The organism is Bacillus sp. KICET-1, assembly GCF_027721405.1.
Classification (GTDB): domain Bacteria; phylum Bacillota; class Bacilli; order Bacillales; family Bacillaceae; genus Bacillus; species Bacillus velezensis.
The window spans coordinates 1,100,687-1,158,357 of the sequence record NZ_CP113515.1 but is presented as its reverse complement, the minus strand read 5'-3'; the positions used below and the strand labels follow the sequence as shown (position 1 = coordinate 1,158,357).

Below are 57,671 nucleotides of genomic sequence, written 5' to 3'. Positions count from 1 at the left end.
GCAAATCCGGATTTTCCATAATAGCTTGTCCAATAGCTAGACGTTGCTTCATTCCTAGTGAGAACTTCTTATACTTTCTTGAATCATTTTTATCCAAACCAACTATGTCTAATGCTTTATTAATATCTGCGTCCGTCGCTTTCTTTTTTATTGATGCAAGCACTTTTAAATTCTGTTTGCCCGTTAAGTGAGGAATAAATTCCGGATTTTCAATAACTATCCCCATGCTCTCTGGAAACGATATATCCTTATGTAAAATGCTTTGGTTCACAGTTATAACACCCTTTTCAGGAACGAGTAGCCCAGAAATCACTCTGAAAAGCATCGATTTCCCCGAACCGTTCACACCTTTAAATCCGTAAACCTTTCCTGAAAATAACTGTAGCGAAACATCATTTACTACCTTATTGGAATTAAGTGTTTTAGTGACATGGTCTAACTTTATTGTTAAAGACATATTGTTCTCCCTTTAAAAAAAGTTTTTGTGTCTAATTTGCTTAATTGCAAGCATAATTAAACAAATTGTTATTATAGTAAAGAAAAACAAATAACCACTATGATTAACTTCATGCGGAGTTATAAGAGTATTGCTAATAAAAGAGTAGTAACCAGGTAAAAAAGGTACGTCAATCCATACAGGAAGTATCAATAGACCATACACTACAAAAAAAGCTTGTATAGGTTTTACTTTCAAAATATAAATGGTTTGAAACAAACCACAAATTAACAAAGTTAAAAAAACTGTAAAAAAAGTATAAGCTGTATAATGGTCATATCTAAAATTTCCATGTTTTAAAAAAACAGCTATATGTACTAATAAAATTAACAACAGACAATAACTAGTACACATTACTATAGTAAAAAAGAGTTTGCCAAATAACCATTGTTTCCTCGAGGATACTCTAGTAAGGACAATAGAAATTGTTTTACTCCGTTGTTGATATAAATAATTACCATTAATCAACAAGTAAAATCCACAGATAAAGAAATAAGGGAACGGCATGAAAAATAATTCATTTCCCATCAACGACTCCCAAACAGAATTAATATTAATTATATTGAGACTATGGACTATCATAAATAGCAAAAAAGCAATAACAAAAATCCAAATTATCCATTGCCATTTATTCTGTCTCCAGATATTTTTCACATCATATAAATACATTTTTTATTTATCTCCTCAGTATTTGAAAAGACTTTGATAGTTTCAAGCAAATCAAGGATGTAAAAACAATTATAAATAATAGATATAATTTATCGTAAAACGTGGATGATATGGCCTGAACAAATATGATTGAAAAATAATCATACATATCATTAAATAGGATTAGTAGTACAATAACCGAACCAATTAACATTCCGTATCTTGGAAACTTCAATTCGAATATCAATATAACTAACTGAATAATTAATAAAACCATTACCCACCCTAATAACAAACATACTAGTTGCAATCCAATAGTCCCATTTGTATAAATTATAGTTTTAAGAAATGTACCAGGTGATAAAAGTAACGCTGTAAGTAAAGTGCTTAATACTGCTAATACTAAAAACAAAATAGTCCTTAATAGGATAAGCTTAATAATAAAACTAAAAAAAATAGTTCTCTTATTAAACCGTGGTATAACATAATTTGAAAAATGCAAACTATTCAAAGACAATAAAAATACACATACTGTTATAAAGCTTGTAGGTCCACCTAATATGTTCAAGAAAATTTTCATAAAACTAATATCTATTGCTGAATTAATTGTATTATTATAAAATACGGCCGAATTTAACAACAGCAAAATTATAAATGTTAATAAAATTCTTTTGTAACTTATTTTCAGTAAATAATACAGAAAGTTATTGTTGAACATATCTTTTCAACCCAATATAAGTTCCTACTAATGAAATTGCTAAAACAAAAGATGGTATCGCAAACAGATATATAATCGAAATACCTGTAATAGTTTGAATGGGACTCATTAACAATATAGGCGATAACTGTGGGTAAAATATTTCGAAAACAGGTTCTAAAACCAAAATAATCAAAAACGGTGACACATATGCAAGATATTTATTCTTTAGGAAAGTAGACAAAAACACTCCTAAAATTGCAAAAGACCCTGCATAGTAAAACAAAATTAAAATATATATTGCCATGTAAATACTAGGATGATACTCTGCAATCTGATGAAACATTCCATAATTATCAACAAATTCAGTATACGGCAACTTGTTTCCGAACATTATTAACATCAATATGAATGATAACACAAAAGGGAGAACAAATAAGAAACCGCCGCTAATAAAGGCTGTTATCACTTTGGAACTAAAATATTTTAATAATGAACAACGTGATATAACAAATTGAAAATAACCATTTTGCTTTTCTTCTAATACATTTGTACTGTACGGTAAGCAAGAAATTAAAACAAATAAGAATATTAAGATACCGCTAATAACAGAGTCGTTCGTGCCTAACCAAAAATACAACGAAAAACTCAAATGATCTTTATCAAAATAAGGAAGAGAAAACTTTTGATAGATTGATATGAAAATATCAATAACGAAAAGGAGAATCATAATTAATAAAGAAAATTTATATTTTTTCGAGCTTAAAACTTCTATGAAATTATTTTTCAATAATTGATAAAACAAAAAAAACCCTCCCAATTCAAATAACTAGAAAGAAAAAATTCTTTCTAGTTATTATCAAATTCTATCTTCTACTATCTGGACTCCAAACTCCTTTTGCTGCAATAACTACTGCATTTGGAGGGCCTTGTACCTCTCCAGCAATTCTTACACCGAGTGCTTTACCATGATTCTTCTCAATTGCAACATTTGGTATATTCTTATGTTGACCACTACTAACAACTACGTAACGACCGCCTGATACATCCTTTTTATCTTTATTAACTATCCACAAATTTATTTTTCTGTCTCTACCTATCCATGAGTTTTTTTGATATACTGAGGAATCATTGTATTTAGTTCTAGACCCTGTATAGTTATTGGCACCAAATCCTTTTGGCATCTCGAGATAATAACCTGTATCTTTTGTGTCTCCTTTTGCCAAAGCATTAGTTGTAACTAAACCTGACAAAAGAACAATCGTTCCGAAAGAATATGTAAGTACTTTTTTGAATTTCACTATTGATCCTCCTTTTTTTGATATATAAGGATTGTATACAAAAAAAATGTATTTAATCAAGTTTTTTTCTATTTTTATCAGACTTATTTCTTTTTTCTATATAAAGAGGTGTTTACTCTAGGATCATCGGACCGGGTCATCCGCTATTTCCGCATTGATAACGAAATTGCCCGGGGCGTGCTGCTCGGAACTAGCGCGCACGGAGCGGGAACATCTAAAGCATTTGAGCTCAGCTCCGTATCAGGAACGATCTCAAGCGTGTCCATGATTCTCGCCGCAATTATGACGCTGTGCGCGGCCCCGATTTTGCTTTCGTTTATGTCATAAAAGACTGCTCCTTACAGAGCGGTCTTTTTTTATTTGCCACTCAGATGGATTTGTCTGTCCTTCATAAAAAGACGAAAACACGATATGATAAGATATGAAGTGAAAAGACTGAAGAACGGATGTGTCATATGAACGGCCAGCAGCGAAGCAGCATCAGAAAAGGACTTGAAGTCGATATCGTCCTGAAAGCCGATCAGCGTTCAGGAAAGCTGACAAGAGGAATCGTGAAAGATATTTTGACGAACTCAAGCTTCCACCCGCGCGGCATTAAGGTCCGCCTTGAAGACGGACGAATCGGCCGGGTGCAGCACATTATTGAATAGAAAAAAGCCGGAGCTTCACGCCCGGCTTTTTTTCTTTAATTTCAGCAATGAAATCCTCATATGTTCTCCCTTTATATACAAAAAATCTTTATCCAACTATTGACTCTTACGCTGCGTAATACTTTAGAGTAGCCATTAAGGAGGCGGCAAACGTGATGGGTATGAAAGTAAAAGAAGTAGCTGAACTGATTGGAGTAAGCATACAGACTCTCCATCATTACGATCAAATCGGATTATTGACTCCTCAGGAAACGACCGATTCCGGTTATCGGCTTTATTCTGAAGAGAATCTTGAACAGCTGCAACAGATATTATTTTTCAAGGAGCTCGATTTTTCCTTAAAAGAGATTAAAGAAATCATTAATAGTCCTTCATTTAACCGAAGGGAGGCATTACTATTACAAAAGAAAATGTTGATTGAGAAACGAAATAGAGTAGACAAGATGATTGAAACCATAGATAGATAAATCAATCAAACATATCAAGGGAGAAATCTCCATGACAAACAAAGAGAGGTTTGAAGGTATTCACTTTAAGCATAATCTTTATGAACAAGAAGCTCGCAAACGGTGGGGCGATCAACCCGTCGATGAGGTAAATATAAGATTGAAAAACATGACTGATGGTGAGCAAAAAGATTTATCTGATAAGTGGACTGCAATGTTCAATAAATTTGCACTCCTTATTAACCAATCTCCCAAGTCCCCAGACGTACAAACAGCTATCAAAGAGTGGTTTGATTTTCTCAATGAAAATTTTGGTGAATATTCTTTTGATGCCTTTTACGGATTAGGTCAACTCTATATTGAAGATAAACGCTTCACTAAGAACATCGATCAGTATGGTGAAGGGTTGGCGAAGCTCATGAGTGATGCCATTACAATTTATATAGATCATCAAAAAAAGGGTGGTACCCATTAAAATCATTATCGAGGATACAATTGGGCAATACGAAACGTTATTTTCAATGATTGAAAATAGAGAAGATTATTATCGGTATTCAATGATGAAACCTTTTGAAGATATGTGGAAAAAGATGAATGTTCCCTTAAAGGCAAAGCAACCTAACGGATATGATGTAATCATGGCTACAAATATGCTGGGCTATCTGAGCATATTTGATACGGAAACCGGAAGAAAAGCATTAGAGAATCTAAAAGAAATTCAAGCTCTTCAAATTGCATATGGCACTTTAACTCATTGTGTAGAATTTATCCAACAAAACCGCTTAAAAATAAATGCTGATGAAATAAGGTTTGGGATGTATCTGGCCAATCCAAAAAAGCTTGAGTTACATAGAGGGTATTGTGGATTCGGAGGAATTCCGGGATTTATTCAAGTTTCAATATTCCCCAATTCTTATAACATACCGAGACTGCCTGCTGTAATCGCACATGAATTTCATCATAATATTCGTTTTTCGTATTTCAATTGGGATTATGGGAACGTAACGGTTGGTGATTACTTAATGATAGAGGGGTTGGCAGAATCGTTTGCCAAAGAACTTTACGGAGAAGCTCTGTTAGGTCCCTGGGTTACTTCTTTTGAAAAAGAAGACTTAGAATACTCAAAAGAAATTATCAAAGACTCATTAAATGTGAAAGGGTTTGCTGAGGTCAGCAGTTACATGTTTGGTGACACCTTTGCAGCCGAACAAGGTTATCAGCCTGTCGGCTTATCACCGTTTGCAGGTTATGCGGTTGGCTACCAAGCGGTGCAATCCTTCATGAAAACCAACAATGTGGGCATTAGTGAGGCCACTTTACTTGGCACAGATGAGATACTAAGTAATAGCGGGTTGTTTCTTTAAACAGTAAGATATGAAGATTATTTTATCCCGTATTAAAGCGATGGAAGAGGGTTTTCTTTTCCCCTCTTTCCACGCTATAAATGATCATCCTATTTTTTCCGCAAGAAAACAACCTTCAAATAATTCCCTTCTTTAAACGCGGGAATCGTTTTGAAATCTTCCGGAAGCGTATATTCTTCCAAAATGTCGTAACGCTCATTTGTTTCTTTAAAGGCGGTCTCTATAAAGCCTTTAAATTTCTTCATATTGAAGGCGCTGCTGTTTGTCGAAGCGATGATGATGCCGTTTTTTGCAGTGATGGCGATCGTTTCCTTCAGCAGGTTTTTATAATCTTTCGCCGCGCTGAACGTCCGTTTTTTTGTGCGGGCGAAAGAAGGCGGATCAAGGATGATGAGGTCAAACTCCAGCCCTTTTTTCGCCGCATAGCCGAAGTATTTGAAAACATCCATGACCTTAATGTCATGCGCCTCATAATCAATTCCGTTGGCGCTGAACTGTTCAATCGTTTTTGCGAGACTGCGGTTGGCGACATCGACGCTGGTCGTTTTCTCAGCTCCGCCAAGCGCCGCCGCGATGGAAAATGCCCCCGTATAAGAGAACGTATTCAGCACCCGTCTGCCGTTTGCATACTTATCCCGAATCGCTTTGCGCACATGACGCTGGTCTAAGAAAATGCCCGTCATCGCCCCATCGTTTAAATCCACCGCGTACTGTATGCCGTTTTCTTGAACAATGACCGGAAAATCTCCTCTTTCGCCTTTGACAAAATCGTCGTCTTCCACGTATTGCCCGGCCGTATCGAATCGTTTCTTTTCATAGATCGCTTTATAAGAAAGCTCCAGTCCGTCAATCGCCTCAATCATGCTGTCCTTATAAGCGTAAATGCCTTTACTGTACCATTGAATCAGCAGATAACCGTCATAAAAGTCAATCGTGACGCCGCCGATGCCGTCGCCCTCACCGTTGAAAAGCCGGAACGCCGTCGTATCGGGCGCCTTAAACAGATGGGCTCTTGCTTCAGCCGCTTTTTTCAGCTTGTCCAGAAAGAAACGTCCGTCGATCCGTTCATCTCTCGCGCGGGACAGCACCCAGCCGACTCCTTTATTCTGCAAACCGTAATAGCCTTTTCCGATAAACTCACCCTTCTCGGATGTCACATCAAAAAGATCGCCCTCTGTTAAATGAGCCGAGCTTCCGGACAGAGCGTCTTTTTCAATCAGGGGGAATCCTTTTTTCAGCTTTCCGGCAAATGTATCTTTCACTGTAAGTAGCTTCATTGTGCATTCCTCTTTCGTTTTGCTTTCTCTTATCGTACCATAAAACATGATCAACACCGCATTGTCCCGAAAAATTCAAAACAGGGGGAAAATCATGACAGCCAAAAGAATCGACCATACAGGCATTATGGTCAAAGATATTGAAACATCCATCGCCTTTTACCAAGACGTTCTCGGTATGACGTTAAAGGATCGTATCACTCATACGAACGGCATTATTGAACTTGCCTTTCTCGGCTTTCAAGAAGGGCCGGAGACGGAAATTGAGCTGATCCAGGGCTACAGCAGCGAGCTTCCCGCAGAAGGAAAAGTTCACCATGTCGCTTTATTGACTGAAGATATCGCGGTGGAGTTCACGCATGCGAAGCGTCAGGGCGCCGTATTTATCGATGAGGAAATCACGACGCTTCCGAACGGATATCGCTACTTTTACATTGAAGGACCTGACGGCGAATGGATCGAATTTTTCCAGCGTTAAAAAAAACGGGCGAAGGCGCCCGTTTTTTTTTATGTTTCTTCAGTGACGTTTTGTTCCGCCGCCCGTTCCTCTCTCCATTTTTGAAGATCCCAAATTCGGAAAAACGGATAATAGATGATAAATGTAATCAGGAGATTGATCAGCTGCATGACCGAACCGGAGATTTTCCCGCCCGTCGCCAAATAACCGGAAATCAGCGGCGGCATCGTCCACGGCACGGCGATTCCCGCCGGTTTTGCCACCATCCCCGTGCTCATCCCGATGTACGTCGCCGTAATGGTCAAGAGCGGCGCAATGATAAAGGGCACGATTAACAGCGGATTCATGACGAGCGGCATCCCGAAAATAATCGGTTCGTTAATGTTAAAAATCGCGGGCCCGATGCCGAGACGGCCGAGCTGTTTCATCTGTTTGCTTCTGGAGCGCACAAGCATGGTCAGCACAAGGGCAAGCGTCGCTCCGCTTCCGCCGACATTAATCCATATTTGAAAGAACTGTGTCGTAAAAATGCTCGGCAGCGCTTCTCCCGCCTGAAAAGCCAAACGGTTGGCATCCATCGCCCCGTACCAGATCGGCGACATGACGCCGCCGATAATGGACGCGCCGTGTATGCCGCACGACCAAAGCAGCATTTGCACGAATTCGGCGATAAGACTTCCGCCGAGACTCCCGCCCAAAATAGACAGCGGGGTGCCCAGCAGATCGCCTACGACATTGTGGAGGCTTTTAAAAGGAGTTATTTCAATAAACAGACGGGCCAGCCATACAAGCGTAATAATAATGAAACCGGGGATGAGCGCAACGAACGATTTGCTGACCGCAGGCGGCACTCCGTCAGGCATCTTAATAACGATATTTCTTTGTATGATAAACCGGTACACTTCCGTTGACAGCATTGCAATGATCATCGCGACAAACAGACCTTTGCTTCCGAGCAGCGAAATCGGAATGCCGCCTCCCACCATAATCTCTGTTGCCGAGCCGTCAGGAATAAACGGAATCTGATACGGCGTCGCCAATAAAAAGGCGGCAAGGGCAATGGCTCCCGACGACAGGGCATCCACCTCATAGCTTTCCGCAAGCCGGTAAGCAATCCCAAAGGCGGCGACAAGCGCCATAATGTCAAAGGACGCATTCACGGGATACCCGAGCTTTTCAACCCAATTTTCACCGAAAAGACCAGCCATAAAATCGGCATAACCGGGAATCGGAAGACTCGTCAGAATCAGAAAAACCGATCCGATGATGATAAGCGGCATAGTCAAAATAATGCCGTCCCGCAAAGCTCTTAAGTGCCTTTGGCCGGCGACTTTTCCGGCGACAGGCATGATTTTTTCTTCCATGACCCGATTGAACGTACTCATTTATCAAAAACCCCCTTTTTGAGTTCATTGCGCAGATGTCTTAAAGCATTTTCTCCATCATATTTTGGAAACGCTTACATTTGCATACAGAAATTTTCCTTATCCCTCAGGAAAAAAAGAATTCCGCACTGCCGATATATAAAGAAAAAGGGGGAATTGCAATGTATCACATCCTGAAACCGATAATGGCCGCGGCCTTGTGCGTCAGCCTGTTCTCCGCCGCGGCGCCCGCGCACGCCGAGACGCACGACCGGGACGTTATCGTGGTGTACAAAAATCAAAACGGCAAGGAATCCGCCATAGACAGCGGAGCGGATGTGGAACAGACCTATCAGCATCTCCCGGCAGTCGCCGTGTCAGCCGATTCACAAACGGTGAAAGACCTGAAACAGGACCCTGACATCTTATATGTAGAAGACAATGTATCCTTTCAGGCAGCAGGCGGTTCTGATATCCGCCCGTTATCAGCGGCCCAAAGCAGCAGTTACGCGCTGCCGCAATGGGATATAGAACCGACTCAGGTCAAGCAGGCGTGGAAAGAAGGCTTGACGGGAAAAAAGGTGAAAGTGGCTGTCATTGACAGCGGCATTTACCCTCATGATGACCTTTCCATTGCCGGAGGCTATTCCGCAGTCAGCTATACTTCTCATACAAAGATGACAACGGACACGGGACGCATGTCGCCGGAATCATTGCGGCCAAACATGACGGATACGGCATTGACGGCATCGCGCCGGATGTCCGGTTATATGCGGTTAAGGCATTAGACAGAAAGGGTGCAGGCGATCTTAAAAGCCTTCTTAAAGCGATCGACTGGTCGATCGCCAACAAAATGGACATCATCAATATGAGCCTCGGAACTAACGCAGACAGCAAAATTCTTCACGACGCCGTAGACAAAGCATACAAAAAAGGAATCGTGATCGTAGCAGCCGCAGGAAACGACGGCAACAAAAAACCCGTCAATTATCCGGGTGCCTACAGCAGCGTAACGGCAGTCTCAGCGTCAACTGAAAAAAACGGGCTCGCGGCTTTTTCCACGACCGGAAAACAAATTGAATTTGCCGCACCCGGCACCAATATTACGAGCACGTATCTAAATCAAATGTACGCCACGGCTGACGGCACATCTCAAGCCGCGCCCCACGTCACCGGCATGTTCGCGCTGCTCAGGCAGAAATATCCCGAGGAAACAAATACACAGCTCCGGCAGCAGATGCAGCAAAACATCAAAGATCTGGGCGCTCCCGGACGTGACAGCCGATTCGGGTACGGCCTAGTACAATATCCCGTAAAGCAAAAGAGTTTCGCCGAACGGGCCGTAATAAAAGCGGAAAAGACGAAAAAACAGGCAGATATCAATCAAGCAAAAACGGCAGTCAGCAAGCTGTCCAAGTCAAAGGGAAAAACCGCTCTCGAGGCGCGGATCAATAAAGTCCAGACGGCAAGAAATGTGACGGACGCAAGAGACAAGGTCCGGACTGCCGAAAAACAAAAGAAAAAAACCGCCGTCAATGCCGCACAAAGCGCCATTCGCAAATTACCGGCCGGTTCAGAGAAAAAAGGGCTGCAAAAACGGCTGAACGCTGTCAACTCAAGCCTTTTGAAAACAGCTGAGGCCAGCGTCAAGCAGGCGGAAAAAAAGACCTCTGAGGCCAGCACCGCAAAAGCCCAAAAAGCCGTCAGCGAAATCCAGCTGGGAAAAGAAAAAACCGCTCTGGAAAAACGGCTTGACCGGATAAAAGATAAACTCAACCGGCAGCAGGCTAGAGACAAAGTAAAAGCGGCTGAAAAAACCAAGACGAAAAAAGCAAAATCAGCGGCGCAAACGGCAGTCAGCCGGTTGAAGCCGTCTGCCGAAAAGACCAGTCTGCAAAAACGCGTGCGTGCGATTCGGGTGAAATAATAAAAAAAACGCTTGAGAGCCGGATAGCGGCTTCACAAGCGTTTTCATCACACCTGCCTATTGGTTCATGGCCGGGCGGTCAATCGTGTTCCATTTCGTAAAGGACATATATCGGAAATAATGATCACGATACGGGTGCGAGGTGCCTGTATTCCAAGGCTTGTCGCTGCCGCAGAAATGGACGATGGCCGGTTCGGCACGTGTTTCTCTGTAACGTATACGGTCGATCAGTTCAGGAGGCGTTTTCTCATTCATGATAATATGCGTCTGCGCGTTCCACCGCGGATGCAGTTCATGCCATTGATCATATAAGATCGCGTTAAGCGCGTCCTGATCATGGAACACGAGAAAATCCTCCGAGCTGTTTTCGTTGATAAAATCAATCACCTTTTTGGAAATATTTTGTTTTCTCCAAGGTTCGAAATCTATAATCATAATGCCGGAATTAAAATACTTGGCAGTGTCGCTGATATTCATTTTTTTCAGTCTTTCATGCTGTCCGGCGTCTTCTACCGCCGCAACTATTGCCGGGGAAATATCCAAGTCCCATAAAACCGAAATATCTTCCATCACAATTGCATCGCAATCAATGTAAATCATCCGCTTTACGGACTCATCCTTAATTAAATCAGGGATGGAAATGCGGTAATAAGCCGCTTTTGTAATGTGGCTGCTTTCGACTGCATGCTTGTATTGATCAGCGTCTACTTCTAAAAATTCAAGCGGCGTCCCGAATGACATCGCGGTCTGTTCAAGCTTGTCCTTGTTTTCGGAAGTAATTCCGCCGTCGATCACATATAATTTCGCATCCCTTGTTTTATCCATATTCATCAATAAAGAAGCGAACATCCCACCCAAATGACGAGCATAATGATCATCGGCACATGATACGATATGCATTGTTTCATTCTTTCCCACTGATATTCATCTCCCTTTTTGTTGTACAAATGTCTTTCCCTTTTTTTAAAAAGTAAACCTCGATCTTACACATTTTTTCTGAGGGAATGTGCTGTTTGCGATTTGATATCTATTGCATTCTCTATTCAAATTCAATCAGGATTTCAGCCTGAATCATCGTCAGAATACATCGCGCGGGAAAGCGAAAACACCTAAACATAAAAACAACCAGCCGGACTGCACATAAAAGCGGTCCGGCTGTTTGTGATGCGTCAATCGTTTAATCGACTTCTTTCTTAATCCCAAGCATCTTTTCGTCTAAATAATGGGCGATGTCCGCTGCTTCCTTCAGCTCGTCGGTCAGATGCTTTGGGACTTCGTTATTTAATTTGTAATAAATTTTATGTTCAAGACTCGCCCAAAAATCCATGGCGATGGTGCGGATTTGAATTTCCGCCTTCACATATTCCACACGATTCGTCAAATAAACGGGAATTTCAATAATCAAATGCAGGCTGCGGTAGCCGTTCGGCTTCGGATGTTTGATATAATCCTTCACCTTTACGATCTTCAGATCCTTATGCTGCTTCAAAACCTCAGCGACATTATAAATATCGGAAATAAAGGAACAGATAATCCTGACACCCGCGATATCATGAATATGCTCTTTCATTTCCTGCGTCGTCACATCGCAGCCTTTTCGCATCAGTTTATTGACGATGCTTTCAAAACTTTTCACGCGTGATTTTGTATGCTCGATCGGGTTATGCCCGTGAATCAGATTATATTCCTGGCTGATGATAGAAAACTTCGTATCCAGCTCATCTAAAGCGAATTTATAAACTAATAATTCATTTTTCCAATCTTCCATGACCGTTTTTAAATCATCCATATGGGCTGTTGACAAGTCCATTTTTTTCATCTCCTTGCTTTGCTGTCCATATATGAGACGGGTCAGTCCGCGGTCAGGTTCTTTACAATATCGTGAAGATTATGTCATAAAAAAAAAGCAAATGCCGGTTATGGCATTTGCCCTTTCATTTGATCAGCGGAAATAACTGATCAGGAGTCCGATTGAAAGCAGGAATCCGAAGAATGTATTGGTTTGCGCCGTTGATTTCATCGCAATAATCATGTTCATCGGCATTTCGTTTTTCACAAAGCCCTTCACGGCCTGAACGGGTTTCGGCACGCTCAAAAAGACCAGGAACAGCCACGGGCTTGTGTAACCCATAATGACAAGACCGACGATCCAGATGTAAGCGATGGCAAAAGATGCGGCCAGTATCATAACGGCCCCTCTATGCCCCATCAAAATGGCCAGCGTTTTACGTCCGCCTTTTTTATCTTCCTCAATATCACGGATATTGTTGGACAGGTTAATCGCTCCGACCAGGATGGCTATCGGGATGGAAATCAAAATGCTCTGTTCATTAATTCTGCCTGTCTGAATGAAGAAAGAAATAAGGACAAATACAGAACCCATGCAAATGCCGGAGAACAGTTCCCCGAACGGTGTATACGCAATCGGCAGCGGGCCGCCCGTATACAGATAGCCGATCAGCATGCCGGCAAGGCCGATAGCCGCAAGCCACCAGCTGCTGCTCATGCAGATATAAACACCGAGCACGAGGGCAATCGCATAAGAGCCGAGCGCCAGCTGCAGAATTGTTTTCGGCTTCATGCCGTGGCGGACGATCGCTCCGCCGATACCGACGGAATCCTCCGTATCTAAACCGCGTTTAAAATCGTAATATTCATTGAATAAGTTCGTGGCGATCTGGATCCAAAGGCAGGAAAACAGCATGGCCAAAAACAGCAGGAAATCAACCTTTACGTAAAACATCGCCAATACGGTGCCGAGAAGTACGGGCACAAACGATGCCGTCAATGTATGAGGGCGGGTTAGCTGCCACAAAATGCGGCCCATGCTTTCTTTCTCGGGCGTCTTTTGGCTGCCCCCCATATTGTTTTGATTCATTTTCCTCTTCCTTTCTATTAAAAGGCTTTCACAGTCAGCCGATAACAGTAGTGTTGAATTGGGGTTTTCACGTTTTCTGCTACCTTATCTATCATAATAATTTCTTCCTCATTTCACAAGATGCGGCGCTTTATCAGCTATCCTGCCGGAAACGGCTTTTCGCCCTTCTCCATTGGGGTTCGGCACAAGCCTGCTTAAGAAAAAGCCGCCAAAATTTTTTTACCTCGTTTATATTTACGATAAGTTAAAAATCCCGCCTGAACAGCGCTTTTTTAGTATGATCATTTGCCAATTTATACATGCGTGTTTTCCATCCTTTTGTTTCTCATTCATTTTTAAGGAAATTTTAAGCTTAGGATATTAGACATATTTTGAAACTTTTTGTTAATCTAATCGTCATATACTGGTGTAATTATTGAATACGCGGGGAAGGAATTTTGAATATGATGCAAAAATTAAAACGTGCTTATGAAAATACATTGATCAAATGGACGTTTCATACGGGCTTTTATTTTCTGATATTAGTATTGCTCTTTTGGATGTATGGATTTCATACAGCGAATACCGGCACTTATATTTACAACGATTTCTAATCGGGGAGGATAACTATGAAACTACTTGATGCTATAAAAACATACGCAGACGCCAAGCCGCAGGCCGAAGCGTTTCGTTCCTTAGATCATTCCCTCACTTACGGGGAATTATGGGATTTGTCGGAGCGGGTTGCGTCCGGCATTCAAAAACATACAGCTGACGGTTCGAAAGCGCCTGTCCTGGTTTACGGACATATGGAGCCGAATATGATCGTTTCTTTCTTAGGAAGCGTCAAAGCGGGCCGCCCTTACATCCCTGTCGATGTTTCCATTCCGGCGGAGCGGATCGTCAAAATCATTGAAAGCTCAGGCGCAGAGCTGCTTATCAGCGTATCGGGCGATGCAGTCGATACGGGAAGCAATCTGATTAAAACCGTTACGCCCGAAGAGCTTGCAGCTGACGGAGATGCAGACCTCAGCCGTGAGAACTGGGTAAAAGAGCTGGACACATTTTACATTATTTACACGTCCGGCAGCACGGGAAACCCGAAGGGCGTGCAGATATCGGCTGATAACCTGCAAAGCTTCACTGACTGGATCTGCAGGGATTTTCCTGTGGGCGATGGTAAGACATTCTTAAACCAAGCGCCGTTTTCTTTTGATTTATCTGTCATGGACATTTTCCCTTCGCTTCAAACGGGAGGTACGCTGCATTGCGTAACGAAAGACAAAATCAATAAACCGAAAGTACTATTTGAAGAGCTGGAGAAATCCAAACTGAACGTCTGGACATCGACGCCGTCTTTCGTCCAAATGTGTCTGATGGACCCCGGCTTTACGCAGGAGCTCCTGCCTGAGACAGAAGTATTTATGTTTTGCGGAGAAGCGCTTCCGGCTGCCGTGGCACAGGAGCTGTTAAACCGTTTTCCGAAGGCCCGCGTATTCAATACATACGGCCCGACTGAAACAACGGTTGCCGTCACCTCCGTTGAAATTACGCAGCAGATCATCGATGAACATGAATCTCTGCCCGTCGGTTTTGCAAAACCCGATATGAATATCTTCATCATGGATGAAAACGGGAATAAGCTTCCGGACGGAGAAAAAGGGGAAATCATCATCGCCGGCCCGAGCGTGAGCAAAGGCTATCTCGGTGAACCGTCTCTGACTGAAAAAGCGTTTTTCTCAATTGACGGCCAGTGGGCATATCATACGGGTGATGCCGGTTATGTTCAGGATGGTCAGATTTTCTGCCAAGGACGCCTTGATTTCCAGATTAAGCTTCACGGCTACCGCATGGAGCTGGAGGAAATCGAAGTACATGTAAGGCAGTCTCAATATGTGCGCACGGCGGTTGTCATCCCGTATCAGCCTAACGGACCAGTCGAATATTTAATTGCCGCCATCGTGCCTGAAAAACATGATTTTGAAAAAGAATTCCAGCTGACAAGCGCCATTAAGAAAGAACTGGCCGCTTCGCTTCCGGCCTACATGATTCCGAGAAAATTCATTTATCAGGATCACATTCAAATGACTGCGAACGGAAAAATCGACCGTAAACGCATTGGCGAAGAGGTTCTTGTATGACGCCTTACAGCTCGTTTTTCTTCTTTATCTTACTTGGAATCCTTCTTTTGCCGACGATTTTTTTAGGGCTGAACGGCAAGAGATTCCAAGGATACAACATGTTTATATCCATCATCGTATTGGCTTTGATTTTCGCGCATGATCTGCACGGCGTGATCGCACTATGTATCTTTACGTTGTGGCAGGTGCTTTTAATCAGGGGTTATCTCGCTTACAGACTGAAAGCCAACAGCGGCTTTGTCTTCAGTATGGCCGTGATCGCGTCTATTTTACCCCTGTTTTTATCTAAATTATGGCCGTTTTTCTTCCCGCCGGTGCCTCATCACCCGGTTCATAACCTGATCAGTTTCTTAGGAATTTCTTATTTGACATTTAAAGGCGTCCAGCTGATCATGGAAACGAGAGACGGACTGATTAAAGAAAAAATGCCGCTTCACCGCCTTTTGTACTTTATTATGTTTTTCCCGACCATTTCTTCCGGCCCGATCGACAGATACCGCAGATTTGCCAAGGACGAACAGAAAGTATGGACAAAGGGAGAATACGCTGATTTACTGTATACCGGCATTCATAAAATTTTTATCGGTTTCTTGTACAAATTCATTATCGGATATGCGATTAACACGTATTTCATTATGAATCTGTCTCATATCACCCACAGCAAACTGTGGGGTAATGTGCTGTACATGTACGGATACAGCTTGTACCTGTTTTTTGATTTTGCGGGTTACACGATGTTTGCCGTCGGTGTAAGCTATATCATGGGTATCAAATCTCCGGAAAACTTTAATAAGCCGTTTATCAGCAAAAACATTAAAGACTTCTGGAACCGCTGGCACATGTCCTTATCCTTCTGGTTCAGAGACTACGTATTTATGCGCTTTGTTTTCTGGATGACAAAGAAAAAATGGATAAAGAACCGGATGGCCGTCTCGAACATCGGGTATTTCCTGCTGTTCATGCTGATGGGCGTCTGGCACGGACTCGCCCTGCAATATATTGTATACGGCCTGTACCACGCCGTATTAATGACCGGGTATAACTTTTTTGAGAAATGGAATAAGAAATACAAGTGGCTGCCCGCCAATCGTTTTACGGCCTTTTTAGCCATCGTCATCACATTCCATTTCGTATGTTTCGGATTTTATATTTTCTCAGGAAAACCATTTCATCACTAAAGGAGATTGAAAACACATGGAATTTAAACAGGAAGTATTAGACGTATTAGCTGAAGTTTGTCAGGAGGACGCTGTGAAAGAAAATCCTGATATTGAAATCTTTGAAGAAGGACTGCTTGATTCTTTCGGAACTGTAGAGCTGCTTGTCGCCATCGAAAACCGCTTCGGCATTACAGTGCCGATCACTGAATTTGACCGTGACGAGTGGAATACGCCAAACAACATTGTAAACAAACTGACTGAGTTGAAGTAAATGAAAAAGCGTTTCTTTGGACCAATTATTTTAGCGTTCGTCCTGTTTGTCGGAGCTATCGCAGTTCCGGCTTCATGGCTTACGCGCTTCATTCCTGAAAAACGTGTCGAAGAGTCGGCGGCAGCCTTAAATCCGAATATGTTCCAGGGACTCTATCTTCAAAACAAAATGTTCGAAGACTCGAAGTATCTGCCGATTTTCGGTTCTTCCGAGCTTTCAAGACTGGATGAGTTTCACCCGTCCAACTATTTCCAAGTGAACAACCAAGGCTTTACGCCTTATCTTGTCGGAAAAGGCGGGGACCAATCCTTGATACACGCCGTGAACTTTGCGGCGCATTATCAGCAGCTGAAGGGCAAAAAACTGGTATTCATTGTTTCTCCGCAATGGTTTATCAAAAAAGGTTCTGATGAACAGCACTTTGCGCCGAATTTTTCATCACTTCAGGCATTGGATTTAGCATTTAATAACCAGATTGATCCCGCGGTCAAAAAGAACATGATGAAGCGCATGCTCCGTTTTAAAGTCGTTCAGCATGATGCCGTCCTTTCTGAATTGTACAAGGGAATGGTCAACGGACAATCATGGAAAGTGAAAGCGGTCATGCCGGCTGCAAAAGCTTATTATTCTCTGCTTGAGAAAAAAGATCTTTATTATTCAATGGGAGAAAACAAGGGCCCTGAACGGACGATCTCTGAAAACCTGAAAGGGAAATCGTGGTCAGAGTTAAAAACAGCCGCCGCTCAATTAGGAGAACGGAGCTCCAAGTCCAATCCTTTCTATATCGATGACGCTTCTTATAAAAAGATTAAGAAGAAAGTAAAGAGAGTGAAAGGAATCAACAAAGGAAGAACATACGCCAAATCAGTCGAATATCACGACTTTGAGGATATGCTGGACATTCTGAAAGATGCAGGCGCTGAACCGATGTTCGTGGTTATTCCGGTCAACGGAAAATGGTATGACTACACCGGCTTCCCGAAAAAAGGCCGGACTGATTACTACAAAAAAGTCACTAAGCAAATTAAAGCGAAGGGCTTTCAGGTTGCCGACTTATCCGGGCACGAATATGATCCGTACTTTATGAAAGACACCATCCATATCGCCTGGAAGGGCTGGGTGTACGTCGATAAAGCAATGGAGCAGTTTTACAAAACCGGCAAGGTGACGGTTCACTGAGCACGGTGATGACAGAATACGTAAAAACGAACACGCAGGGGGCATTCTCTCCCCTGCTTTTTATGTGATTTTGATTTTTTCACAAATTTGAGGAAAACTATTGCGAATATTTGTTGAAGGTATACAATAGAATATAAATTATTTTCAAATAAGTTTGACAATAACACCAATAGGGAGACAGAACATTATGAAACAAGACATTCGTGTTGAATTGACTTCAGCCAAAAAACCGAAACCGGACCCCCATGACCTTGCGTTCGGCAGAATTTTCACCGACCATATGTTTGTTATGGATTACGACGCCGGTCAAGGATGGTATGATCCGAGAATTATCCCTTATCAGTCCATCTCAATGGATCCTGCGGCCATGGTTTATCATTACGGCCAAACCGTTTTTGAAGGGCTTAAAGCGTATGTAACGAAGGATCAGGAAGTGCTTCTGTTCAGACCGGAGAAAAATATGGAGCGCCTGAACCAGTCAAATGACCGCCTTTGCATCCCGCTCATTGATGAAGAGCTTGTTCTTGAAGGCCTGAAACAGCTCGTAGCCATCGACCAAGACTGGATTCCGAAAGCGGAAGGCACTTCCCTTTATATCCGTCCGTTTATTATTGCGACTGAGCCTTTCCTCGGTGTAGCGGCATCCCATACGTACAAGCTGTTTATCATTCTTTCCCCGGTCGGCTCTTATTACAAAGAAGGCATTAAACCGGTAAAAATCGCCGTGGAAAACGAATTCGTGCGCGCCGTCAAAGGCGGCACCGGAAACGCGAAAACCGCCGGCAACTACGCATCAAGCCTGAAAGCGCAGCAGGTTGCGGAAGAGAAGGGATTTTCCCAGGTTTTATGGCTTGACGGCATTGAGAAAAAATACATCGAAGAAGTCGGCAGCATGAACATCTTCTTCAAAATCAGCGGCGAGATCGTGACACCGGAGCTGAACGGAAGCATTCTTGAAGGAATTACGAGAAATTCCGTCATCACCCTTCTCAAACATTGGGGACTGACTGTGTCTGAGCGGAAGATTTCGATCGATGAAATCATCCAGGCGCATCGTGACGGCCGATTGGAAGAAACATTCGGAACTGGTACGGCGGCGGTCATTTCTCCGGTCGGCGAACTGATCTGGAATGATGAAAGTCTTGTCATCGGCAGCGGTGAAACCGGAGAGATCTCGAAGAAATTGTACGATACCATTACAGGCATTCAAAAAGGCGCGGAAGCCGACGTGTTCGGCTGGACGACGAAAGTCGCCTCACTAAGCGAATCAAAATAAGCAAAAAACCCGGAAGCGAATCCGGGTTTTTTTACTGCTCTTATGCTTCAATCGACTTAAAGAAATGGGGCAGATGTTCTTTGTGGGCCTCAAGCATTTCATCCAGAATGGCCTTTGCCACGGAGTCTGACGGGACAAGAGGGTTGATCGTCATCGCAAGAAGCGCCGTTTGATAATCTCCCGTGACGGCTGCTTCAGCGGCGACGCGCTCAAATGATTTGATTTGCTGGACGAGTCCGCGGACAGACACCGGCAGATCACCGACGGCGATCGGTTTCGGACCGTCTTTCGTCATGACGCAGTTCACTTCGACCGCTGAGTCATTCGGAATGCTGGCGATCGCGCCGTTGTTTATTGTATTGACGGGCTGGATATCATGTTTGTCGTTATAGATGGAGCTGATCAGGTTGCAGGCCGCGTCACTGTAGTACGCTCCGCCCCGTTTTTCCAGCTGCGGCGGTTTGATGGCGAGATTCGGATCTTTGTACAGTTCGAACAGTTCTTTCTCAACCTTCTGCACGACCTCGGCGCGTGTGCCCTCCGTCTGTGACGCTTCTATTTCATGCTCGAGCATTTCTTTCGTTTTGAAATAATAGCGGTGGTAGCCGCAAGGAATCAGATCGAGCGCCTTCAGGAATTCAGGCTCCCATTCCGCTCCGGAAATATTTTTCATCGTCATGGCGTTTTCCGGGTCTCCCATGGCTTCAATGACTTGATCCTTCACGCTGACGCCGTCTAAGAAAACATCTAATCCGAAGACCATGTGATTCAGCCCGGCAAATTGCACTTCGATCCGGCTGACATCCACATCCAATGCTTTTGCGACGCCCATTTTAATGCCGATCGGCACATTGCAGAGGCCGACGACTTTTGTCAGATTCGAGTAGCGGAGCAAGGCCTCGGTAACCATGCCGGCAGGGTTTGTGAAATTCACAAGCCATGCATTCGGACAAAGCTCTTCGATGTCTTTCGCGATTTCCAGAATAACCGGGATGGTGCGCAGCCCTTTGAATAAACCGCCCGGACCGTTTGTCTCCTGGCCGATTACGCCGTATTTTAACGGAATCCGTTCGTCTTTGGCGCGGGCCTCAAGAAGGCCGACGCGGAATTGAGTCGTTACGAAATCAGCATCCTTCAAAGCTTCTCTCCGGTCAAGCGTCAGGTGAATCTCTATCGGAACGCCCGCTTTTTCGACCATGCGTTTTGCAAGCGTGCCGACGATATTGAGTTTTTTCTCGCCTTCGGGAATGTCGACAAGCCATAATTCTCTGACAGGCAGTTCCTCATAGCGCTTAATGATGCCTTCCACAAGCTCCGGTGTATAGCTTGAACCTCCGCCGATCGTTACAATTTTAATTCCTTTTGTCATATTTTTGCTCCTCCTTGCAGACTCACTTTTTCGTAAATCTCGACTAACTCAGCGGCCAAGTCTTTCACGGTCATGGCATTCATTAAATGATCTTGCGCATGCACCATTAAAAGCGTCATGTCTGTTTTTTCTCCGCCGGCTTCATTTTGGATCAATTCTGTCTGGTAATGATGGGCTTCTGTCAGTTCCCTTGCGGCTTCCTGAAGCTTTTCCTCGGCCATGGCTCTGTCCCCCCGCTTTGCGGCGGCAATGGCTTCCATTGATGCGCTTCTGCCGTTGCCGCCATGCAGGATGATCTGAAAAATGGTCTGTTCCATTTTTTCATTCATGTGTTTCACTCCCTTTCTCTACAGCACGGCTTTTTCGTCTCCCTGTACGGCTGGCGCCTGCGATTGTTCAAGTTCGTTTTCTTCTTTCAGCTTTTGCGAATCCCACATTCTGAAGAACGGATAGTACACGATAAAGGCTGTGATGATATTAATCGCCTGCATGACAGCCCCTGATATTTTTCCGCCCGTGGCAAGATAGCCGGAGAAAATCGGCGGCATCGTCCATGGGACGGCAATGCCGGCAGGTTTGGCGACGAGGCCGGTGCTCATGCCGATATAGGTAAGGACCAGTGTGACAAGCGGTGTGATAATGAACGGAATGAGAAGCATCGGGTTCATGACGATCGGCATTCCGAAAATAATCGGCTCATTAATATTAAAGACGGCCGGCCCGATGGCGAGTTTCCCAAGCTGCTTCATCTGCTTGCTTCGCGAACGGAGAAACATGGTGACCACGAGCGCCAGTGTCGCGCCGCTTCCGCCGATGTTGATCCAGATTTCAAAAAACTGCTGGGTGAAAATATTCGGAAGCGCATCGCCCGCCTGAAACGCAATCCGGTTGGCATCCATCGCTCCGAACCAGATCGGCGCCATGACGCCGCCGACTATGTTCGCCCCGTGTAATCCGCACGCCCACAAGAGCATTTGAACCGCTTCGGCTATCAGGCTTCCGCCGAGACTTCCCCCAAGATTCGAGAGCGGCGTCCCCAGTACAACGCTTACAATGTTATGAAGGTTTTCAAACGGCGTCGCTTCGACAATTAAACGCGCACCCCAGATCAGAAAGATGACGGCAAAGCCGGGAATTAAGGCGACAAACGATTTGCTGACCGCCGGAGGCACACCGTCCGGCATTTTGAAGACGAAATTCCGCTGGATGATCAAGCGGTAAATTTCTGTCGACAGCATGGCGATGATCATCGCGACAAACAGCCCTTTGCTTCCCATGAGAGAAAGCGGAATGCCGCCGCCCACCATGATTTCCTCTTTGGCGCCGGAAGGCAGAAACGGAACTTTGTACGGCGTTGCCAAGAGAAACGCCGCCAAAGATATCGCACCGGCCGATAATGCGTCCACCCCGTATTTTTCGGCCAGGCGGTAGGCGATTCCGAAAGCGGCGACAAGACCCATGATTTCAAAGGTCGCATCAACCGGATATTGCAGTTTTTGAGACCAGGCGCTTCCGAACGTCTTTGCCATGAAATCCGCATATCCCGGAATCGGCAGGTTGCCGATGATCAGAAAAAACGAACCGATGATGATAAGCGGCATGGTGAGGATGATCCCGTCACGCAATGCTTGCAGATGCCGCTGGGAGGCAATTTTTCCGGCAATGGGCATGACTTTCTCTTCTAAAAACTGGTTCACCTTATTCACACGGCCCGCCCCTTTCTACGATGCGTTTCCGAGCTGTTCCGCTGATTTCAGAACCTCCGCTCCGTTGCAAGTGCCGTAATGGACGGTATTGATGACTTCAACCGGCACTCCTTTTGATTCACCCAATTTTTTCAGCTGCGGAAGCAAATAACGGACTTGAGGCCCAAGCAGCAATACGTCCGCTTTATCAATATGCTGGTTGACTGAATCGCCTGACACCGCCCAGATTTTATATTCTTTTCCTTGTTCCTGCGCGCTTTTTTCCATCTTGGTGACGAGTAAGCTTGTTGACATCCCTGCTGCACAAACGAGTAATATATTCATGTAAAAGACCTCCTGAAAGTTTGATATTTTGTATGTCTCGATGTTAGTACCATCATATTATGAAATCGCTTTCATAACTACTCAGGCTTTTTCCGCTGCTAACGGAAAAAAGGTGTATCCCGGTCTTTCTCTGATCGTTTGTCTCTGAATACTCGTAAAACCTCCTGATAGGTTGTGCATTTTAAGAGACGGCTTACCGCGGCCGGATCATCTAACATGCCGCCGAGCCATTTGTACATATGCTGGAGGTCGGCTTTGCTTTCTTTCTCGACGCAGAGCAGGCAGACAAATTGGACACGCTTATCCGCCCAGTCAATCGGTTTCTTCAGCGTGCATACCGCCCAAAACGTCGTGTCTGTCTGCGGAACGAGCGGGTGCGGAATCGCCGTAAGATTGCCGAAACTCGTAGGAGAAATCGCTTCCCTTTCAAAAATAGAATCGGTCAGAGAATCAGAAGCGAGGCCGGCTTCTGCAACCTGCTGTCCGAGAAAACGGATGACGTCCTCCTTCGTCTCCAGATCCTGCTGCAAAAATACCAGCTCCGGTTTCAGAAAGTTCAATTGTTCCCGCTTTTCTTCCAGCATGGCGTCGATTTTTGTAAAATCCCCGCCGCCCAACAGCGTATGAACCTTCAATACGGGAACGGGCAGGTCTTTTTTGATCGGCACTGTGCTGACCACAAAATCAATCGACTCAAAGGAAAGCTGGTCAAGGCTGCAGTAATCAGCCGTTCCGACGATTTCAAGACGCTTTGCGAACCGGGAACGGAGCTTTTCTCTTAAAAGCTGCGCGCTGCCGGCGCCGGACGCACAAACAATCAGACAGCGTTTAGGCGGCCGTTCCGTCTTTCTCCTTTCAATGGCGGCTCCGAAATGAAGCGCCAAATATCCGATCTCATTTTCATGAATATCAATGCCGGTTTGCTCCTTGATCACGATTCCCGCAATCACTCCCGCTTCAAATGCGAGCGGATAATTTTCCTTTATGGCGGAGAGCATCGGGTTTCTCAGGTTCATTCCGTACCGGTTTCGGTTAATCGCCGGCTTGATGTGGAGCGCAAGACCCGCTTTCAGCTCATTGTCGTCCGTGATTCCGAGCTTCAGCTCCCGCTCAATGGCTTCGATCATGGCCTCCGTCAAACGGCTGGTTTCCCCGTCTATCAGCCTTGTAAGCTCTTTTCCTTCCAATTGTGACTGGGTCATGCGCTTTGTCCCGAGCAGGTGAATGGCGATATAGGCGGTTTCCTGTTCGGGAAAGGTGACCGAAAGCGCAGATTCAAGCTCTTTTACGATGGCTTCCGCTGACTGATATTCTGTTTCAAGCTTAATATCATGAAGATCTTCCGGGATGAGAGATACATAGTTTTCTGTCCGGATTCGTTTGCAGGCAATGGCGATATGGATGATGAGATTGTTCAGGCCGAAGAAAGAAAGCGGGATCTTATGGTTTCGAACCTGCTTCATAATGGCTGTGCGGATCACATGAATGTCGTCTTTCGGCAGAATACCGGCCTTTTCACTCAGGAGATCAGGCTCGGGCTCGCGGTCGTCCACTAAGTATTCCGCCATACAATAACGGAGGCGGAGCTCTTCGCCGCGCAGCTTAAAGCCGTAGTTCGGCCTTGTTTCCAAAATGATGTCATAGGGGCGGAGCCGTTTTTTGACTTCTTTTAAATCAGATTGAAGTGTGGATTTACTAATGAACAGTTCTTCCGCCAAGTCATCCAGCTTGAGGTAGCCGTCGGCCAGAAGCATTCTTTTCATCAGGTAATCTATCCGTTCATCGGGAAAAATCGGCACGGTGCTGTTCTGCTGGAAATTGTCCTGAAGCCAGTTTTTAAACGGCTGCTCATTCCGGATCAGCAGCTTATAGCCGCTCCCTCTGACAGATTGAATGGATGCGCCGTGTTTTTCTACAATGGTTTGCAGTTCCTTTATGTCATTGCGGACCGTCCGCGTCGTTACCTTTACATTTGCAGCGATGACTGAGCTTGTAACCGGTGTTTCAGCAGCTAAAAGCAAGCGCAGAAGTTCACGAAGCCGCCCATGAAGCATGAGAAAAACCTCCTATCAGATCAGATGCAGACGTGAAAAATGGGCAAAAAGAATGAGGAAGGGGTAAATGTATGTAAATTCTATACTGGGGAGGATTTCAAGTCAATGCGGCAATCCGATGCCAAGACCGTAAAAAAACAGCCGGATCAGCCGGCTGTTCGGGATGCGGACATGCGGTTCCGCTTAGATGCCTTCCGTTCTTTTATGATTTTTCTGATGATCGGATAGATGACGGGCGCCCATTTGATAATCGTTTTGAAAAATTTTTTCAATGTCTGAATCCCCTTTCTTTTACCTTGTCTTTCCCCTGTTATCAGCGTTTATAAACATGGTCAGCGTGAGACATACCGGTTCCCCGTCACCCAATAGCGCCACGGATAATCCCGGGCTTCTCCGCTGTTGTCAATCCCGATTCTCGGGCCTGTTGATATATGCTCAGGCGTAAAGCCCTCCGTAATATACAGCGGCGGTTCCGTGATCATGCCGCCGTAGTCGTTCATTGAAATGCCCATCGCCTTCGTCAGTTTTCCCGGGCCGTTTGTCCGCTCTCTCGGGGGTCTGCCCGGTCTCCTGCTCTCCATCAGGAACTGTCCTTCATGAGGCTCCGCCGCCCTGATTAACACGGCCTGCGGAATGCCGATGTCCGCGGCGACGACGTTCATTAATGTATGAGTGTGCATGACGTATGTATAAATGCGGCCCGCCTCATGGAACATAATTTCCGTCCGTTTCGTGCGCCGGTTGCCGAAGCTGTGCGCCGCCCGGTCATCCGCTCCCATATAAGCTTCCGTTTCCACGATAAAACCTGAAGCCGTTCCCTCGTCCGTCTCCTTCACCAAGAGACAGCCGAGCAATAAAGGGGCAAGCTCCACTGACGGTCTCTGGTAAAATTCAATCGGCAAAGGCTTTCGTTCTCCCGCCATTTGCCTCCCTCCTTTCTGAATATAGCGATTTCCTCTTTCACGTTTTTCACTTCTTTTTTACAATATAAACATGAGAGAAAAAAAGGACATCATTGTTGAACGCTCTATTGCGTTTTGAAAATCAGCCCGGTATAATATGATGGTTCAAATGAAAATGATTCTCATATTCAATAAATACCGGACAATGATCATAAAAGTAGGTGAATTGATTTTTGAGCGATTCTGTCACGTCCGCAAACCGTCTGATCAGCATCTTAAAAAACGGGGTTTTCTTCCTGATCGCGGTGATCGGGCTGCTTGTATCTATTTTTTTCGCCGTCTCATTCGGCGCGAAAGACATTACTTTACATACGGTTTGGTCGGCTGTTGCTGATTATAATCCGAACATAACGGGCCAGCAGATCATTCATGAATTGCGTCTTCCGAGGGTGCTCGGGGCGGCCGTTACAGGAGCCGCTTTTGCCGCAGCCGGCGCCCTCATGCAGGGTGTCACGAGAAACCCGCTTGCCGATTCGGGTGTCTTAGGCGTAAACGCGGGCGCCATGTTTGTTGTTGCGCTCAGCTTTGCTTTTTTCCCTCATTTGTTATACGCCCTGCTGATGGTGATGTCATTTTTGGGAGCACTGGCAAGCACCGGCTTGATTTTCTTTATCAGTGCGGCGGGAAAAGGCAGCATGACGCCTTTAAAGGTGACGCTTGCCGGGGCGGTCGTGGCCGCGCTTTTACATTCACTCAGTACCGGTGTGGCGATTTATTACGATTTAAGCCAGGATTTGGCCTTCTGGTACGCCGGCGGGGTGTCGGGGATCAAGTGGGCTCATTTACAAGTCCTTGTTCCCGTGATTGCGGTCTTCATCATTCTCGCGACATTCATGGGCCGGTCCGTCACCCTTCTCTCAATGGGAAATGACGTGGCGGCGAATTTAGGGGTGAACACGGCGCTGACGCGTGCCGCCGGATTAATGATCGCCGTCGTTCTTGCCGGTGTGTCTGTTTCCGCTGCCGGCGCGATCGGCTTCGTCGGGCTGGTCATCCCCCATATCGCCCGCAAGATCGTCGGCGTTACGTACAGGCTGATTATTCCGATGTCCGCGTTGCTCGGCGCGATTCTATTGATTTTGGCCGACCTGGCCTCGCGCACGGTCAGTCCCCCGAGAGAATTGGCGATAGGCATTATGGTCGCACTTGTCGGTGTCCCTTTCTTTCTTTATATTGCCCGCAAGGAAGGGAGAGACTTATAAATGAAAGTGCAGAAAGAAACAAAAAAAGCGGCGGCGGCAGGACTCATTCTGCTGGTCATCGCCGTTTGCATGATTCTGATCGGGCTGCATACGGGCTCATTCCGGCTTTCTCCTCTCACCGTGGGAAAAACGCTGTTCGGATACGGCACGTTTCAAAGCACAACCGTTTTATTCGATTACCGGCTTCCCCGGATTCTGGTGACGATGCTGGCCGGCATCGGTTTAGGAGTGTCGGGCGCTATTTTGCAGGGTGTATCCCGAAATCCGCTTGCCGATCCGGGCATTCTCGGACTGCATGCCGGCGCTTCCTTCGGTTTGATGATGTATATCACATTCTTTCATTCCTTGGAGGCGCAAGCGTCGATGTTCATCCCGCTGTTTACGTTTGCGGGCGGAACACTCGCCGCCCTGCTGATCGTAGTGCTTACGTACGACAGGCTGAACGGTTTTTTAACGATCCGCATGCTGTTAGTCGGGATCGCCGTTTCCGCGGGCTTCAGCGCCGTTACATTGTTTATGTCGCTGCGCCTGAATGAAGAAACTTATACATTCGCTTCCCGCTGGCTGGTGGGAAACGTCTGGGGCAGGGATTGGATTCACGTGTGGTCGCTATTGCCCTGGATCGGCATTCTCGCACCGCTTGCATGGCTGAACGCCCGCTCTTTGAATATTTTAATGCTCGGTGACCAGGCATCCGCGGGGCTTGGCGCACACGTGCAGAGAAAAAGGATCATGCTGATCGCCATAGCGGTCGGCTTGTCCTGCGCGAGTGTGGCGATGGCCGGCGGAATCGGCTTTATCGGCTTTGCCGCCCCTCACTTGGCAAGACGGCTCGTCGGCACCATGCATCAGCATATTATTCCGATTGCGGGATTAATCGGACTTGTCATTCTTGTCGCGGCAGACACCATCGGCCGGTCTTTGTTTCAGCCGAACGCCATTCCGGCCGGCGTGGTTGCGGCAGCCATCGGCGCGCCGTATTTTCTCTATCTCGTCATGAAAATCAAATCATAAAACAAGGAGTATTCCCATGAAAAAAATAATTGCGCTCGTCAGTTTCATGTGTATTTTCTTACTGGCTGCCTGCCAATCCGATTCAACACAGCCGGAGTCAAAAAAGAAATCCGGCGATCATAAAATCGCTTCGATGTCCATTCACCTGACAAATGATCTGCTGGCTCTCGGCGTTACACCTGCCGGTTCCGTCGTGGGCGGAGAATTAAAAGATTTTCTCCCTCATGTGAAAAATCAGCTGAAAGACACGAAAAAACTCGGCCCTGCCTCAGATCCGGATATGGAAGCTTTACTTGAGCTGAACCCTGACAACATTTATCTTGATAAAGAATTTGCGGGAAAAGATGTGTCAAAATACAAGAAAATCGGAAACACACACGTTTTCGACCTTGATAAAGGCACTTGGCGCGATCATTTAAAAGACATCGGAAAAATCGTCAACCGTGAAAAAGAAGCGAAAACATTTATTCAGGATTACGAAGATGAAACAAAACAAGTCAGATCCATGATGAATAAGGAATTAGGGAAAAACGCCAAAGTCATGGCGATCCGCGTGAACGCAAAAGAGCTTCGCGTCTTCAGCACACGCCGCCCGATGGGACCGATTCTGTTTGACGATCTGAAGCTGAAACCGGCTGACGGCATTAAAGAAATGAACACCTCCCGCCCTTATGAAGTCATTTCTCAAGAAGTGCTGCCTGATTACAACGCAGATGCGATTTTCGTCGTCGTTAACAGAGACGACAAGTCACAGCAAGCCTATAAAGAATTGCAAAAAAGCGCTGTATGGAAAGGGCTGAAGGCCGTGAAAGCAAACCACGTCTATAAAATTGCCGATCAGCCTTGGCTTGATTATTCAGCACTGGGAAATAAATTAGCAATGGATGAAGCGAAAAAACTGTTCCAAAAATAAACATGAGCCGGTTTTGCAAAAATTGCAAGGCCGGCTTTTTTATATTGTCGTTTACTTATATAAACAACCGCTTATATAATAGTGTGAAAAAGGAGTGAGCGCATGGAACGGCGGCATCATGCTTTAAGTTCCGGAGGGATCAGCCAGTGCCTCAAGCTTCTAAGCGACCCGACGAGGCTTTTGATGCTGAAGCTTCTGGAGGATAAGGAATATTGTGTCTGCGAGCTGACGGCTATTTTTGATATAAGTCAGCCCGGCATCAGCCAGCACTTGCGGAAATTAAAGAACGCCGGCCTTGTGCGGGAAAGACGCGAGGGCCAGTGGCGGTACTATGCCATTCATCCGTCCGGTCCGGAATACGCGCTGGTTTGCTCGATTCTGCAGCAGATAGATGAAAAGGACGAAGTTTTACAGACATTGCGGCAAAAAGAAGTCACTGTTACATGCCGGTAAGGAGGATATATTCTTGGGAGTTGCGGTTTTATCAGCGCTGATTTTTGTGCTGACACTTGTGTTTGTCATATGGCAGCCGAAACATGTATCAATCGGCTGGTCTGCCTGCGGCGGAGCGGTTCTCGCTTTGATCGCCGGAGCAGTCAGCCTGCACGATATCGCGGAAGTGACGGGAATCGTCTGGAATGCGACACTTGCCTTTATCGCCATTATTATCATTTCATTAATTCTTGACAGCATCGGTTTTTTTGAGTGGGCCGCGCTGCATATGGCCATGGCGGCCAAAGGCAGCGGGCTGCGGATGTTTCTCTATGTGTCGGTCTTAGGGGCTGTTGTCTCCGCCCTGTTTGCCAATGACGGAGCGGCGCTCATTTTGACGCCGATCGTACTGGCGATGGTGCGGGCTTTGAATTTACCTGAAAAGCTGGTTTTTCCGTTTATTATCGCCGGAGGATTCATCGCCGACACCACCTCGCTTCCGCTCGTTGTAAGCAATTTGGTCAATATTGTATCCGCCGATTACTTTCATATCGGGTACATTGAATATGCATCACGCATGCTGGTGCCCAACCTTTTTTCTCTGGCGGCAAGCATTTTGGTGCTGTATCTCTATTTCAGAAAAAACATTCCGAAACGGTATGACACCGGTCTTGTGAAACATCCGGCATCCGCCATTAAGGATGAGCGCCTTTTCCGGTTATCATGGGCTGTGCTGGCCGTTTTATTGATCGGATATTTCGTCAGCGAACTGCTGTCGATACCCGTTTCCTTCGTTGCCGGCTCCATCGCGGTCATTTTTCTCATTCTGGCGCAGCGAAGCCCCGCCGTCCCTGCGAAACAAGTCATCAAGGACGCCCCGTGGGCCATCGTGTTTTTTTCTGTCGGCATGTATGTTGTCGTGTACGGCTTGCGGAATGCCGGACTGACGGATCTTCTTTCTCAGCTTATTCAGAAAGCGGCGGATCACGGATTGTTTGCGGGCACACTCGGAATGGGTTTTATCGCTGCGATCCTCTCCTCCGTTATGAATAACCTGCCGACGGTGATGATTGACGCCATAGCCATCAGCGGAACGGACACTCACGGGCTGCTGAGAGAAGCATTGATTTACGCGAATGTTATCGGTTCTGACCTCGGGCCGAAAATCACGCCGATCGGGTCGCTGGCGACATTGTTATGGCTCCACGTGCTGAGCCGGAAAAACGTGAAAATTTCCTGGGGAATGTATTTCAAAACAGGTCTGCTATTAACCATTCCGACGTTATTCATCACCCTGATCGGACTTTATTTATGGCTGTTATGGCTCGCTTGAGAAAAAAACCTTTTAAGTTGAATCTTAAAAGGTTTTTTTGTGTCAAAAATCCGAAAAGTTAAACTTTTATATTTTAAAAGTATAGACATTTAATTTCAAAAGATTATAATATTCATGAAAACGTTTTAACTTTATGAAAGAAGGGATTCCTCATGAAAAGAATTTTATTAGCCTGCAGCTCAGGCATGTCCACCAGCCTTCTTGTCACGAAAATGCAGAATTACGCCAGCTCCATCGGTGAGGAGGCCGAGATTTGGGCAGTCGGACAGGATAAAGCAAAAGAAGCGATGAAAGATGCAGACGTCGTACTGATCGGCCCGCAGATGAGTTTTTTAAAAGGCGAGCTTCAGAAAGAGGCGGACCCGCTTCACATCACCGTTGATGTGATTGACATGATGGCTTACGGCATGGGAGACGGCAAAAAAGCATACGAACAGGCCGTTGCCTTGATTGAGAACAAATAAAGGAGGCGATAAGCATGGAAACGTACACGGATGAACAGATCAGTTTTCAGCTGATTCTTCACAGCGGTAATGCCCGCAGCTGTATTATTCAATCGATACGCGCTTATAAAGACGGCCGGCCAGATGAGTCAGACACCTTTCTGACAAAGGCTGAAGAAGAACTGGGGAAAGCGCACGACATCCATTTTCAGATGATTCAAAAAGAAGCCGGCGGCGCCAAGACGGATGTCTCCCTGCTTTTTATGCATGCTGAAGACCACTTAATGTCAGCGCTCTCAATGAAAGAGCTGGTTAAAGAAATGCTCGACTTATTTCAATCAAAAAATTTATAAAAAGCCGGGGGTGAAGACGTGTTTGAGAAAATCAGCCAATTCCTTGTTCCGATCGCGGGCAAATTAAACAATAACCGCTATTTGCAAGTTTTACGGGATGCTTTTATGCTGGCGTTTCCGCTGACCATTTTCGGTTCGGTGTTCGTCGTGCTGACGAACCTGCCGTTTTTAAACAAAATCATGAGCAGCTCCGCCCTGTCTGTCTTTCAATCCGGATTTGGCGGCGCTTCGACGGCGACGATGGGGATTATGTCTATTTTTGTCGTCTTCGGGATCGGCTATTACCTTTCCAAAAGCTACGAAGTGGAGGCCGTATTCGGCGGAGCGATCGCATTGGTTTCTTTTCTGCTGCTCACCCCTTTCGTCTTAGAGCCGGAAACGGGCAAAGCGGTCGCAGGCGTCATTCCGGTTGACCGGCTTGGAGCAAAAGGAATGTTTCTCGGCATGATAACCGCGTTTTTGTCAGGTGAAATCTACAGAAGAATCGTCCAGAGAAACTTAACGATTAAGATGCCTGCCGGTGTTCCTCCGGCTGTTGCTAAATCGTTCGCCGCATTGATTCCGGCTTTTATCACGCTTACCGTCTTCCTCTTGATCAACGCGGCTGTCACCCAGATCTTTCACACCAATCTGCATGATGTCATTTATCATACGGTTCAAGCCCCGCTTGTCGGACTTGGAAGCGGCATCATTCCTACATTAATCGCTGTTTTCTTTATTCAGATTTTATGGTTTTTCGGACTTCACGGACAGATCATTATCAATTCCGTGATGGACCCGATTTGGAATACATTACAGGTCGAAAATTTGGCTGCGTATACAGCGGGAAAAGAGATTCCCCATATTATTTCTAAGCCGTTTATGGAGATTTACACCGTCGGAATGGGCGGAACCGGAATGACATTGGCCATAGTGATCGCCATCTTGCTTTTTATGAAAAGCAAACAGATGAAACAGATATCCAAACTCGGTCTCGCGCCGGGCATTTTCAACGTCAATGAGCCGGTTATTTTCGGTCTGCCGATCGTGATGAACCCGATCATTATCATTCCGTGGGTCATCGCGCCGATGGTTGTCACCCTTGTCACCTACCTGGCCATGTCGGCGGGGATCGTGCCCCCTCCTACCGGCGTGACCGTGCCTTGGACCGTCCCCCTATTCATTAACGGGATTATGGCGACCAATTCCGCCATGGGCGGCATTATGCAGCTGGTCAACCTCTGTATTGTGTTTGTCATCTGGTTCCCGTTTCTTAAAGCGCTGGACAAATTAAACATGGCAAAGGAAAAAGAAGCTGAGACCGAGCAGCATGCCCGGGATGACAGCATGAGTATGTAATCAAAATCGCAGTAAGGGAGAGAAATCAATTGACTGATTCAAATATTCAATATCGTTTTCCGAAAGGATTCTGGTGGGGGTCTTCCGCCTCCGCCACCCAAACAGAAGGCGCCGCCGACAGAGACGGAAAAAGCCAAAACATATGGGATTACTGGTATGAAAAAGAGCCGAGCCGTTTTTTTAACGGCGTCGGCCCCGGCGACACGTCACGTTTTTACGATCAATACAAGGAGGATATCCGGCTGATGAAAGAAATCGGCCACAACTCCTTCCGGCTGTCTATTTCCTGGTCAAGATTGATTCCGGACGGAACTGGCGAGGTCAATCAGAAAGCGGTCGCGTTTTATCAGGACGTCATCGATGAAATGCTTGCCCATCACATTGAGCCGTTTGTCAATTTGTTTCACTTTGACATGCCGCTCGCCCTTCAGCGTAAGGGGGGCTGGGTCAGCCGGAACACCGTTGACGCGTTTGAACATTACGCCAAAACATGCTTTTCGCTATTCGGTGACAAGGTGAAAAAATGGTTCACTCACAACGAGCCGATTGTGCCGATTGAAGGCGGCTACTTATACGACTTTCACTACCCGAATCACGTTAATTTTCAAGAAGCGGTGCAGGCCGGCTTCCATACCCTGCTGTCGAATGCAAGGGCTGTCAAAGCCTACAGAGAATTGAAACAGGACGGACAAATCGGAATCATTCTGAATCTGACGCCTTCTTATCCGAGAAGCTCACATCCTGAAGATCTGAAAGCGTCCCGGATTGCCGACGCCTTTTTCAACCGCTCATTTTTAGATCCCGCCGTAAGGGGCGAATTTCCTGAGGAGCTTGTCGAGATTCTCAAGGCGGAAGGCTTTCTGCCGCATTATGAGAAAGAAGATCTCCGCCTCATTCAGGAGCATACGGTTGACCTCTTAGGCGTGAACTACTACCAGCCGAGGCGCGTCAAGGCAAAAGAACATGTTCCGAATCCGCATGCCCCTTTCCTGCCCGAGCGTTTCTTCGATCCGTACGTCATGCCCGGCCGGAAAATGAACCCTCACCGCGGGTGGGAAATTTACGAAAAAGGAATCTACGACATTCTCACCAATCTCAGAGAACATTACGGAAATATCGAGTGTTTTATTTCTGAGAACGGCATGGGAGTAGAAGGCGAGGAACGCTTCCGCGATGAAAACGGCATCATTCAGGATGATTACAGGATTGAATTTATCCAGGAACATCTGAAATGGGTGCATCGGGCCATCGGAGAAGGTTCAAATGTAAAAGGCTATCACCTGTGGACTTTCATGGACAACTGGTCTTGGACAAACGCTTATAAAAACCGCTACGGCTTTGTATCTGTCAATCTGGAAAACGGGGGCGAACGGACCGTCAAAAAAAGCGGCCGCTGGTTCAAATCCGTTTCCGATCAAAACGGATTTTAGCAGATGAGGAGGGACGGCCATGCTTGGAGGTATTGAAGCCGGCGGCACGAAATTTGTCTGTGCCGCCGGACAAAGAGACGGCACCATTCTGGACAGAGCGGAGTTTCCGACGGGAGAACCGGATGACACACTCAGACAGGTCATCCGTTACTTTAAAGATTTCCCGATAGACGCCATCGGCATCGGGTCGTTCGGGCCGATTGATATCCGTCCTGACAGTCAAACATACGGGCGCATCACCGCGACTCCGAAGACAGCCTGGCGGAACTGCCCTATTCTTCAAACGATCAAAAGCGCTCTGGATATTCCCGCAGGCTTCACCACCGACGTTAATGCGGCGGCGCTCGGAGAAGCTTCTTTCGGCGCGGCCAAAAACGCGGACAGCTGCCTCTATTTGACGGTCGGCACTGGCATCGGAGCGGGCGCCATCATGAACGGCAGATTTGTTCAAGGGCTGTCTCATCCTGAAATGGGCCACATTTATGTCAGAAGACACCCGGACGACGGCTACAAAGGCAATTGTCCTTACCATACAGATTGCCTGGAAGGCCTCGCGGCAGGCCCCGCCATTGAGAAACGCTGGGGGAAAAAAGCATATCTGCTGGCGGATCAGCAGGAAGTGTGGGAGCTTGAGGGCTTTTATATTGCTGAAGCGCTTGTGCAGTATATTCTCATACTTTCGCCTGAAAAGATCATTCTCGGCGGGGGCGTCATGAAGCAGCATCAGCTGTTCTCTTCTATCCGTCAGCACGTGAAAAAGCGGCTGAATCAATATATTGATCTGCCCGACATTGAACACTTCATCGTTCCCCCTCAATTAGGGATTCACTCCGGCGCTGCCGGTTCGCTCGTATTGGCGGAGCGCGCATTAGAGACGGCAAACCGGGAGGCGGGAAAATGACGAAACTCTTATTTTTGGAACCGGTTTTTAAAGAAAGATTATGGGGCGGGACGAAGCTGCGCGATACATTCGGGTATGAGATTCCTTCTGAGCGGACGGGAGAGTGCTGGGCGATTTCAGCTCATCCGCACGGTACATCCATCGTGCGGAACGGGCCTTTTTCCGGAACATCATTACATCGTCTCTGGAATGAACACCCTGACCTGTTCGGACATCCGAAAGGAGACGCCTTTCCCCTGCTCACAAAAATTCTTGACGCAAATATGGACTTATCCGTACAGGTTCATCCGGATGACGCATATGCACATCGGCATGAAAACGGAGAACTCGGAAAAACGGAATGCTGGTACATATTGGACTGCAAAAAAGAGGCGGAGCTCATTTTAGGGCACCGCGCCCAAACGAGAGAAGACTTCGTTCGGCACATTGAACGAAACGAGTGGGATCACCTGCTCCGCCGCATCCCCATTAAGCCCGGCGACTTTTTCTATGTCCCGAGCGGCACACTGCACGCTTTATGTGAAGGTACGCTCGTTCTTGAAATCCAGCAAAGCTCTGATGCCACCTACCGGCTTTACGACTATGACCGGACGGATGGGAACGGGAATAAACGCGAGCTTCATCTTCAGAAAGCAATTGACGTAACAAGTATTCCGCATACCGATGAAAATGTAAAAAGCACAAAGCATCGGATCGGAAATGCTCTTATTACAACACTTGCCGAAACACCTTTCTTTTCAGTTTATCAATGGGATGTGAGCGGGAAAGCATCATTCCCCGCACCCGGCCGGTATTTACTCGCAAGCGTCATTAAAGGACGCGGAGAACTGGATGGATGCCCCATTCACAAAGGCGATCACTTTATCGTGCCGGCGGATTCCGGAAATTTTGTTATAGAAGGAGATTGTGAGGTTATCGTTTCACATCCTTCATCATCCTAAAAATCAGGAGGTCTTTTATATGCTCAAAAAGTTAGCAGTCTGCCTGTCTATCGTTTTATTACTCTTAGGAGCCGCCAGTCCGATATCGGCTCACACCGTTTATCCCGTAAACCCAAATGCCCAGCAGACGACAAAAGATATCATGAACTGGCTGGCGCACCTGCCCAACCGTTCAGAAAACAGGGTCATGTCCGGTACGTTCGGCGGGTACAGCGATGTCACTTTTTCAATGACAGAGGAAAACCGCTTGAAAAACGCGACGGGACAGTCTCCCGCCATCTACGGCTGTGACTATGGGAGAGGATGGCTGGAAACAGCGGATATCACCGATACTATCGATTACAGCTGCAACAGCAGCTTGATCTCATACTGGAAAAGCGGCGGCCTCCCTCAGGTCAGCCTGCATCTCGCAAATCCGGCTTTTCCATCCGGAAACTATAAAACGGCCATCTCAAACAGCCAGTACAAAAACATCCTGGACCCTTCAACTGTTGAAGGAAAACGGCTTGAGGCGCTGCTCAGCAAAATCGCCGACGGCCTTACTCAGCTGAAAAATCAAGGCGTCACCGTTCTGTTCAGGCCGCTTCACGAAATGAACGGCGAGTGGTTCTGGTGGGGGCTGACAGGCTACAACCAAAAAGACACGGAAAGAATCTCGCTGTACAAAGAGCTTTACAAGAAGATATACCGCTATATGACAGAGACAAGAGGATTGGATAACCTTTTGTGGGTGTATTCGCCGGATGCCAACAGAGACTTTAAAACAGACTTCTACCCAGGCTCATCTTATGTGGATATTACCGGTCTGGACGCTTACTTCACTGATCCGTATGCGATATCAGGCTATGATGAAATGCTGTCTCTGAAAAAACCGTTTGCCTTTGCCGAAACCGGTCCGTCCGGCAATATCGGAAGCTTTGATTATGCTGCTTTTATCAATGCGATCAGGCAAAAGTATCCCGAGACCACGTACTTTTTGACATGGGATGAACAATTAAGTCCGGCGGCTAATCAAGGCGCGCAAAGCCTTTATCAAAACAGCTGGACGCTGAACAAGGGCGAAATATGGAACGGCGGATCTTTGACGCCGATCGCGGAATAACCGCTTCTTTTGAAAATCGGTTTTAAAAAACGGCTCTGCTGGGCATATTGTTACCGTTCAAAAAGGAGGGTTCAACAATGGAAAATAACAAAAACAGCGAAGAAACGCTTTCCAGTAAGACGACCGGTAAAGGCGAGTCAGAAGACACGCTGACAAACCGGCAGGGCCATCCGGTCACTGACAACCAGAATGTCAGGACAGTCGGCAATAGAGGACCGACGACATTGGAGAATTATGATTTTTTGGAGAAAATCAGCCACTTTGACCGCGAACGGATTCCCGAGCGCGTCGTTCACGCGCGCGGCGCCGGCGCACACGGATACTTTGAGGCGTACGGAAGTTTTGGAGACGAGGAGATTTCTAAATACACAAGAGCGAAAGTGTTTCAAAAGAAAGGAACGAAAACTCCGGCGTTTGTGCGGTTTTCTACCGTCAACCACGGAAAGCATTCCCCGGAAACATTGCGTGATCCCCGGGGTTTTGCCGTTAAGCTTTATACCGAAGACGGCAACTGGGATCTGGTCGGCAACAACCTGAAAATCTTTTTTATCCGTGATCCGCTGAAGTTCCCGGATCTTGTGCACGCATTTCAGCCTGATCCCGTTACGAACATTCAGGACGGCGAGCGTATTTTCGACTTCATTTCCCAATCACCCGAAGCGACTCATATGATCACTTTCTTGTTTTCGCCTTGGGGCATCCCGGCCAACTACCGGCAGATGCAGGGCTCAGGCGTCCATGCCTACAAATGGGTCAATGAAGAAGGTAAAGCCGTGCTCGTCAAATATCACTTTGAACCGAAACAGGGCATCCGCAACCTGACACAGAAGGAAGCGGAAGAGATTCAGGGGAAAAACTTTAACCATGCGACACAGGATTTGTATGAAGCGATTGAAAAAGGCGATTACCCTGAATGGGAAGTGTATGCGCAAATCATGACTGATGATGAACACCCCGAGCTGGATTTTGATCCGCTTGATCCGACCAAGCTGTGGTATAAAGACGATTTCCCTTGGAAGCCGATCGGTAAATTGGTTCTGAACAAAAACCCGGAAAACTACCATGCTGAGGTGGAACAGGCCTCATTCGGAACGGGCGTGCTTGTGGACGGCCTTGATTTTTCAGATGACAAATTACTTCAGGGGCGGACATTCGCCTATTCAGATACCCAGCGGTACCGGGTCGGCGCAAATTACCTGCAGCTTCCGATCAACTCGCCGAAAAAGCATGTCGCCACCAACCAGGAAGGCGGGCAAATGCAGTATCGGGTCGATCGGGCAGAAGGACAAAACCCGCACGTCAACTATGAGCCGTCCATTATGGGAGGACTCAACGAAGCAAAGCAGGATGGGAAAGACCATACACCTCATGTCGAAGGCGATGTGAAGCGGGAAGCGATCGACCGGCCGAATCATTTCGGCCAAGCCGGAGAAACATACCGCAGATTTTCGGAATTTGAACGGAACGAATTGATCACAAACTTGGTCAATACGCTTTCTTCCTGCCGGAAAGACATTCAGGATCAAATGATTGAGAATTTCACAAAAGCAGATCCGGACTACGGAAAACGTGTTGCGGAAGGGCTGAAAAAGGTTTCCGAAAACAACAGCAACGGGCCGATCGGCACTACTGATACGGAACAGGCTGCAAAGCAGGCTGAACAGGAAAGCCATCCGTCTGATCCGTATTAAATAAAAAAACAGGACAATTGCGTCCTGTTTTTTTTGAGCTAATTCAGCTCCTGTATATTCTGCTCCGCCGCGGCCGCAAATACTTTCGGCTCCGGACGTTCAAGATCTTCATGGAATAGACTTACTTTGTGAATCTGCCGGTTGTCGTACAGATGAAAGTAGTAGTTCCCGCTGTCACAGCACATGACCGACGTATACTGCGTATAATCAATTTCATTCTCCTCTGTGATCACCGCGCCTTTTGGAATATTCACATTGGACAGCACGTGAAAAGCGGCCGTAACGCCATCCGTTTCATGAGCGGCAGGCTCTAAATGCTCTTTCAGATAAGCGGCTCTGATGAATCGGGATGGCGGCGTGTAATCACCGGGAAGCCCGATCGTTCCAGATCCTTGGCCGAAAGCGGTTAATGTCATTCCGCCCAATGTTTTGCTTTCTGACTGCTGCGGCCTGATTCCGATATAATGGCGCAGATTGGTCACATGCCAAGGAAATTCCGGACTGTTGGTCATCACTCCGGGTTTGTTGTCATATACTTTCATTCCCTCCGGTGTCGGCTCGATGACAATGCAGCCGCCCGTGCGGTCTGATAAAATCCAATGAAGAGGCAGCACCGTATCCAATAACATTAACTTCTTCTCTACAATCGTCAGCATTGAGAGCTTTTCCTTTATGTCTTCAAGAGATTCACAGTTTGATAAGGCCCAGGTGACAAACTCATGAGGAGCGATATGACAGGTGCCCTCCCGTTCCGCTTTCTCGTATCCCGCAAAGCCCGGAAAATACAGCGTCGCACACGACAGCCCCTTTTCATTTACGCCGTCGGCAAACAGAACATTGCCGAGATTTCTCCCCATGCCGATAAATGCGTATTTCGTCTTATGCATCCTGCCGTCAGCTTCGCTTTTCCAGCTGTACTGACGAGGGTAAAGCACGACGTCCGTACCGAGCTGAAATGCAAAATCCATCGTTCGCGCCAATAGGTGATTACCGTCTGTCGTTTTCAATGTAAGACTTGTACACATATCATCAATCCCCTTTTCATTAATGAAATTTACACAAAGTAAACTATTCTTTCAGCTTAACGAATAATGGTTCCATTCGTCAAAAGATTGACACATTTCTCCTTCATACATATTAGTCCGTAATCATATCCATGCCTTTTAAACCCTGGCAAATCGTTTTGGCGGCAGTGTTTGTACCGTTTTTCAAAAAAAACTTTGAACGGCTGTCAGCGAGGCTTTACAATGTTTTTCCTGCATGCTGGAATTTGTAAACGGCAGGTCAATCTGTTAAGCTATGTCTTTATGTTAAAGAAGAACATACGGAGGAGATTATCTATTGAAAGTAGAAAGGCGAACGATTGAACATATTCCGCATGACGAAAGACACGGAAAGGCTAAAGATTTATTCCCCGTCTGGTTCGGGGCTAATATGCATATTACGACGTTAGTCACAGGCACACTGCCCGTTACAATGGGACTCGATCTCTTTTGGAGTATCGCCGCCATTATAATCGGAACCTTTATCGGCGCAATCTTTATGGCGTCTCATTCCGCACAAGGACCTCAGCTCGGAATTCCGCAAATGATTCAAAGCCGCGCGCAATTCGGCGTGATCGGAGCGATTCTGCCCCTCTTTTTGGTCATGTTTATCTACCTGGGCTTCTTTGCGAGCAGTACGATTCTCGCAGCCGGTACACTGAGCAGCTTTGTCCCGATTCCGGCTTCATGGTGTATTATCGGCTTAAGCGCCATCTGTTTTTTACTCACGATCTACGGTCATGATCTGATTCACAAAATGCAGAAAATCCTCTCTTGGACCTCCTTTGCCGTTTTTTTTGCTGCAACAATTCTTATTTTTCAACTGCCGATTCCTTCAGGAAGCTGGGTGCCCGGCTCATTAGATCTGCCTGTTTTTCTAGTGGCGGTCAGCGCGGTGGCCACATGGCAGCTGGCATACGCGCCATATGTCGCAGATTATTCCCGTTATCTGCCGGTCAAAACACCGGCATCGCATACTTTTTGGTACAGCTATGCAGGTACGTCAGTCAGTTCCATCTGGATGATGCTTCTCGGCGCCATTTTGACGACGGCGCTCCCGGAATTTACCGCTAATGCGGGAAATGAGATTGTCCGATTGTTCGGTCCGTTTTCCTTTATTATGCTGATCATCGTCCTGTTCGGGCAAATGGCGATCAACGTCTTTAATTTATACGGAGCCTTTATGTCAACCACGACTACCTTGGAGCCGTTTTTAAAACTGAAGGTGACGCCGAAAACGAGAGTGGTAATGATCCTTTGTGTGACGGCAGCGGGTACTGTATTAAGTCTCTTGGGCCAAAGCAATTTCATGGAACTGTTTTTAAATTTCATCTTTTTCATCAGTTATTTCTTAATTCCATGGACGGCGATCAACCTCGTGGATTACTATTTTATCCGCCGCGGAAAATACCACGTCAAATCGATGTTTGACGTCAACGGGCAATACGGCAGGGTCAATTGGATTACAGCGGCCGCCTTCGTTTTGTCGATTATATTAGAAATCCCGTTCATCAATACCTCCTTTTACATCGGGCCGCTCGCTGAAATATTCGGCGGAGGCGACATTGCCTGGGTCATCGGCCTGGCCGTTCCGTCGCTGCTGTATTATGTCCTGATGAAATCAAGGTTAAAACAAAAAGAGGCGCCTTCCCTGTGAAGACGCCTTTTCTTTATTCATATTCCTTCCATACACGCGGCAGCAGTTCAGAAAGTTCGTGCGCCAATAAGGTATGGGCGGAGCGCTCTTTCGTCCATACTTCCGCACATTCGCCGTGAAGGCGGACGGCGTTCAATACGGCATGCTTCGGGTCTTGATGACAGCACAGCATGCCGAGAATCATTCCCGTCAGCGTGTCGCCGGTCCCGCCTTTTGCAAGCGCGCCGTTTCCGGTTGTATTCCTGCGGCATTCCCCGTCGGGAAAAGCGATAATGGTTTCGTTTCCTTTCAGGACAATCGTGACATGAAGCCGCTCCGCCCATTCCGCGGCATATTCCGCTCTGTTCTGCTGAATCTCTTGAATCGGAAGGCCTGTCATTCTGGAAAATTCGCCGGGATGAGGCGTCAAGATCACGGGAGCTTTCCTCTTTGAATAGGTTCTTTTCGTAATGGCGCCCGCGTCCAGTATGACGGGATAATCGCCAGAAAGCAGCTGATCAGCCGCCTGCTGCACTTCGTCTGTTTGGGGAAGGCCCGGCCCGATGGCAGCGGCCCGGACGGTTTCCCCGGGCTGGCCCGCCGCGGCTTTTTTCCAGCCGTCCCGCCAGTACGTGGCTTCCGGCAGCACCGGGACGATAAGCGGAATGACGCCTGCCGATGTACCGATGACGAGCTTGCCGACACCGCTTCTCATCGCACCCAATCCGGCCAGAAGGGCGGCTCCCGGCATGTCATCGCTCCCGGCCAGCAATAACGCCGTCCCGAACGTTCCTTTATGGCTGTCCGCCTCCCGTTTCGGCAGCGTATCTTTCACATCCTGTTCCGTCCAATCCATTATATTCATCTCTGTACCTCCTCTTCTGTCTCCTATTTATATTCCAAACAAGAAGAGATTTTAAACCGCACAAAAAAACAGCCGCTCGTTTGCGGCTGTTTATGTTCTGATCGGAACATCAAGACGGTAAAGCTTCCGGTACCTTTCGTTTTCTGCAAGCAGCTCTTGATGGGTTCCTTCCATTTCTGCTTTTCCATTTTCTAAAAAGACGATTTTATCAGCTGTTTCCACACCCGCTAAATGGTGTGTAATCCAGAGGATCGTTTTCTCTTTAAAAACATCAAAAATCGTATCAAGCAATTCACGTTCAGTGACCGCATCAAGGCCGACCGTCGGTTCATCAAGGATAATGACCGGCGTGTCTTGGAGCAGAATACGGGCAAGCGCGATCCGCTGCCGTTCCCCGCCTGAGAAACGAATCCCCGTCTCCTGCACGGACGTTTCATATCCGTCAGGCAGTGATTCAATATAATCATGCAGCTTCACTTGCCGCGCCGCACGCTTAACATCTTCATCACTCGCCTTACCGTTTCCGAGCCGGATATTGTTCATAATGCTCGTGTTAAAGAGATGAGGTTTCTGATTCAAAACGGCCACCGCTGAGGAAATCTGCTCCTGCACGGCCGCAGTTTCCAGCCCGTTCAGCATCACCTTGCCCGAATCGGGAACTAAGGCGCCTTCAATTAAAGCGAGAGAGGTCGACTTACCGGAGCCGCTCCTGCCGAGCAGCGCCATTTTTTCCCCCTGGCGGAGAGTGAAGGAAAAACGGTCAAGCACATGACTGTGCTGATCATAAGAAAACGTCACGTTATCAAATGTAAGTGTCACATCAGATACATCCAGTTTCTCATCGGTCTGCTTCACCTCATGACTTCGCAGCTCCGGAGCCGCCTTACTCATTCTTTTGATGGAATCCTGATAAGAAGGCACTTCCGTCAGCGCATCCGAAAGGGGCAGAAACGCCTCCGTCAATGGAAATACGACAAGCACAAAGGCCGCGATCATCGTGTTGGCGATGCTGCCGTCCGCATACTGACCCGCCGTCCAGAACAGCATGATCAATATGAAGCCGCCGACGAGGCATTGCGCGGCGAGATCACGCCATCTCGTAAACCGCTGACGTTTGCTTTCAAGGTCAAACCATGCCTTCTCTTTCTCTTCATAAGAGGAAATAAAGGCCGCCTGTCGTCCCGAGAACATCCAGTCGCTCACGCCGAGCACGGCATCTGTCAGCCGGCTGTAGAGCGTATTCCGGCCGCTTTTCAGCCTCATGTTTTTCGCTCTCGTCACAAGAAGCGACACAACCGGAAACAATACAACCAATATAAACAGGTAAATCGCCGCAAAAGCGGCAAACGGCCAGGAAAAAAAGCCGAGTCCGATAACGGAGGCCGCATACAGCAGCAAAGCGGAAACCGCCGGGAAAATCGTTTTTAAAAACGCATCCTGCAAATGCTCAATATCCTCAGCCAAAATGCCGAGCATGTCGCCCGTCCGAAAACGGGATGAAAGCATGAGCGAGGCCGGCTCCAGCATATTGTAAAGCCGCACCCTCATGTCGGACACGATTTTCAAAATGATATGGTGCCCCGTCAGACGCTCGGCGTACCGTGAGACTGAACGGGCAATCCCGAAGGTGCGCACGGCCACAATCGGAACGTACACCAGCAGGATATTCTCAGGCCTTGTCGCCGACTTAGAGATTAAAAAACCGGAAGTGAACATGAGAAAGGCCGCCGAAAAAATCGTCACCGCGCCTAAAAAAATCACAAGAACAAACAAACGGGCATTTTGCTTTATATACGGCAGAATCCATTCTTCTTTTCTCATGTTCTTTCCCCCAGTTGCGCCTTTACAAGTTTGGCGTATACGCCTTGTTTCGCCATCAATTCGTCGTGGGTGCCGATTTCCGCCACCGCGCCGTCATCAAGCACGATAATTTCGTCCATCTCAAGCATCCAGTGAAGACGGTGAGTGGCCAGAAAAACAAGTTTGTTTTCAAACAGGTCTTTCATCGTTTCTTTTATTTCATATTCTGTTTCAATATCAAGGTGAGCGGTCGGCTCATCCAAAAGGAGAATCGGCCGGTTTCCTAAAAAGGCTCTGGCCAGCGCGACACGCTGAGCCTGTCCTCCGCTGAGCGGCCGTCCGCCCTCGCCGATCCGGCCGTCAAGACCGCCGGGCAGATCACGAATCAGTTCGGAAAGACCCGCCGAAGCAGCGGCCTGCGCCGTTTCCTCATGCGAAGCATCAGGATGATAAAACCGGATATTATTCAAAAGCGTGTCATCAAAAATGTACGGATGCTGCGGAATATAAAGCAGCTGCTTCTGCCAGCCGTCCGACTGCAGATGCGAGCGGGATTCACCGTTTACCTTGATCTCACCGGACGCAGGCTCTAAAAAGCCGCCCAGCACATCAATGAGTGTCGATTTTCCCGCACCGCTTTCCCCGATAATCCCGATTTTTTTCTTCCCTTTAAAGGACAGATGAAATTCAGACATCGATTCTCGGACGGACAAACGCGTAAGCTGTAATTCATCCCCGTCAGTCCACGTATCAAGTTCGAGCGGCTTTTCTTCTTTAAAACCGGGCTGCGCCAAAATCGTTTGAATGGTTTTCCCCGCCTCCTGCCCGTTTAACGTCGCGTGGTAATCATTTCCCACTTCGCGGACCGGGAGAAAATATTCAGGCGCGAGAATGAGCGCGGTCAGTGCCGGCCCGAGCAGAATTTGTCCGTCTATCAGCCGCAAGCCGAGAAACACCGCCACTGTCGCCACCGACAGCATCGTAAAGAAATCCAGGGCGAATGATGATAAAAACGCGACCCGGAGCGTGCTCATCGTCGCCTTGCGGTATCTCTCACTGACATGAAAGATGTTTTTGCTGTGTGATTTGCTTAATCCTAAAAACCGCAATGTCTCCAGTCCGCGAAGCGAATCCACGAAATGATTGGAAAGCGTCTGATAGGACTTCCATTGGCGATCGGCTTTTTTCTGTGCGACAAGTCCGAGCAGAATCATAAATACAATCAAAATCGGAAGCGCAAGAATCAGAATCAATGCCGATGTTTTATCCTGAAAAAACACGTAAATAACAACGGCCGCCGGTACAATCGCCATGCTGACCATTTTCGGCAGAAACAGCTCTAAATAACGGCGGAACTGGCTGATGCCTTCCATCGCCAGCGTCACCATCCGGCCTGTTCCCTCTTTTTTCGCAAAGCGGGGGCCGAGACGGAACAATTGCTCAAGAAATCTTTTTCTTAAGTCTGCGCCGGTTTGTGCGGCATATTGGTACACGATTTTCTGCCGGACCGCTGTTACCGCATGCCGGACCAAAAACGCAAGCAGGAAAAAGCCGATAACCGGATAAAGAGAAGCAATCCGCTTCCCGTTAAATAATCCGGTTACCGCCTGGCTCAGCCATTCCGCCTGCAAGATGATGGCGGCCGTTTGTATAATCGTTAATCCCGTAATGATCGCAAGAATCCGCTTCATTCCTTTATAAAGAAACAGGTCTTTTCCCATTAATAAGTCATAGGCTCCTTATGGCTGACGCGTTTCCGGAAGACATAATAGCTCCAGATCTGACTGCCGATAACAAACGGCAGCAGAGTCAGTGCGACAATTGTCATGACCTTAAGTGAATAATCACCGGAAGACGCGTTAGCTACTGTTAAGTCATACGCGCTTTTCAGCGAGCTGACCATGACGCGCGGGAACAGAGAGATAAAAATCATCGCAACTGTCAAAGCAAGACCCGCGCCGGTCATACCGAATGCCCAGCCGTCTTTTTTCTTGCTCATGAACACAACAGCAAGAACGTTGCAGATGACAATCAGCACGAATACCGGAATCGTGATGTTTGCCCGGCGTGTAAACATATCCGTATCGTATGCAGACATCGCAAAGAAAGCAAGTACAACAAGAAAGATAACACCGATTACGCGTTTTGCCATTTTTCTCGCACGCTCTTGTAAATCACCGATCGTGCGCAGTGCGACAAACATTAAACCGTGCAGGAATGAAAGAAGGGTGACGGCTGCTCCGCCAAGGACGGAATACACGTTCACAATATCTGAGAAACCCGCATGCATATTCATATGGCCGTCAATCGGCATGCCGCGGAACAAGCTTGTGAAGATAAGTCCGAATACAAACGGCGGGATAAGGCTGCCGAAGAAAATCACCCAGTCCCATGTTTTGACCCATTTTAAATGATTCACTTTTCCGCGGAATTCAAACGCCACCCCGCGGCCCATTAAAGCAAGAAGGATGATGATAAACGGAATATAATATCCGCTCAGCATCGTCGCATACCAGTTCGGGAATGCCGCGAAGATCGCTCCCGTACCTGTCAGCAGCCATACCTCATTCGCATCCCAGAACGGGCCGATGGTGTTAATCAGCACTCTGCGTTCTAATTCATTATGGCCAAGAAATCGGGTCGAAATGCCGACACCGAAATCAAAACCTTCTAAAAAGAAAAATCCGACAAACAAAACTGAAACGAGTACAAACCAAAGATCATGAAGTGACCCCATGGTAGACCTCCTGACTGAACGGATCCGTTGATACAGGAACATCCTTGTGATCATCATGGTCCGCACCTTTTTTAATTTCACGAACGAATAGGAAGACAAGCAGCGCGCCTAAAATCAAGTACATGACGCCGAAACCGATAATTGAAAACAGCAGAGATCCCGTCGTTACGTTAGGCGAAACGGATTGTGCGGTTGTCATTTGCCCCATAACCGTCCACGGCTGGCGGCCGATTTCAGTCATAATCCATCCGGCAGAGTTCGCAATGAACGGGAATGCGATCAGTGCGATCATGCCCCGTAAATACCACTTGCTCGTATGAAGCTTTTTGCGGCGGTTCAGAATAAAGCCTGCAATCGCGGCAAAAATCATAAGCGCACCCGCTCCCGCCATAATGCGGAAACTCCAGAACGTCGTTTTAACAGGCGGGATATAGTCGCCTTTTCCGTACGTTTTTTCGTATTCTTTTTGAAGTGTTTTCATCCCTTTCACACTGCCGCTGAACTTCTGGTAAGCCAAGTAGCTCAGTGCGTAAGGAATTGAAATTTCTGATGTGTTTTTTTCTTTATTCGTATCAATATTCGCAAAAGCCGTCCACGCGGCAGGATCACCGCTGTCATCCCAAAGCGCTTCACTGGCAGCCATTTTCATCGGCTGCGATTCCATTAAATGCTCAGCCTGCATATGTCCGCTGAACGCAACACCGATACCGGCGATCAGACCGACAATCATCGAAAGCTTGAAAGATTTATGGAAGAAAGGCACTTCTTTTTTCTTCAATAATTTAAATGCGCTGACACCGGCGATAAAGAAAGCACCCGTCGCAAGCGCTCCGAAAATGACGTGAGGGAATTCAACCCAAAGCTGAGGGTTTGTCAAAAGCGCTCCGAAGTCATTCATTTCCGCGCGGCCGTTTTTAATCGTAAAGCCGACCGGCTCCTGCATGAATGAGTTTGCCGTCAAAATCCAGAAAGATGACATAATCGTTCCGAAGGACACAAGCCAAATGCAAAGCAAATGCACTTTTTTAGATAAACGGTCCCAGCCGAAAATCCATAATCCGATAAAAATAGACTCCATAAAAAACGCCAAAAGCGCTTCAACCGCAAGCGGAGCTCCAAATACGTCTCCGACAAAACGGGAATAATCAGACCAGTTCAGACCGAACTGGAATTCCTGAAGAATCCCTGTGACGACGCCGACAGCGAAGTTAATTAAAAAGAGATGCCCCCAAAATTTAGCCATTTTGAGATAGGTCTCTTGTTTTTTGACAACATAAAGCGTCTCCATCAAAGCAACCATAAACACAAGCCCGATAGACAAAGGCACAAACAAGAAGTGAAACAATGTTGTAGATGCAAATTGAATGCGGGCTAATACCAACTCACTCATGATGTTTTTCCTCCAATCTGGTAAATTGCTCAACATTTCACAAACATAACGAGATCATTGCTCGGTATTTCACAAAAAATGATATATTTGCTCAATGTTTCACAAATTCGTCAAAACTATTGAAATATCAGCCTGTACACCCTGGGGGACAGCGGCTGTCATAGAAATGATTCAATATCATTACTTTACAACGATTCAGCCTAAAAAAAAAGATCAATATACCTAAAATCAGGCTGAAATTGTGACCGATTATTGTCGGATTTGTAGAGATTTTATGTCAGCGACTAGGATATTTGTCCCTTTGATATCGTACCTCTTTTTTATTCGTGTGGCGAACAAAATGCTTTTCTCGGTGAAAAAGCCCGCCAAATCGCCATTTTGAGAAAGAAAATGTGAAGAAAGCATGTCCTCTAGTAAATTCATAATATATCAACAATTTAAATTCTTTAGTATACTTTAAATGGGGATATTTTTTCACTACATAACGACTGGGGGAACAAGCATGGGAGAACTTCAACCAAAATTGCAAACGGATTCAATCCAAAAACAGGAACGGACTGATAACTGGTTTGCCAGAGCAATGAATATAAGAATCGGCATTATTCCTCTTCCTATCTATATCCTGCTTTTCTTGCTTATTACGGTGTTTGTCATGAGCCGTGATGTAAAAAGCGACATTCTGACATCAATTGCCGTCATGAGTTTTTTCGGATTTACCTTCGGCCAGATCGGAAAATCCATTCCGATCGTGCGGTCCATCGGCGGCCCTGCGATTCTCGCAACCTTTATTCCATCCGCTGTCGTCTACTACCACCTGCTTCCGAAAGACATTATTACTTCAACAACAGAATTCACAGAAAGCTCCAACTTTCTCTATCTATTTATTGCCGGTATCGTCGTCGGCAGTATTCTCGGGATGAAAAGAGAGACGCTCGTCAAAGCTTTCGTTAAGATTTTTATTCCGCTGATCGCCGGGTCTATCGCGGCCGCCATCGTCGGCTTATGCGTCGGGACGCTGCTCGGGCTCGGCTTTCAGCACACGCTGCTTTATATCGTCGTTCCGATTATGGCGGGGGGTGTCGGTGAAGGCGCGATTCCTTTATCCATCGGCTACTCCGATATTATGCCGATGTCCCAGGGAGACGCCTTTGCGCTTGTGCTGCCGTCCATCATGCTCGGCAGCCTGTGCGCCATTATGTTATCGGGTTTGCTGAATGTCATCGGGAAACGCAAACCGGAATGGACGGGCAACGGGAAGGTTGATAAGTCTGATCATTCCGCTCCCGCATTGGAACAGCCGGCCGATGATAAAACGTTTGATTTGTCCTTTTTCGCTTCGGGCGGTATTTTAGCGGTTTCCCTTTATTTGGTCGGCATGCTGGCGCATGATTTCTTTCAGCTTCCGGCTCCAGTCGTGATGCTCGTCCTTGCCGTTCTCATTAAGCTGTTCAGGCTGGCGCCGGCTTCGATTGAAAACGGAGCCTTCGGCGTCTCGCGCTTTTTCTCGACAGCCGTGACCTATCCGCTCTTATTTGCGATCGGCGTTTCAATGACACCGTGGGACAAACTGATTGCGGCGTTTACGATCAGCAACATCATTACCATTTTATCAATCGTCGTCACGATGATGGCCGTCGGTTTTCTGACCGGAAAATGGCTGAATCTGTACCCGATTGAGACGGCGGTTATTAATGCCTGCCATTCCGGCCAGGGCGGCACCGGCGACGTCGCGATCTTGAGCGCCGCTGAACGGCTTGAGCTTATGCCGTTCGCCCAAGTGTCGACCAGAATCGGCGGAGCGATTACCGTGAGCGTCACCCTTCTGCTGCTTCATCAATTCTATTAAACTGAAAAAAAGCCTCCGCATGATGCGGAGGCTCTGTTATTTCATCACATTTTGAATATAAGAGCCGAATGCCGCGCCGGACATGCCCGGCGACACACGGACGCGGTGAAGCCCGTAAAGCCCCTGATCTCTAGACGCCGCTCCCGGCTCTGTCGTGACCGCCATACGGTAGCCTGACGAGGCGGCGGCTTTTAATGTTTCTTTATTATATCGTCCGACAGGGTAGCTGATCATAGTCGTCCGCTGCCCGAACATTTGATCAAATAAACGCTTAGAGTCCTTCATTTCACGTCGCTGCTGCTGCGGTGTGAGCCCGTTCAATTCGAGATGGTTCATCGTATGGCTCTGAATGGAAATGCCGTGGGCGGCCATCTCCTTCATCTGCTTCTCAGTCAGATGATTCTTATGCCCGATAAAGTTTCCGATCATAAAGATTGTCGCTTTCATCTTGTATTTCTTTAAAATGGGATAGGCTGCTTTCACATTGTCTGTATAGCCGTCATCAAATGTGATCAGAACACATTTTTCACGCGGCTCCTTATCCTCCGTCAGCATCAGATAGGCCTCTTCAGGAGTCATCGTATAATAGCCGTGATCATGAAGCCACTTCATATGCTGCCGGAATTCTTCCTTCGGCACACGCAGGCTGTTTCCCTCTGAAATGCTGTGATACATCAGAATCGGCAGTCTCGCCGTTCCTTTCGTTTGAACCCAGGCGGACGTATCCGGCTCTTTTTTGATTTGCCGCTTTACGGACTTTTTTTCGCTGTGCGCTTCTGCCTTCGGAATGCTTTGTTCGGCGCTTGCCTCATGACCCGAGCAGGCGGCAAGCGTAAACACGGCAGCCAAAAGGCACATGCACATGATCATGCGTTTCATCGTTTTCCTGCTTTCTGTCTTCTATTTACTTTTTATATCGGTTATGCGTCATAAATTGTTACATCAAAAAAGCCGGACATCCAGCTGTCCGGCTTTGCGTTATGAGCGGATTCTGATTTCTGTTTCACTGTCAAAAAAGTGAGCCTTATTCATGTCGAAAGCGACGGTCAATTCCTCACCGGCACGAATGTCATGGCGGGCGTCAATCCGGGCGATAAAATCCTGATCCCCGATCCGGGAATAAACCATAATTTCTGACCCGAGCAATTCCGCGACATTGATTTTAGCTGTGATGGATGAATTCTTATAAGATTCTACCACAATCAGCTCGTCATGTATGTCTTCCGGGCGGATGCCGAAGATGATATCTTTGCCGGCATACCCTTTTTCCCGGAGCATTTTCATTTTCCCTTCCGGCACGCTGAGAGCGGCTGAACCGATCTGAATGGCGCCGTCCGTCAGCTTTCCTTTGAAAAAGTTCATCGCCGGGGAGCCGATAAACCCGCCGACAAATACGTTTTCGGGATGTTCATACACTTCTTTCGGGGTGCCGATCTGCTGAATTTTTCCGTCCTTCATGACTACGATGCGTGTCGCCATCGTCAGTGCTTCTGTTTGGTCGTGCGTCACATAGATTGTGGTTGTTTGCAGCCTTTGGTGGAGCTTAATAATTTCTGCCCGCATCTGCACCCGAAGCTTTGCGTCCAGATTTGACAGCGGCTCATCCATTAAAAACACTTTGGCGTCCCTGACAATCGCCCGCCCTAATGCAACCCGCTGCCGCTGCCCGCCGGAGAGCGCCTTCGGTTTGCGGTGCAGATACTCTGTGAGCCCCAGCATTTTCGCCGCTTCTTCGACCCGTTTTTTAATCTCCGGTTTCGGCATTTTCCTCAGCTTCAGACCGAAAGCGATATTATCATAGACCGTCATGTGCGGATATAACGCATAGTTTTGAAACACCATGGCGATATCCCTGTCTTTAGGAGCGATGTCATTCACTCTCGTGTCACCGATATAGAAATCGCCCTTCGTAATGTCTTCCAGCCCGGCTACCATCCGCAAAGTTGTCGACTTGCCGCAACCCGACGGACCGACAAACACGATAAACTCTTTATCTTTAATATGAAGGTTAAAATCATCGACAGCCGCTTCTTTTTGATCGTAATACTTATAAATATGCTCCAGCCGAAGTTCCGCCATATATATCCCCCTCTATTTGTAAACGCTTTCTTAAATAGGATTGTAACAGCGTCAGACGGCGGCGGATATAGGCAATGTTCATAAAAAAAGTCCGCTGCCTTCGTGCACATTTCCCATTTAATGTGATTTTTCATACTGCAGACAAATGAAATAAGCCAGCAGGGCGCCCCGATATGTCTTAATATCAATACCTGAGCGTTCCGCAAATTTATCAATCCGATATTGAAGACTGTTGCGGTGCAAATGCAGTTTTTTCGATGTGAGCGACATGTTCGAGTTATGTTCAATAAAAGTCTGAATCGTATGCTTCAGCTCCGGTTCTTTCTGAAACAGCAGCGCCGCTTCTTCGTGAAGCAAGGCTGAGAGCTTTTCTCTGCTTTCCTCCGTGAGCATGGCCGGAAATACCGTTTCCGCGGTCAGCGTGCTCAGCTGCGGGAGATGACGCCGGCCGATCTGACAATATTGCTGTTCTCTCTGATAATGAAGGCGCAGACGTTCCCCCTTGCAGTAATACCTTCCGATGAAAAAACGGACACTGAAATAAAAATCGCCTTCGAGAATCTTCACAAAAGATGCGATGTCATCCGAATCTGGCGCTTCCAGCTTTTCTTCCTCCACAATCACGCCATGATCCCTCCCCGTCCGGACAACTGTATATGAAACCGGCCAGAAATGGCGCAGCGCTTCCGTATATGCCCCCCAGTCCCGTTCTCCCAATAAGTCATAATGGATAAAACGGACACGCGGCTCCTTGACATCAGGCACCGGACCTTCTTCCAGCAGAAAACGCCGCCACCTCTTTGCTGCCGCCGTCTCCGGAAAAAAAACGCCTTTTTCTTCAGCGGGCGTCAAAAATGATTCCAGAAGCAGTTTCTCCTTCGGGGCAATATCCTCCTTCGGAATGGCGACATAGACCCGCCTTTTCTCATCATAAAAGCAAAAGACATCCTCCGCCGTACAGCACGTATCAGACAACACAGCCCTCGGGTAAATTGCCAATAACGGGTTCATATGCGCTCCTTTCTATCGCTCTATCATATTTTCAGTATAAAACGTCCGGCCGATTGTATCCACTTCGTTTTAAGAAACAGCTTTCAGGCTATTTCCCGGGAAACGAATCATAACCGCTTCTGCCGGCATAAGAAAAAAAACCTCCGCGCCGGCAGAGGGATCCTTTTTATTTAGAGATATCGACGAAGCCTTCACCAAAGACGTCACGCACATCATGAACAATGACAAACGCTTTTGTATCACAGCTTTTAATGATTTTTTTGAGCATGGAAAGCTCTTGTTTCTGGATGACGATATATAAAATTTCCTTCGACTGCCCCGTGTAATTTCCTTTACCCGACAGCAGCGTAACCCCTCTGTCCATCAGCGTGTTGACCTGTTCGGCGATTTCGTGCTTATGCTCAGATATAATCGTCACCGCTTTTTTCGTATTCAGGCCTTCAATGATAAAGTCCATCACCTTCGTTCCGATGTACAGCATGACAATGGTAAACATCATTTTTTCCGCACCGATGATGAAATAAGAACTGAAGACGACAATCAGATCAAAGAACAAAAGCGCATAGCTGATGTTCCAATCGAGATATTTGTTCGCAATCCTCGCCAAAATGGCAGAACCCGCAGTCGTGCCTCCGACTCGAATAATGATCCCGATTCCGACACCGGCAAACACACCCGCAAAAATAGTATTAATAATGAGTTCATGTGAAGGCGAGTGCCAATCATGCGTCAGATGCAGAAACAGTGAGTTGGCAACAACGGTAATGATCGTATAAAGCGTTGTTTTTCCGTCTAAAAATTTATATCCGATCATCAATAAAATCCCGTTCAAAATGATATTCGTCACCCCGGGCGACCATTCAAACACATAGTACAAGATCAGGGTGATTCCTGTTACCCCGCCCTCTCCAAGATCATTCGGAATGGCGAATAAATTAACGGCCAAAGCAAAGATAAAAGCTCCAATAATCAGCATCAGCACATCCAGCAATCTCTTTTTCATCCCAGACACTCCTTTTTTATAAAATCAAAAAAGCCCGGGAGAGCACTCTTCATCAAAAGAGCAGAAACTCCCGGGCTTTTATCCCAACGTGTCACAGCAGGAACCTGCTGTGTGTTTTCTCTCGGTCCAGACCAATTCAGCATTGCGGAACCCTAGAAAACCACTGTTTTTTATGTTCAGTTTTTGTATATCTTTCAAGATTATACGGGAAATCACGAACATGTTCAACCACTCTTTTTTCAATAAATCTATAAAAAATCCGAACGATCTGCCGATACTAAAAAAGACCCTTAAAATACATGACTAAAAAACCATTAAAATACTTTTTTCTCAAAATATTATTGACTATAGGTTATTTTACAGGCATTATAGTATGTAGTTTTTAAGAAATAGTTTACATAGGAGGAAATATTATGGCAGGCAACCTGGTGTCTTGTAAGGCATGCGGCAAAGAAATCGCTAAAGGCGTTAAAAAATGCCCAAACTGCGGTAAAGATCAGAGAAACTTTTTTATGAGACATAAAATTATCACATTGCTTCTGGCAGTAGTGGTTATTATCATTCTCGTAAACATCGGCGGCGGAGGCGGATCTTCATCATCTAAAACCGCGTCTTCAAAAGCTGCGGAATCCAAGGAAAAACTGTATAACATCGGTGACACTGTTAAGACTGAGAAAACTGAAGTTACTGTTACCAAAGTGGAAAAAAGAGATTCAGTAGGCTCTCAATTTGTCGAGAAAAAAGCGTCTGACGGCGGCGTTATCGTAGCTGTTCAATACACAGTTAAAAATGTTTCAAACAAGCCGTTAAGCTCTTTCTCCATTCCAAGAGCGAAATTAGTAGATTCTAAAGGAACATCCTATGATTCAGATATTGATGCTTCTTCAAGCTATGCAACAGAAACAAAAGTAGACAACAGTAAAATTTTAAGTGACTTGAACCCGAACATTAAAGTTACTGACGTAAAAGCTTTTGAAGTTGATAAAAACGCATACTCTAAAGGCACTTGGAAATTAAAGTTCAGCAACGATGTTGAAGTGAAAATTAAATAATGACCGTAATAAAAGAGACCTTCACCATTTGAAGGTCTCTTTCTTTTTACACCTTTTGGTACCCGTTCACATTGGAGGACTGCCACTTCCAAGAGTCGGCGCACATTTCTTCAAGCCCGCGCTTTGCTTCCCAGCCTAATTCAGCCTTCGCTTTTGCCGGGTCTGCGAAGCATGCGGCGATGTCTCCCGGGCGCCGGTCGGCAAAACGGTACGGCACTTCTTTTCCCGATACTTTTTCAAACGCCTTGACCATCTCCAGAACGCTGTAGCCTCTTCCCGTGCCGAGATTATAGGCGTCGGCGCCCGTTGTGTTCAGCACCTTTTCGAGCGCTCTGACATGGCCCTCGGCAAGGTCAACGACATGGATGTAATCCCGCACGCCGGTGCCATCCTTTGTCGGATAATCATTGCCGAACACCTGCAATCGCTCAAGCTTGCCGACAGCGACTTGTGCGACGTACGGCATTAAATTATTCGGGATGCCGTTCGGGTCTTCTCCGATCCGGCCGCTCGGGTGCGCGCCGAACGGATTAAAGTAGCGGAGCAGCGCAATGCTCCATTCAGAGTCCGCATTATGCAGATCGCGTAAAATCTGTTCCAGCATCAGCTTTGTCTGCCCGTAAGGATTGGTGGCGCTTAAAGGAAAATCCTCAGTGATCGGCGTTGTTTCCGGAACGCCGTAAACCGTCGCTGAAGAACTGAAGACGATTTTTTTCACACCGTGTGCCTGCATGGCTTCACATAAAATAAACGTTCCCGTCAGATTATTATGATAATAACGGAGCGGAACAGCCACAGACTCACCGACGGCTTTTAATCCCGCAAAATGAATGACGGCTTCAATCTCATTTTCAGCAAACACCCGGTGAACGGCGTCACGGTCAAGGAGATCCGCTTCATAAAACACAAGCCCTTTTCCGGTAATGTCTTTCACACGCTCCAATGCTTCCGGTGAACTGTTTGACAGATTATCCAGAACCACGATGTCATAGCCGCCGTTTAACAGCTCGACACATGTGTGGCTGCCGATATAACCCGCTCCGCCTGTCACTAAAATCGCCATGAAGAAAGCCTCCCCTATTGAATGAATTGACCATATTATATCGGTTTTTTCTTCCTCAATCATCCATTTCCAAAAAGTTTAATCGTTTAGTCATCGTTTCTTCATAATTTATTTTCATTCGCGTAAAAAACAGAGCCCTCGATTCAAACGGGTTGTGAAATAGAAATCCCTCCCCCGCGCATGGTAAGATAAGACAAAGGAGATGACGGTATGAAAAATGAAATCATTGAACGCTTTACCTCTTACGTAAAAGTCAATACACAGTCTGACGAAAACAATGAAAACTGCCCTTCAACCCCCGGCCAGCTGACATTGGCCAACATGCTGGCAGATGAATTAAAGTCGATCGGCATGACAGACATCACAGTCGATGACAATGGGTACGTCATGGCGACTCTGCCGGCGAATACGGATAAAGACGTGCCGACTGTCGGTTTTCTGGCTCACGTGGACACCGCGACCGATTTTACCGGAAAAAATGTGAATCCTCAGATTATTGAGAGCTACGACGGACATGATATCGTTTTGAATGACAAACTCAATGTCGTTCTGTCGCCTGAGCAATTCCCGGAGCTTTCCCGCTATAAAGGCCAGACGCTGATTACAACAGACGGCACGACGCTGCTCGGAGCCGACAACAAAGCGGGCATTGCCGAAATCATGACGGCAATGGCGTACTTGATCAAACATCCGGACATCAAACACGGAACGATCCGGGTCGCGTTCACGCCCGATGAAGAAATCGGCAGAGGCCCTCACAAATTCGATGTCGGCCGCTTCAACGCCGCATTCGCCTACACGATAGACGGAGGCCCCCTCGGCGAACTGCAATATGAAAGCTTTAACGCAGCCGCCGCAAAGCTTACTTGTTACGGAAAAAGCGTCCACCCGGGGACGGCGAAAAACAAAATGATCAACGCTTCAAAAATCGCGATGGAATTTCATCACGCACTGCCGAAAGAAGAAGCGCCGGAATATACGGAAGGGTATGAAGGCTTCTATCATTTACTTTCCATGAACGGAGACGTTTCTGAAGCCGCCCTGTCGTACATCATCAGAGACTTTGACAGAGACCGCTTTGCAGAACGAAAAGAATATATGCAGAAAACCGCCGATGCGCTGGCGGC

53 protein-coding genes, 3 pseudogenes and 1 riboswitch (2 of these 57 running past the window's edge) are annotated in these 57,671 nt (G+C 46.8%); of the genes and pseudogenes, 29 read left to right on the top strand and 27 right to left on the bottom strand.

Translation table 11 applies throughout. The features are described from left to right. From OVA33_RS05915 to OVA33_RS05900, 4 genes are all read right to left on the bottom strand, one after another. Positions 1 to 457 carry the 5' portion of an ATP-binding cassette domain-containing protein gene (locus tag OVA33_RS05915; RefSeq protein WP_017418641.1) on the bottom strand. It extends 185 nt beyond the left edge of the window, so the window shows 457 of its 642 coding nt (coding positions 1–457); it begins with the start codon at positions 455 to 457; the stop codon falls past the left edge of the window. Between the two features lie 12 nt (positions 458 to 469). Further along, on the bottom strand, positions 470 to 1,024 hold the full coding sequence (locus tag OVA33_RS05910) for an ABC transporter permease (RefSeq protein WP_223254685.1): 555 nt from the start codon (positions 1,022 to 1,024) through the stop codon (positions 470 to 472). Positions 1,025 to 1,848: 824 nt separating this feature from the next. After that, positions 1,849 to 2,646 (bottom strand): ABC transporter permease, encoded by a 798-nt coding sequence (locus OVA33_RS05905; RefSeq protein WP_017418638.1) that lies wholly within the window; start codon positions 2,644 to 2,646, stop codon positions 1,849 to 1,851. Between the two features lie 61 nt (positions 2,647 to 2,707). Next, the gene (locus tag OVA33_RS05900) at positions 2,708 to 3,142 is read right to left on the bottom strand and encodes a hypothetical protein (protein WP_025650423.1); all 435 of its coding nucleotides are present in this window, start codon (positions 3,140 to 3,142) and stop codon (positions 2,708 to 2,710) included. Positions 3,143 to 3,277: 135 nt separating this feature from the next. On the opposite strand from OVA33_RS05900, the pseudogene OVA33_RS05895 reads away from it, so the two are divergent. From OVA33_RS05895 to OVA33_RS05880, 4 genes and pseudogenes are all read left to right on the top strand, one after another. After that, positions 3,278 to 3,469: pseudogene (locus OVA33_RS05895) on the top strand (LrgB family protein); the annotation flags it as partial. A 128-nt stretch (positions 3,470 to 3,597) separates the two neighbouring features. Next, entirely contained in the window at positions 3,598 to 3,792 is a 195-nt protein-coding gene (locus tag OVA33_RS05890; RefSeq protein WP_003150901.1) for a YwbE family protein, read from the top strand. A gap of 155 nt (positions 3,793 to 3,947) precedes the next feature. Continuing rightward, positions 3,948 to 4,713, top strand: a pseudogene (locus tag OVA33_RS05885) (MerR family transcriptional regulator). Then, positions 4,700 to 5,602, top strand: coding sequence for a DUF2268 domain-containing putative Zn-dependent protease (locus OVA33_RS05880; protein ID WP_128974144.1), 903 nt, complete (start codon positions 4,700 to 4,702; stop codon positions 5,600 to 5,602). The pseudogene OVA33_RS05885 and the gene OVA33_RS05880 overlap by 14 nt, the downstream one beginning before the upstream one ends. Before the next feature lie 89 nt (positions 5,603 to 5,691). Here the strand turns inward: OVA33_RS05880 and OVA33_RS05875 are convergent, their stop codons facing one another. Continuing rightward, entirely contained in the window at positions 5,692 to 6,879 is a 1,188-nt protein-coding gene (locus OVA33_RS05875) for a class I SAM-dependent rRNA methyltransferase (protein WP_061581635.1), read from the bottom strand. Positions 6,880 to 6,973: 94 nt separating this feature from the next. Between OVA33_RS05875 and OVA33_RS05870 the strand changes: the two genes are divergently transcribed. Then, a complete protein-coding gene (locus tag OVA33_RS05870; protein ID WP_017418633.1) occupies positions 6,974 to 7,357 on the top strand; it encodes a glyoxalase GlxA in 384 nt (127 codons plus the stop codon). A 29-nt stretch (positions 7,358 to 7,386) separates the two neighbouring features. On the opposite strand, the gene celB (OVA33_RS05865) is transcribed toward OVA33_RS05870, so the two are convergent. After that, positions 7,387 to 8,721, bottom strand: coding sequence for a PTS cellobiose transporter subunit IIC (gene celB / locus OVA33_RS05865; protein ID WP_007407728.1), 1,335 nt, complete (start codon positions 8,719 to 8,721; stop codon positions 7,387 to 7,389). A 161-nt stretch (positions 8,722 to 8,882) separates the two neighbouring features. Here celB (OVA33_RS05865) and OVA33_RS05860 point away from each other — a divergent pair. Continuing rightward, positions 8,883 to 10,627: pseudogene (locus tag OVA33_RS05860) on the top strand (S8 family serine peptidase). Positions 10,628 to 10,684: 57 nt separating this feature from the next. On the opposite strand, the gene OVA33_RS05855 reads toward OVA33_RS05860, so the two are convergent. The 3 genes from OVA33_RS05855 to OVA33_RS05845 all read right to left on the bottom strand — a co-directional run bounded on the left by OVA33_RS05855 (position 10,685) and on the right by OVA33_RS05845 (position 13,505). Continuing rightward, the gene (locus OVA33_RS05855; RefSeq protein WP_063636531.1) at positions 10,685 to 11,545 is read right to left on the bottom strand and encodes a glycosyltransferase family 8 protein; all 861 of its coding nucleotides are present in this window, start codon (positions 11,543 to 11,545) and stop codon (positions 10,685 to 10,687) included. A 259-nt stretch (positions 11,546 to 11,804) separates the two neighbouring features. After that, on the bottom strand, positions 11,805 to 12,437 hold the full coding sequence (locus OVA33_RS05850; protein ID WP_007407732.1) for a GTP pyrophosphokinase YwaC: 633 nt from the start codon (positions 12,435 to 12,437) through the stop codon (positions 11,805 to 11,807). Positions 12,438 to 12,569: 132 nt separating this feature from the next. Continuing rightward, positions 12,570 to 13,505 carry a 1,4-dihydroxy-2-naphthoate polyprenyltransferase gene (locus tag OVA33_RS05845; RefSeq protein WP_003150884.1) on the bottom strand — a complete coding sequence of 312 codons (936 nt, stop codon included), beginning with the start codon at positions 13,503 to 13,505 and terminating at the stop codon, positions 12,570 to 12,572. 443 nt (positions 13,506 to 13,948) lie between these two features. Here OVA33_RS05845 and OVA33_RS05840 point away from each other — a divergent pair, with 443 nt between their 5' ends. From OVA33_RS05840 to OVA33_RS05815, 6 genes are all read left to right on the top strand, one after another. After that, positions 13,949 to 14,098: a teichoic acid D-Ala incorporation-associated protein DltX gene (locus OVA33_RS05840; protein ID WP_003150882.1), complete on the top strand. Its 150-nt coding sequence runs from the start codon at positions 13,949 to 13,951 to the stop codon at positions 14,096 to 14,098. 15 nt (positions 14,099 to 14,113) lie between these two features. Further along, a complete protein-coding gene (gene dltA, locus OVA33_RS05835; protein WP_017418629.1) occupies positions 14,114 to 15,625 on the top strand; it encodes a D-alanine--poly(phosphoribitol) ligase subunit DltA in 1,512 nt (503 codons plus the stop codon). Next, a complete protein-coding gene (gene dltB / locus OVA33_RS05830; protein WP_017418628.1) occupies positions 15,622 to 16,803 on the top strand; it encodes a D-alanyl-lipoteichoic acid biosynthesis protein DltB in 1,182 nt (393 codons plus the stop codon). The genes dltA and dltB overlap by 4 nt, the downstream gene beginning before the upstream one ends. A 16-nt stretch (positions 16,804 to 16,819) precedes the next feature. Further along, the gene (gene dltC / locus OVA33_RS05825; RefSeq protein ID WP_003150875.1) at positions 16,820 to 17,056 is read left to right on the top strand and encodes a D-alanine--poly(phosphoribitol) ligase subunit 2; all 237 of its coding nucleotides are present in this window, start codon (positions 16,820 to 16,822) and stop codon (positions 17,054 to 17,056) included. Continuing rightward, on the top strand, positions 17,057 to 18,235 hold the full coding sequence (gene dltD / locus OVA33_RS05820) for a D-alanyl-lipoteichoic acid biosynthesis protein DltD (RefSeq protein WP_012118763.1): 1,179 nt from the start codon (positions 17,057 to 17,059) through the stop codon (positions 18,233 to 18,235). A gap of 184 nt (positions 18,236 to 18,419) precedes the next feature. Continuing rightward, a complete protein-coding gene (locus OVA33_RS05815; protein WP_026092285.1) occupies positions 18,420 to 19,511 on the top strand; it encodes a branched-chain amino acid aminotransferase in 1,092 nt (363 codons plus the stop codon). Positions 19,512 to 19,551: 40 nt separating this feature from the next. Here the strand turns inward: OVA33_RS05815 and licH are convergent, their stop codons facing one another. The 7 genes from licH to OVA33_RS05780 all read right to left on the bottom strand — a co-directional run bounded on the left by licH (position 19,552) and on the right by OVA33_RS05780 (position 25,887). After that, positions 19,552 to 20,880, bottom strand: a complete 1,329-nt coding sequence (licH, locus tag OVA33_RS05810) for a 6-phospho-beta-glucosidase LicH (RefSeq protein ID WP_003150870.1) — start codon at positions 20,878 to 20,880, stop codon at positions 19,552 to 19,554. Further along, positions 20,877 to 21,209, bottom strand: coding sequence for a PTS lichenan transporter subunit IIA (gene licA / locus OVA33_RS05805; RefSeq protein ID WP_003150867.1), 333 nt, complete (start codon positions 21,207 to 21,209; stop codon positions 20,877 to 20,879). Before licA ends, licH begins: the two co-directional genes overlap by 4 nt. Positions 21,210 to 21,227: 18 nt before the next feature. Continuing rightward, on the bottom strand, positions 21,228 to 22,586 hold the full coding sequence (gene celB / locus OVA33_RS05800) for a PTS cellobiose transporter subunit IIC (protein ID WP_063636532.1): 1,359 nt from the start codon (positions 22,584 to 22,586) through the stop codon (positions 21,228 to 21,230). A gap of 15 nt (positions 22,587 to 22,601) precedes the next feature. Further along, positions 22,602 to 22,910, bottom strand: a complete 309-nt coding sequence (gene licB, locus OVA33_RS05795; RefSeq protein ID WP_003150863.1) for a PTS lichenan transporter subunit IIB — start codon at positions 22,908 to 22,910, stop codon at positions 22,602 to 22,604. A 98-nt stretch (positions 22,911 to 23,008) separates the two neighbouring features. Beyond that, on the bottom strand, positions 23,009 to 24,964 hold the full coding sequence (gene licR, locus OVA33_RS05790) for a transcriptional regulator LicR (protein WP_007407741.1): 1,956 nt from the start codon (positions 24,962 to 24,964) through the stop codon (positions 23,009 to 23,011). 146 nt (positions 24,965 to 25,110) lie between these two features. Then, on the bottom strand, positions 25,111 to 25,245 hold the full coding sequence (locus tag OVA33_RS05785) for a hypothetical protein (protein WP_369719122.1): 135 nt from the start codon (positions 25,243 to 25,245) through the stop codon (positions 25,111 to 25,113). A 51-nt stretch (positions 25,246 to 25,296) separates the two neighbouring features. Beyond that, a complete protein-coding gene (locus OVA33_RS05780) occupies positions 25,297 to 25,887 on the bottom strand; it encodes a DNA-3-methyladenine glycosylase (RefSeq protein WP_014419216.1) in 591 nt (196 codons plus the stop codon). 242 nt (positions 25,888 to 26,129) lie between these two features. Here OVA33_RS05780 and OVA33_RS05775 point away from each other — a divergent pair, with 242 nt between their 5' ends. From OVA33_RS05775 to katX, 13 genes are all read left to right on the top strand, one after another. After that, complete coding sequence (locus tag OVA33_RS05775; RefSeq protein ID WP_063636592.1) at positions 26,130 to 27,128, top strand: FecCD family ABC transporter permease; 999 nt, start codon at positions 26,130 to 26,132, stop codon at positions 27,126 to 27,128. After that, positions 27,129 to 28,142 (top strand): FecCD family ABC transporter permease, encoded by a 1,014-nt coding sequence (locus OVA33_RS05770; protein ID WP_063636533.1) that lies wholly within the window; start codon positions 27,129 to 27,131, stop codon positions 28,140 to 28,142. Positions 28,143 to 28,158: 16 nt separating this feature from the next. Further along, on the top strand, positions 28,159 to 29,055 hold the full coding sequence (locus tag OVA33_RS05765; RefSeq protein WP_007407746.1) for an ABC transporter substrate-binding protein: 897 nt from the start codon (positions 28,159 to 28,161) through the stop codon (positions 29,053 to 29,055). 102 nt (positions 29,056 to 29,157) lie between these two features. Further along, on the top strand, positions 29,158 to 29,508 hold the full coding sequence (locus OVA33_RS05760) for an ArsR/SmtB family transcription factor (protein WP_014419219.1): 351 nt from the start codon (positions 29,158 to 29,160) through the stop codon (positions 29,506 to 29,508). A 13-nt stretch (positions 29,509 to 29,521) separates the two neighbouring features. After that, complete coding sequence (locus OVA33_RS05755) at positions 29,522 to 30,820, top strand: arsenical efflux pump membrane protein ArsB (RefSeq protein WP_063636534.1); 1,299 nt, start codon at positions 29,522 to 29,524, stop codon at positions 30,818 to 30,820. A 152-nt stretch (positions 30,821 to 30,972) separates the two neighbouring features. Next, on the top strand, positions 30,973 to 31,284 hold the full coding sequence (locus OVA33_RS05750) for a PTS sugar transporter subunit IIB (protein ID WP_003150851.1): 312 nt from the start codon (positions 30,973 to 30,975) through the stop codon (positions 31,282 to 31,284). Positions 31,285 to 31,298: 14 nt separating this feature from the next. Then, positions 31,299 to 31,616, top strand: coding sequence for a PTS lactose/cellobiose transporter subunit IIA (locus OVA33_RS05745; RefSeq protein WP_003150849.1), 318 nt, complete (start codon positions 31,299 to 31,301; stop codon positions 31,614 to 31,616). A gap of 18 nt (positions 31,617 to 31,634) precedes the next feature. Next, a complete protein-coding gene (gene celB / locus OVA33_RS05740; protein WP_128974145.1) occupies positions 31,635 to 32,954 on the top strand; it encodes a PTS cellobiose transporter subunit IIC in 1,320 nt (439 codons plus the stop codon). Between the two features lie 29 nt (positions 32,955 to 32,983). After that, the gene (locus OVA33_RS05735) at positions 32,984 to 34,384 is read left to right on the top strand and encodes a glycoside hydrolase family 1 protein (protein ID WP_065180327.1); all 1,401 of its coding nucleotides are present in this window, start codon (positions 32,984 to 32,986) and stop codon (positions 34,382 to 34,384) included. A 19-nt stretch (positions 34,385 to 34,403) separates the two neighbouring features. Next, a complete protein-coding gene (locus tag OVA33_RS05730; RefSeq protein WP_110085296.1) occupies positions 34,404 to 35,285 on the top strand; it encodes an ROK family protein in 882 nt (293 codons plus the stop codon). After that, positions 35,282 to 36,226 (top strand): mannose-6-phosphate isomerase, class I, encoded by a 945-nt coding sequence (manA, locus tag OVA33_RS05725; protein WP_017418618.1) that lies wholly within the window; start codon positions 35,282 to 35,284, stop codon positions 36,224 to 36,226. Before OVA33_RS05730 ends, manA begins: the two co-directional genes overlap by 4 nt. Positions 36,227 to 36,245: 19 nt before the next feature. Continuing rightward, positions 36,246 to 37,328 (top strand): glycosyl hydrolase, encoded by a 1,083-nt coding sequence (locus tag OVA33_RS05720; protein ID WP_128974146.1) that lies wholly within the window; start codon positions 36,246 to 36,248, stop codon positions 37,326 to 37,328. 77 nt (positions 37,329 to 37,405) lie between these two features. Further along, positions 37,406 to 39,019 carry a catalase KatX gene (gene katX / locus OVA33_RS05715; protein WP_063636539.1) on the top strand — a complete coding sequence of 538 codons (1,614 nt, stop codon included), beginning with the start codon at positions 37,406 to 37,408 and terminating at the stop codon, positions 39,017 to 39,019. A 38-nt stretch (positions 39,020 to 39,057) separates the two neighbouring features. Here the strand turns inward: katX and OVA33_RS05710 are convergent, their stop codons facing one another. Beyond that, complete coding sequence (locus tag OVA33_RS05710) at positions 39,058 to 40,044, bottom strand: choloylglycine hydrolase family protein (protein WP_014419228.1); 987 nt, start codon at positions 40,042 to 40,044, stop codon at positions 39,058 to 39,060. Positions 40,045 to 40,360: 316 nt separating this feature from the next. On the opposite strand from OVA33_RS05710, the gene OVA33_RS05705 reads away from it, so the two are divergent. Continuing rightward, positions 40,361 to 41,719, top strand: a complete 1,359-nt coding sequence (locus tag OVA33_RS05705) for a purine-cytosine permease family protein (protein ID WP_014306090.1) — start codon at positions 40,361 to 40,363, stop codon at positions 41,717 to 41,719. Between the two features lie 13 nt (positions 41,720 to 41,732). On the opposite strand, the gene OVA33_RS05700 is transcribed toward OVA33_RS05705, so the two are convergent. The 5 genes from OVA33_RS05700 to OVA33_RS05680 form a co-directional block, all read right to left on the bottom strand. Beyond that, complete coding sequence (locus tag OVA33_RS05700; protein WP_025650056.1) at positions 41,733 to 42,563, bottom strand: NAD(P)H-hydrate dehydratase; 831 nt, start codon at positions 42,561 to 42,563, stop codon at positions 41,733 to 41,735. 90 nt (positions 42,564 to 42,653) lie between these two features. Beyond that, entirely contained in the window at positions 42,654 to 44,384 is a 1,731-nt protein-coding gene (cydC, locus tag OVA33_RS05695; RefSeq protein ID WP_025650055.1) for a thiol reductant ABC exporter subunit CydC, read from the bottom strand. Beyond that, complete coding sequence (gene cydD / locus OVA33_RS05690) at positions 44,381 to 46,084, bottom strand: thiol reductant ABC exporter subunit CydD (protein ID WP_128974147.1); 1,704 nt, start codon at positions 46,082 to 46,084, stop codon at positions 44,381 to 44,383. Before cydD ends, cydC begins: the two co-directional genes overlap by 4 nt. Then, positions 46,084 to 47,100, bottom strand: coding sequence for a cytochrome d ubiquinol oxidase subunit II (cydB, locus tag OVA33_RS05685; protein ID WP_017418603.1), 1,017 nt, complete (start codon positions 47,098 to 47,100; stop codon positions 46,084 to 46,086). The genes cydD and cydB overlap by 1 nt, the downstream gene beginning before the upstream one ends. Next, complete coding sequence (locus tag OVA33_RS05680; protein WP_063636540.1) at positions 47,084 to 48,490, bottom strand: cytochrome ubiquinol oxidase subunit I; 1,407 nt, start codon at positions 48,488 to 48,490, stop codon at positions 47,084 to 47,086. The genes cydB and OVA33_RS05680 overlap by 17 nt, the downstream gene beginning before the upstream one ends. Positions 48,491 to 48,992: 502 nt before the next feature. On the opposite strand from OVA33_RS05680, the gene OVA33_RS05675 reads away from it, so the two are divergent. Then, positions 48,993 to 50,336: a citrate/malate transporter CimH gene (locus OVA33_RS05675; protein WP_014306094.1), complete on the top strand. Its 1,344-nt coding sequence runs from the start codon at positions 48,993 to 48,995 to the stop codon at positions 50,334 to 50,336. A gap of 36 nt (positions 50,337 to 50,372) precedes the next feature. Here OVA33_RS05675 and OVA33_RS05670 read toward each other — a convergent pair whose 3' ends face one another. The 4 genes from OVA33_RS05670 to OVA33_RS05655 all read right to left on the bottom strand — a co-directional run bounded on the left by OVA33_RS05670 (position 50,373) and on the right by OVA33_RS05655 (position 54,429). Then, positions 50,373 to 51,215 (bottom strand): polysaccharide deacetylase family protein, encoded by an 843-nt coding sequence (locus OVA33_RS05670; protein ID WP_003150825.1) that lies wholly within the window; start codon positions 51,213 to 51,215, stop codon positions 50,373 to 50,375. Between the two features lie 99 nt (positions 51,216 to 51,314). Then, positions 51,315 to 52,415: an ABC transporter ATP-binding protein gene (locus tag OVA33_RS05665; protein WP_014306096.1), complete on the bottom strand. Its 1,101-nt coding sequence runs from the start codon at positions 52,413 to 52,415 to the stop codon at positions 51,315 to 51,317. A 117-nt stretch (positions 52,416 to 52,532) separates the two neighbouring features. Continuing rightward, on the bottom strand, positions 52,533 to 53,426 hold the full coding sequence (locus tag OVA33_RS05660; protein WP_025650052.1) for a PucR family transcriptional regulator: 894 nt from the start codon (positions 53,424 to 53,426) through the stop codon (positions 52,533 to 52,535). A gap of 166 nt (positions 53,427 to 53,592) precedes the next feature. After that, on the bottom strand, positions 53,593 to 54,429 hold the full coding sequence (locus OVA33_RS05655; protein WP_101562553.1) for a YitT family protein: 837 nt from the start codon (positions 54,427 to 54,429) through the stop codon (positions 53,593 to 53,595). A 65-nt stretch (positions 54,430 to 54,494) separates the two neighbouring features. Beyond that, positions 54,495 to 54,596, bottom strand: a riboswitch (guanidine-I (ykkC/yxkD leader). Positions 54,597 to 54,941: 345 nt separating this feature from the next. Here OVA33_RS05655 and OVA33_RS05650 point away from each other — a divergent pair. Beyond that, on the top strand, positions 54,942 to 55,481 hold the full coding sequence (locus tag OVA33_RS05650) for a DUF4352 domain-containing protein (RefSeq protein ID WP_119834765.1): 540 nt from the start codon (positions 54,942 to 54,944) through the stop codon (positions 55,479 to 55,481). A gap of 46 nt (positions 55,482 to 55,527) precedes the next feature. Here OVA33_RS05650 and galE read toward each other — a convergent pair whose 3' ends face one another. Next, positions 55,528 to 56,544: a UDP-glucose 4-epimerase GalE gene (gene galE / locus OVA33_RS05645; RefSeq protein ID WP_065180333.1), complete on the bottom strand. Its 1,017-nt coding sequence runs from the start codon at positions 56,542 to 56,544 to the stop codon at positions 55,528 to 55,530. Between the two features lie 210 nt (positions 56,545 to 56,754). On the opposite strand from galE, the gene pepT reads away from it, so the two are divergent. Continuing rightward, positions 56,755 to 57,671, top strand: the 5' portion of a protein-coding gene (pepT, locus tag OVA33_RS05640) for a peptidase T (protein ID WP_128974148.1). Its footprint extends 316 nt past the window's final position; 917 of the gene's 1,233 nt are visible here — the first part of the coding sequence; the start codon lies at positions 56,755 to 56,757; its stop codon lies beyond the right edge, outside the window.

Bases quoted from the DNA above. Each gene is read 5' to 3' on its own strand.
- OVA33_RS05780 (WP_014419216.1), bottom strand. From the start codon at position 25,887: ATGGCGGGAGAACGAAAGCCTTTGCCGATTGAATTTTACCAGAGACCG.
- dltC (WP_003150875.1), top strand. From the start codon at position 16,820: ATGGAATTTAAACAGGAAGTATTAGACGTATTAGCTGAAGTTTGTCAG.
- OVA33_RS05680 (WP_063636540.1), bottom strand. From the start codon at position 48,490: ATGAGTGAGTTGGTATTAGCCCGCATTCAATTTGCATCTACAACATTG.
- celB (WP_007407728.1), bottom strand. From the start codon at position 8,721: ATGAGTACGTTCAATCGGGTCATGGAAGAAAAAATCATGCCTGTCGCC.
- OVA33_RS05655 (WP_101562553.1), bottom strand. From the start codon at position 54,429: ATGAAAAAGAGATTGCTGGATGTGCTGATGCTGATTATTGGAGCTTTT.
- OVA33_RS05765 (WP_007407746.1), top strand. From the start codon at position 28,159: ATGAAAAAAATAATTGCGCTCGTCAGTTTCATGTGTATTTTCTTACTG.
- licA (WP_003150867.1), bottom strand. From the start codon at position 21,209: ATGAATGAAAAAATGGAACAGACCATTTTTCAGATCATCCTGCATGGC.
- dltD (WP_012118763.1), top strand. From the start codon at position 17,057: ATGAAAAAGCGTTTCTTTGGACCAATTATTTTAGCGTTCGTCCTGTTT.
- licB (WP_003150863.1), bottom strand. From the start codon at position 22,910: ATGAATATATTACTCGTTTGTGCAGCAGGGATGTCAACAAGCTTACTC.
- OVA33_RS05845 (WP_003150884.1), bottom strand. From the start codon at position 13,505: ATGAATCAAAACAATATGGGGGGCAGCCAAAAGACGCCCGAGAAAGAA.
- dltA (WP_017418629.1), top strand. From the start codon at position 14,114: ATGAAACTACTTGATGCTATAAAAACATACGCAGACGCCAAGCCGCAG.
- OVA33_RS05770 (WP_063636533.1), top strand. From the start codon at position 27,129: ATGAAAGTGCAGAAAGAAACAAAAAAAGCGGCGGCGGCAGGACTCATT.
- OVA33_RS05720 (WP_128974146.1), top strand. From the start codon at position 36,246: ATGCTCAAAAAGTTAGCAGTCTGCCTGTCTATCGTTTTATTACTCTTA.
- OVA33_RS05760 (WP_014419219.1), top strand. From the start codon at position 29,158: ATGGAACGGCGGCATCATGCTTTAAGTTCCGGAGGGATCAGCCAGTGC.
- OVA33_RS05730 (WP_110085296.1), top strand. From the start codon at position 34,404: ATGCTTGGAGGTATTGAAGCCGGCGGCACGAAATTTGTCTGTGCCGCC.
- cydC (WP_025650055.1), bottom strand. From the start codon at position 44,384: ATGAGAAAAGAAGAATGGATTCTGCCGTATATAAAGCAAAATGCCCGT.
- galE (WP_065180333.1), bottom strand. From the start codon at position 56,544: ATGGCGATTTTAGTGACAGGCGGAGCGGGTTATATCGGCAGCCACACA.
- OVA33_RS05745 (WP_003150849.1), top strand. From the start codon at position 31,299: ATGGAAACGTACACGGATGAACAGATCAGTTTTCAGCTGATTCTTCAC.
- OVA33_RS05840 (WP_003150882.1), top strand. From the start codon at position 13,949: ATGATGCAAAAATTAAAACGTGCTTATGAAAATACATTGATCAAATGG.
- cydD (WP_128974147.1), bottom strand. From the start codon at position 46,084: ATGGGAAAAGACCTGTTTCTTTATAAAGGAATGAAGCGGATTCTTGCG.
- katX (WP_063636539.1), top strand. From the start codon at position 37,406: ATGGAAAATAACAAAAACAGCGAAGAAACGCTTTCCAGTAAGACGACC.
- OVA33_RS05710 (WP_014419228.1), bottom strand. From the start codon at position 40,044: ATGTGTACAAGTCTTACATTGAAAACGACAGACGGTAATCACCTATTG.
- OVA33_RS05890 (WP_003150901.1), top strand. From the start codon at position 3,598: ATGAACGGCCAGCAGCGAAGCAGCATCAGAAAAGGACTTGAAGTCGAT.
- licR (WP_007407741.1), bottom strand. From the start codon at position 24,964: ATGCTTCATGGGCGGCTTCGTGAACTTCTGCGCTTGCTTTTAGCTGCT.
- OVA33_RS05910 (WP_223254685.1), bottom strand. From the start codon at position 1,024: ATGGGAAATGAATTATTTTTCATGCCGTTCCCTTATTTCTTTATCTGT.
- OVA33_RS05870 (WP_017418633.1), top strand. From the start codon at position 6,974: ATGACAGCCAAAAGAATCGACCATACAGGCATTATGGTCAAAGATATT.
- OVA33_RS05675 (WP_014306094.1), top strand. From the start codon at position 48,993: ATGGGAGAACTTCAACCAAAATTGCAAACGGATTCAATCCAAAAACAG.
- OVA33_RS05665 (WP_014306096.1), bottom strand. From the start codon at position 52,415: ATGGCGGAACTTCGGCTGGAGCATATTTATAAGTATTACGATCAAAAA.
- dltB (WP_017418628.1), top strand. From the start codon at position 15,622: ATGACGCCTTACAGCTCGTTTTTCTTCTTTATCTTACTTGGAATCCTT.
- OVA33_RS05875 (WP_061581635.1), bottom strand. From the start codon at position 6,879: ATGAAGCTACTTACAGTGAAAGATACATTTGCCGGAAAGCTGAAAAAA.
- OVA33_RS05650 (WP_119834765.1), top strand. From the start codon at position 54,942: ATGAGACATAAAATTATCACATTGCTTCTGGCAGTAGTGGTTATTATC.
- OVA33_RS05850 (WP_007407732.1), bottom strand. From the start codon at position 12,437: ATGGACTTGTCAACAGCCCATATGGATGATTTAAAAACGGTCATGGAA.
- cydB (WP_017418603.1), bottom strand. From the start codon at position 47,100: ATGGGGTCACTTCATGATCTTTGGTTTGTACTCGTTTCAGTTTTGTTT.
- licH (WP_003150870.1), bottom strand. From the start codon at position 20,880: ATGACAAAAGGAATTAAAATTGTAACGATCGGCGGAGGTTCAAGCTAT.
- OVA33_RS05700 (WP_025650056.1), bottom strand. From the start codon at position 42,563: ATGAATATAATGGATTGGACGGAACAGGATGTGAAAGATACGCTGCCG.
- manA (WP_017418618.1), top strand. From the start codon at position 35,282: ATGACGAAACTCTTATTTTTGGAACCGGTTTTTAAAGAAAGATTATGG.
- OVA33_RS05660 (WP_025650052.1), bottom strand. From the start codon at position 53,426: ATGAACCCGTTATTGGCAATTTACCCGAGGGCTGTGTTGTCTGATACG.
- OVA33_RS05670 (WP_003150825.1), bottom strand. From the start codon at position 51,215: ATGAAACGCATGATCATGTGCATGTGCCTTTTGGCTGCCGTGTTTACG.
- OVA33_RS05750 (WP_003150851.1), top strand. From the start codon at position 30,973: ATGAAAAGAATTTTATTAGCCTGCAGCTCAGGCATGTCCACCAGCCTT.